Source organism: Rhodococcus sp. 2H158 (assembly GCF_053764755.1).
This window is the reverse complement of the sequence record NZ_JBSNCE010000023.1, coordinates 56,071-103,163: the sequence shown is the minus strand read 5'-3', so window position 1 is coordinate 103,163 and position 47,093 is coordinate 56,071. Positions and strand designations below refer to the sequence as shown.

The 47,093-nt window shown below is 71.3% G+C and carries 47 protein-coding genes, 1 tRNA gene and 1 pseudogene (1 of these 49 running past the window's edge); 21 read left to right on the top strand and 28 right to left on the bottom strand.

The genetic code is table 11. The features are described from left to right. Positions 1-18 precede the first annotated feature (18 nt). On the bottom strand, positions 19-624 hold the full coding sequence (locus ACWPOB_RS21530; protein ID WP_455402043.1) for a TetR/AcrR family transcriptional regulator: 606 nt from the start codon (positions 622-624) through the stop codon (positions 19-21). A 58-nt stretch (positions 625-682) separates the two neighbouring features. Here ACWPOB_RS21530 and ACWPOB_RS21525 point away from each other — a divergent pair, with 58 nt between their 5' ends. Together ACWPOB_RS21525 and ACWPOB_RS21520 are read left to right on the top strand one after the other, a co-directional pair. After that, positions 683-1,924, top strand: coding sequence for a hypothetical protein (locus ACWPOB_RS21525; RefSeq protein ID WP_455402042.1), 1,242 nt, complete (start codon positions 683-685; stop codon positions 1,922-1,924). Positions 1,925-1,963: 39 nt separating this feature from the next. Then, positions 1,964-3,502: a carboxylesterase/lipase family protein gene (locus ACWPOB_RS21520; protein ID WP_455402041.1), complete on the top strand. Its 1,539-nt coding sequence runs from the start codon at positions 1,964-1,966 to the stop codon at positions 3,500-3,502. Here ACWPOB_RS21520 and ACWPOB_RS21515 read toward each other — a convergent pair. The 3 genes from ACWPOB_RS21515 to ACWPOB_RS21505 are packed head-to-tail and all read right to left on the bottom strand — an operon-like array spanning position 3,495 to position 5,169. Continuing rightward, positions 3,495-3,821, bottom strand: coding sequence for a cupin domain-containing protein (locus tag ACWPOB_RS21515; RefSeq protein WP_100058886.1), 327 nt, complete (start codon positions 3,819-3,821; stop codon positions 3,495-3,497). The genes ACWPOB_RS21520 and ACWPOB_RS21515 overlap by 8 nt on opposite strands. 59 nt (positions 3,822-3,880) lie before the next feature. Continuing rightward, positions 3,881-4,378, bottom strand: coding sequence for a dihydrofolate reductase (locus ACWPOB_RS21510; protein ID WP_455402040.1), 498 nt, complete (start codon positions 4,376-4,378; stop codon positions 3,881-3,883). Then, positions 4,375-5,169 (bottom strand): thymidylate synthase, encoded by a 795-nt coding sequence (locus ACWPOB_RS21505; protein ID WP_100058662.1) that lies wholly within the window; start codon positions 5,167-5,169, stop codon positions 4,375-4,377. The genes ACWPOB_RS21510 and ACWPOB_RS21505 overlap by 4 nt, the downstream gene beginning before the upstream one ends. A gap of 85 nt (positions 5,170-5,254) precedes the next feature. On the opposite strand from ACWPOB_RS21505, the gene ACWPOB_RS21500 reads away from it, so the two are divergent. The 4 genes from ACWPOB_RS21500 (at position 5,255) to ACWPOB_RS21485 (ending at position 9,679) form a co-directional block, all read left to right on the top strand. Further along, positions 5,255-6,121, top strand: a complete 867-nt coding sequence (locus ACWPOB_RS21500) for an Fpg/Nei family DNA glycosylase (protein WP_455402039.1) — start codon at positions 5,255-5,257, stop codon at positions 6,119-6,121. A 59-nt stretch (positions 6,122-6,180) separates the two neighbouring features. Continuing rightward, positions 6,181-7,236, top strand: coding sequence for a tellurite resistance/C4-dicarboxylate transporter family protein (locus tag ACWPOB_RS21495; protein ID WP_100058660.1), 1,056 nt, complete (start codon positions 6,181-6,183; stop codon positions 7,234-7,236). Beyond that, entirely contained in the window at positions 7,191-7,907 is a 717-nt protein-coding gene (locus ACWPOB_RS21490) for an alpha/beta hydrolase family protein (RefSeq protein ID WP_455402038.1), read from the top strand. Before ACWPOB_RS21495 ends, ACWPOB_RS21490 begins: the two co-directional genes overlap by 46 nt. Before the next feature lie 239 nt (positions 7,908-8,146). Next, positions 8,147-9,679 carry an MFS transporter gene (locus ACWPOB_RS21485; RefSeq protein WP_455402037.1) on the top strand — a complete coding sequence of 511 codons (1,533 nt, stop codon included), beginning with the start codon at positions 8,147-8,149 and terminating at the stop codon, positions 9,677-9,679. Here the strand turns inward: ACWPOB_RS21485 and ACWPOB_RS21480 are convergent. Beyond that, complete coding sequence (locus tag ACWPOB_RS21480) at positions 9,660-10,406, bottom strand: 2OG-Fe dioxygenase family protein (protein ID WP_455402036.1); 747 nt, start codon at positions 10,404-10,406, stop codon at positions 9,660-9,662. The two genes, ACWPOB_RS21485 and ACWPOB_RS21480, sit on opposite strands and share 20 nt — an antisense overlap. 180 nt (positions 10,407-10,586) lie before the next feature. Continuing rightward, positions 10,587-11,933 (bottom strand): nicotinate phosphoribosyltransferase, encoded by a 1,347-nt coding sequence (locus tag ACWPOB_RS21475; RefSeq protein ID WP_100056455.1) that lies wholly within the window; start codon positions 11,931-11,933, stop codon positions 10,587-10,589. A 187-nt stretch (positions 11,934-12,120) separates the two neighbouring features. Here ACWPOB_RS21475 and ACWPOB_RS21470 point away from each other — a divergent pair, with 187 nt between their 5' ends. Beyond that, positions 12,121-13,767, top strand: a complete 1,647-nt coding sequence (locus ACWPOB_RS21470; RefSeq protein WP_455402048.1) for a sensor histidine kinase — start codon at positions 12,121-12,123, stop codon at positions 13,765-13,767. Between the two features lie 13 nt (positions 13,768-13,780). On the opposite strand, the gene ACWPOB_RS21465 is transcribed toward ACWPOB_RS21470, so the two are convergent. Beyond that, positions 13,781-14,419, bottom strand: a complete 639-nt coding sequence (locus ACWPOB_RS21465; protein ID WP_029541947.1) for a response regulator — start codon at positions 14,417-14,419, stop codon at positions 13,781-13,783. A gap of 193 nt (positions 14,420-14,612) precedes the next feature. Here ACWPOB_RS21465 and ACWPOB_RS21460 point away from each other — a divergent pair, with 193 nt between their 5' ends. The 3 genes from ACWPOB_RS21460 (at position 14,613) to ACWPOB_RS21450 (ending at position 16,829) form a co-directional block, all read left to right on the top strand. Then, positions 14,613-15,533, top strand: coding sequence for a nitroreductase family protein (locus tag ACWPOB_RS21460; protein ID WP_455402047.1), 921 nt, complete (start codon positions 14,613-14,615; stop codon positions 15,531-15,533). Positions 15,534-15,603: 70 nt separating this feature from the next. Continuing rightward, positions 15,604-16,557, top strand: a complete 954-nt coding sequence (locus ACWPOB_RS21455) for an acyl-ACP desaturase (protein WP_455402035.1) — start codon at positions 15,604-15,606, stop codon at positions 16,555-16,557. Beyond that, entirely contained in the window at positions 16,554-16,829 is a 276-nt protein-coding gene (locus tag ACWPOB_RS21450) for a hypothetical protein (RefSeq protein WP_455402034.1), read from the top strand. The genes ACWPOB_RS21455 and ACWPOB_RS21450 overlap by 4 nt, the downstream gene beginning before the upstream one ends. A gap of 183 nt (positions 16,830-17,012) precedes the next feature. Here the strand turns inward: ACWPOB_RS21450 and ACWPOB_RS21445 are convergent, their stop codons facing one another. Further along, positions 17,013-17,915: a universal stress protein gene (locus tag ACWPOB_RS21445; RefSeq protein ID WP_455402033.1), complete on the bottom strand. Its 903-nt coding sequence runs from the start codon at positions 17,913-17,915 to the stop codon at positions 17,013-17,015. 116 nt (positions 17,916-18,031) lie between these two features. Between ACWPOB_RS21445 and ACWPOB_RS21440 the strand changes: the two genes are divergently transcribed. After that, positions 18,032-19,195 (top strand): RNA-guided endonuclease InsQ/TnpB family protein, encoded by a 1,164-nt coding sequence (locus ACWPOB_RS21440; RefSeq protein WP_455402032.1) that lies wholly within the window; start codon positions 18,032-18,034, stop codon positions 19,193-19,195. A 94-nt stretch (positions 19,196-19,289) separates the two neighbouring features. On the opposite strand, the gene ACWPOB_RS21435 is transcribed toward ACWPOB_RS21440, so the two are convergent. Continuing rightward, a complete protein-coding gene (locus tag ACWPOB_RS21435; RefSeq protein WP_100056458.1) occupies positions 19,290-20,330 on the bottom strand; it encodes an LLM class F420-dependent oxidoreductase in 1,041 nt (346 codons plus the stop codon). Between the two features lie 92 nt (positions 20,331-20,422). Beyond that, positions 20,423-21,364 (bottom strand): universal stress protein, encoded by a 942-nt coding sequence (locus ACWPOB_RS21430; protein WP_455402031.1) that lies wholly within the window; start codon positions 21,362-21,364, stop codon positions 20,423-20,425. Positions 21,365-21,520: 156 nt separating this feature from the next. Here ACWPOB_RS21430 and ACWPOB_RS21425 point away from each other — a divergent pair, with 156 nt between their 5' ends. The 4 genes from ACWPOB_RS21425 (at position 21,521) to ACWPOB_RS21410 (ending at position 26,119) form a co-directional block, all read left to right on the top strand. Then, complete coding sequence (locus ACWPOB_RS21425) at positions 21,521-21,973, top strand: CBS domain-containing protein (RefSeq protein ID WP_100056451.1); 453 nt, start codon at positions 21,521-21,523, stop codon at positions 21,971-21,973. Positions 21,974-22,038: 65 nt separating this feature from the next. Next, positions 22,039-22,479, top strand: a complete 441-nt coding sequence (locus tag ACWPOB_RS21420) for an RrF2 family transcriptional regulator (RefSeq protein ID WP_100056450.1) — start codon at positions 22,039-22,041, stop codon at positions 22,477-22,479. A gap of 55 nt (positions 22,480-22,534) precedes the next feature. Further along, positions 22,535-23,758: a globin domain-containing protein gene (locus ACWPOB_RS21415; protein ID WP_455402030.1), complete on the top strand. Its 1,224-nt coding sequence runs from the start codon at positions 22,535-22,537 to the stop codon at positions 23,756-23,758. A gap of 75 nt (positions 23,759-23,833) precedes the next feature. Continuing rightward, entirely contained in the window at positions 23,834-26,119 is a 2,286-nt protein-coding gene (locus ACWPOB_RS21410; RefSeq protein WP_455402029.1) for a M28 family peptidase, read from the top strand. Here ACWPOB_RS21410 and ACWPOB_RS21405 read toward each other — a convergent pair whose 3' ends face one another. The 3 genes from ACWPOB_RS21405 to ACWPOB_RS21395 form a co-directional block, all read right to left on the bottom strand. After that, on the bottom strand, positions 26,120-27,640 hold the full coding sequence (locus tag ACWPOB_RS21405) for a glutamate-cysteine ligase family protein (RefSeq protein ID WP_455402028.1): 1,521 nt from the start codon (positions 27,638-27,640) through the stop codon (positions 26,120-26,122). A 74-nt stretch (positions 27,641-27,714) separates the two neighbouring features. Further along, a complete protein-coding gene (locus tag ACWPOB_RS21400) occupies positions 27,715-28,527 on the bottom strand; it encodes a M23 family metallopeptidase (RefSeq protein ID WP_455402027.1) in 813 nt (270 codons plus the stop codon). A 326-nt stretch (positions 28,528-28,853) separates the two neighbouring features. Further along, the gene (locus ACWPOB_RS21395; RefSeq protein ID WP_455402026.1) at positions 28,854-29,627 is read right to left on the bottom strand and encodes a neutral zinc metallopeptidase; all 774 of its coding nucleotides are present in this window, start codon (positions 29,625-29,627) and stop codon (positions 28,854-28,856) included. 242 nt (positions 29,628-29,869) lie between these two features. On the opposite strand from ACWPOB_RS21395, the pseudogene ACWPOB_RS21390 reads away from it, so the two are divergent. Together ACWPOB_RS21390 and ACWPOB_RS21385 are read left to right on the top strand one after the other, a co-directional pair. Then, positions 29,870-30,685: pseudogene (locus ACWPOB_RS21390) on the top strand (MFS transporter); the annotation flags it as partial. After that, positions 30,676-30,748, top strand: a tRNA-Arg gene (locus ACWPOB_RS21385). The pseudogene ACWPOB_RS21390 and the gene ACWPOB_RS21385, both read left to right, overlap by 10 nt. 106 nt (positions 30,749-30,854) lie before the next feature. Here the strand turns inward: ACWPOB_RS21385 and ACWPOB_RS21380 are convergent. From ACWPOB_RS21380 to ACWPOB_RS21370, 3 genes are all read right to left on the bottom strand, one after another. Beyond that, positions 30,855-31,361 (bottom strand): nitroreductase family deazaflavin-dependent oxidoreductase, encoded by a 507-nt coding sequence (locus ACWPOB_RS21380; RefSeq protein ID WP_455402025.1) that lies wholly within the window; start codon positions 31,359-31,361, stop codon positions 30,855-30,857. 165 nt (positions 31,362-31,526) lie between these two features. Beyond that, on the bottom strand, positions 31,527-32,096 hold the full coding sequence (locus ACWPOB_RS21375; protein ID WP_455402024.1) for a hypothetical protein: 570 nt from the start codon (positions 32,094-32,096) through the stop codon (positions 31,527-31,529). A 437-nt stretch (positions 32,097-32,533) separates the two neighbouring features. Next, positions 32,534-33,277 carry a Clp protease N-terminal domain-containing protein gene (locus ACWPOB_RS21370; RefSeq protein ID WP_455402023.1) on the bottom strand — a complete coding sequence of 248 codons (744 nt, stop codon included), beginning with the start codon at positions 33,275-33,277 and terminating at the stop codon, positions 32,534-32,536. A 98-nt stretch (positions 33,278-33,375) separates the two neighbouring features. Between ACWPOB_RS21370 and rpe the strand changes: the two genes are divergently transcribed. Continuing rightward, entirely contained in the window at positions 33,376-34,107 is a 732-nt protein-coding gene (gene rpe, locus ACWPOB_RS21365; protein ID WP_455402022.1) for a ribulose-phosphate 3-epimerase, read from the top strand. A gap of 124 nt (positions 34,108-34,231) precedes the next feature. Here the strand turns inward: rpe and ACWPOB_RS21360 are convergent, their stop codons facing one another. The 4 genes from ACWPOB_RS21360 to ACWPOB_RS21345 all read right to left on the bottom strand — a co-directional run bounded on the left by ACWPOB_RS21360 (position 34,232) and on the right by ACWPOB_RS21345 (position 35,726). Further along, positions 34,232-34,630, bottom strand: coding sequence for a DUF302 domain-containing protein (locus tag ACWPOB_RS21360; RefSeq protein ID WP_455402021.1), 399 nt, complete (start codon positions 34,628-34,630; stop codon positions 34,232-34,234). A gap of 25 nt (positions 34,631-34,655) precedes the next feature. Then, positions 34,656-34,940: a metal-sensitive transcriptional regulator gene (locus tag ACWPOB_RS21355; RefSeq protein ID WP_037201469.1), complete on the bottom strand. Its 285-nt coding sequence runs from the start codon at positions 34,938-34,940 to the stop codon at positions 34,656-34,658. Between the two features lie 115 nt (positions 34,941-35,055). Next, positions 35,056-35,415 (bottom strand): rhodanese-like domain-containing protein, encoded by a 360-nt coding sequence (locus ACWPOB_RS21350; RefSeq protein WP_100058035.1) that lies wholly within the window; start codon positions 35,413-35,415, stop codon positions 35,056-35,058. Next, a complete protein-coding gene (locus ACWPOB_RS21345) occupies positions 35,412-35,726 on the bottom strand; it encodes a rhodanese-like domain-containing protein (RefSeq protein ID WP_006930266.1) in 315 nt (104 codons plus the stop codon). The genes ACWPOB_RS21350 and ACWPOB_RS21345 overlap by 4 nt, the downstream gene beginning before the upstream one ends. 198 nt (positions 35,727-35,924) lie before the next feature. Between ACWPOB_RS21345 and ACWPOB_RS21340 the strand changes: the two genes are divergently transcribed. The 3 genes from ACWPOB_RS21340 to ACWPOB_RS21330 all read left to right on the top strand — a co-directional run bounded on the left by ACWPOB_RS21340 (position 35,925) and on the right by ACWPOB_RS21330 (position 38,592). After that, positions 35,925-37,220 (top strand): lactate 2-monooxygenase, encoded by a 1,296-nt coding sequence (locus ACWPOB_RS21340; RefSeq protein WP_455402020.1) that lies wholly within the window; start codon positions 35,925-35,927, stop codon positions 37,218-37,220. A 17-nt stretch (positions 37,221-37,237) separates the two neighbouring features. Next, positions 37,238-37,984: an amidohydrolase family protein gene (locus ACWPOB_RS21335; protein ID WP_455402019.1), complete on the top strand. Its 747-nt coding sequence runs from the start codon at positions 37,238-37,240 to the stop codon at positions 37,982-37,984. Positions 37,985-38,133: 149 nt separating this feature from the next. Next, positions 38,134-38,592: a hypothetical protein gene (locus ACWPOB_RS21330; RefSeq protein ID WP_165037230.1), complete on the top strand. Its 459-nt coding sequence runs from the start codon at positions 38,134-38,136 to the stop codon at positions 38,590-38,592. Positions 38,593-38,604: 12 nt separating this feature from the next. Here ACWPOB_RS21330 and ACWPOB_RS21325 read toward each other — a convergent pair whose 3' ends face one another. The 8 genes from ACWPOB_RS21325 to ACWPOB_RS21290 form a co-directional block, all read right to left on the bottom strand. Beyond that, positions 38,605-38,934, bottom strand: a complete 330-nt coding sequence (locus tag ACWPOB_RS21325; RefSeq protein WP_455402018.1) for a YnfA family protein — start codon at positions 38,932-38,934, stop codon at positions 38,605-38,607. A gap of 68 nt (positions 38,935-39,002) precedes the next feature. After that, positions 39,003-39,770: a methanethiol S-methyltransferase gene (gene mddA / locus ACWPOB_RS21320; protein ID WP_100057348.1), complete on the bottom strand. Its 768-nt coding sequence runs from the start codon at positions 39,768-39,770 to the stop codon at positions 39,003-39,005. Positions 39,771-39,904: 134 nt separating this feature from the next. Then, positions 39,905-42,166, bottom strand: a complete 2,262-nt coding sequence (locus ACWPOB_RS21315) for an ATP-dependent DNA ligase (RefSeq protein ID WP_455402017.1) — start codon at positions 42,164-42,166, stop codon at positions 39,905-39,907. A 191-nt stretch (positions 42,167-42,357) separates the two neighbouring features. Further along, complete coding sequence (locus ACWPOB_RS21310) at positions 42,358-42,789, bottom strand: type II toxin-antitoxin system Rv0910 family toxin (RefSeq protein WP_100057350.1); 432 nt, start codon at positions 42,787-42,789, stop codon at positions 42,358-42,360. 82 nt (positions 42,790-42,871) lie between these two features. Next, the gene (locus ACWPOB_RS21305) at positions 42,872-44,506 is read right to left on the bottom strand and encodes a solute symporter family protein (RefSeq protein ID WP_455402016.1); all 1,635 of its coding nucleotides are present in this window, start codon (positions 44,504-44,506) and stop codon (positions 42,872-42,874) included. Continuing rightward, positions 44,503-44,865 carry a DUF485 domain-containing protein gene (locus ACWPOB_RS21300; RefSeq protein ID WP_455402015.1) on the bottom strand — a complete coding sequence of 121 codons (363 nt, stop codon included), beginning with the start codon at positions 44,863-44,865 and terminating at the stop codon, positions 44,503-44,505. Before ACWPOB_RS21300 ends, ACWPOB_RS21305 begins: the two co-directional genes overlap by 4 nt. A gap of 160 nt (positions 44,866-45,025) precedes the next feature. After that, a complete protein-coding gene (locus ACWPOB_RS21295; protein ID WP_455402014.1) occupies positions 45,026-46,837 on the bottom strand; it encodes a sodium/solute symporter in 1,812 nt (603 codons plus the stop codon). Positions 46,838-46,844: 7 nt separating this feature from the next. Next, positions 46,845-47,093, bottom strand: partial view of a hypothetical protein gene (locus ACWPOB_RS21290; protein WP_455402046.1) — the 3' portion only. 57 nt of this gene lie beyond the right edge of the window; 249 of the gene's 306 nt are visible here — the last part of the coding sequence; its start codon lies beyond the right edge, outside the window; its stop codon occupies positions 46,845-46,847.

Here is a 47,093-nt window from a genome sequence, read left to right as displayed (position 1 = left end):
GGTGGGGGGCGGGCGAATTCACTGTCGGGCTCCTATTGCGCGTAGGGCGAATGCGACGAGTTCGGGGACGGTGTCGGCGGCGGCCACACCGGACTGCAGCGGACCGGTGAGGACCTCGCCGACGGCGCCGACGAGGGCGGCGGCGGCGAGGGCCGCGTTCCGAGGGGCGAGATCGCCCGAGTCGATGCCCCGGCGCACGGCCCCTTCGAACGCGGCCGCGAAGGCGCGGCGCAGCACCAGGCGCTCGGCGTCGACGGCCGCGTCGACGGGTTCGGCGAGCAGGGCGTAGGCCAGGGTGGGGTTGCGCATGGCGCGACGGGCGAAGGTCTCGACGACGGCGGCGACCTGCGCGGCGGCGCCGTCCGGCCGTGCCGTCTCGGCGGCGGCGACCACGGCGTCGACCTCCCGCCCGCACAGGCTGCGGAAGATGCGCACCATCAGTTCGGACTTGTCGACGTAGTGCCGGTAGACGCTGCCGGTGGCGACGCCGGCCCGCTCGGCGACGGCCGCGATGGACAGGCCCTGGTAGCCCCGTTCGGACAGCAGGCTCACCGCGGCGTCGGCGATCGCGTCGCGTTGAGCGTCGAGTCGTTGCTGCACGGCGGGGGTCCGGCGGTAGGCCACGAAAGGATTGAACCTCGATTCATAGCTTGGGTCAAGGATGGCGGCTACCGTCGGGAAGGTGAACCGGCTCAGCGTGGTGGACGAGATCTTCCTGCACAGACACCGTGGCCTCGGCATGCCCGTCGCACTGCAGGGACTGTGGCGCACCGGCGACACCGTCGGCGCCCCCCTGCTGATCTCGCTGCACGACGCGCTCGGCCGCAGCCCCCTCGGCCGGCGCGTCGTGCGCCCGCACGTCCCCGGCGCGCGCCCCCGGCTCGAACCGGGTCACCACAGCTACCCGCTGCGCTACCCGCCCGAGCCGATCCCCGCCGCCGACGTCCTCGCCTGGGCGGACCAGCAGGCGGAGGTGGACGTCAACCCCGAACTCGGACCGGGATGGGCGCTGACCGCCACCCGTGTCGAGGGCGGCGGGACCGTCGTCTCGCTGGTGTGCTCGCACGTGCTCGCCGACGCGCGCGGCCTGATCGACGCCGTCGCCGACGCGCTGGCCGAGCGGATCCGCCCGTCCGACCCCGCGCGCGTCTCCGACGTGCGCGACGCCGCGCGCCTGGTCCGGCGCGTCGCCCGGGGCATGCGCCGGGCCCGCTGGTCCCCCGCCACCGAGAAGCCCCCGCGTCCCCGCCCGATCCGCTCCCCGGCGCGCACGGCACTGCTCGACGTCGACGCGACCGCGTGGGACACCGCGGCGGACGCGGCCGGCGGCACCCCCAATTCCCTCTTCCTCGCGCTCGCCGCGGGCATCGCCCACCGCGCCGGGCTCGACTGGCCGCTGCGGATCGCGGTACCCGTCGACGGCCGCACCGCCGCCCCCGGCCTCCCCGACGACGGCGCCGGCAACGGAGTGACGATGACCGAGGTGGCGGTCGACGCGTCCGACACCCCGGCCTCGATCCGCCACCGCGCCCGTGAGGCGTACACCCGCCGCCGGGAGGGGGCGCCGCACGGCCTGCCGGACGAGGTGCTGCAACTGCTGCCCGACCGGCTCGCCGCGCGCCTCGCCGCCGGCGCCGGCGAGCGGGACCTGCTGTGCTCCAACATCGGGCCGCTGCCCCCGGTGCTGGACGGATTCGGCCCGCACCGCACCACCGGCGTCGCCACCCGCGCCGTCCATCCGGGCCTCGCGACCGCCCGGGCCTCGACGCCCACCCGGCTCGCCGCGTACCTGTGCCGGCAGGGCGACCGCTACACCCTCGCCCTCGTCGCGCTCGACGACGAGCACTTCCCCACCCGGGCCGCCCTGCGCGCGGACACCGACGCCGAGCTCGCCGCCCACGGGCTGCTCGGCCGGCACTGGTAACCGCGGCACCTATGACTCGGCGTCACGTACAGTTCGAGCATGGCGGCTGAGACCCTTGTCACTGTTCCCGACGGCGCCCTGCGCGGCACCCGCATCGGCGACCTCCTCGCCTGGCGCGGCGTCCCCTACGCGGCACCCCCGGTGGGGCCGCTGCGGCTGCGCGCCCCGCAGCCGGTGCAACCGTGGACCGGCGAACGCGATGCCACCCGTTTCGGCGCCGCGGCGAGCCAGCACCCGCGCGGCCTGACGATCGGTTTCCGGAAGCAGCAGCCCGCGAGCGAGGACTGCCTGACGCTCAACGTGCTGGCGCCCGCGGCGCCCGCCGCGACGCCGCGGCCGGTGCTGGTGTTCATCCACGGCGGCGCCTACACGCTGGGCACCACGGCGATGCCGCTCTACGGCGGGGAATCGCTGGTGCGCCGCGGTGACGTGCTCTACGTGTCGATCAACTACCGGCTCGGCAGCCTCGGCTATCTCGACTTCACCCAGTTCTCCACGGCGGAAAGGCCTTTCGACTCGAACCTCGGGCTGCGCGACCAGGTCGCCGCGCTGGCGTGGGTGCGCCGCAACATCGCCGCCTTCGGCGGCGACCCCGACAACATCACGATCTTCGGCGAATCCGCCGGCGGCAACGCCGTCACCACCCTGCTCGCCACACCCGCCGCCGCGGGACTGTTCGCCCGCGCCGTCGCCCAGAGCTCGGCACCGAACCTCGTCGTCGACGCCGACCACGCGGCCGAGTGGGCGCGACGTTTCGTCGAACTGCTCGGCGCAGAACGGGATTCCGCGGTCGGGGCGCTCGAGTCCGCCACCCCGGCGGAGCTCGGCCGCGCCGCCCAGCGGCTCAGCGGGCGCATCCTGCACGAGACTCCCGGCCTGCACGCGTTCGGTCCCGTCATCGACGGCGACTATCTTCCCACCACCCCGATCGAAGCCTACGAAACCGGTGCCGCACATCGGGTTCCGCTGATCATCGGCACCAACGCCCGGGAGGGCACGCTGTTCCCGCGGGTCCTCGACGCGCTGCCCACCAATCAGCTCCGCATCGAGCAGATGTTCGGGCTCACCGATCCCACGGCCCAGAAACGCGTCGTCGCGGCCTATCCCGGCTACCCGGAGGCCCGCGCGGCCGTCGATCTCGGCGGCGACCTCACGTTCTGGCATCCCTCGATCGAGATCGCCCAGGCCCACGCCCGCCACGCCCCCACCTACAGCTATCGGTTCGACTACGCGCCGCCGCTGCTGCGCTGGACCGGCTTCCACGCCACCCACGCGTTCGAGCTGCTCGCCGTGTTCGGCCAGGCCGACACCGCGCTCGGCCGGGTGGTCACGGTCGCCGGTGGCCGGCGCGCGCTGCGCACGGTGAGCGACGCGGTGCAGCGTCAGTGGCTGCACTTCGCGCAGGAGGGTGAGCCGCTGCCGTCGTGGCCGCGCTACGACGAGCGCGACCGCGCCACCGTCATCTTCGACGACCCGACGCGCGTGGAGTACGACCCGTGGCGGGAGCGGCGGCTGGCCTGGGCCGGGTACCGCGGCTACCGCGGTCTCGCGCTGCCGCAGGCGGGAGCGGTCACTTGACCACGGTCAGCAGGAACACGACGTCCTCGAGCGCGGTGACGCTGTGCCGGACGGTGGGCAGCACCAGGTAGTCGCCGGCCGAGCCCTTCCAGGAGTCGTCGCCGGCGATCAGGGACAGCCGCCCGCCGAGCACCTGCAGCGACCCCTCGCCGGGGCCGTCGTGCTCGGCGAGCTCGTGCCCGGCCAGCAGTGCCACCATCGTCTGCCGCAGATGCTTGGCGTGCCCGCCCAAGATCGTCTGCGAGCTGCGGCCGCTGCTCGATGCCGCCGCCAGCTTCAGTTGCTGTCGCGCCAGAGCCGTGAGGGAAAGCTTGTCCATGGCAGCCCTTCCTGGTCGGGGTACGCCCTCGCAGTATGGCCCACCGGGCGCGCCACCGGTCAGGTTCGCGCGTACCGGACGAAGCGGAACCCGATTCCGTCGCCGGATTCCTGCCGCGCGCCGACGTCCACGGCCGTCCACCCGGGACCGATCCGCGGGGCGAAGGCGTCCGCGCCGACCTCGAGGTCCACCTCCGTGACGAGCAGCCGCGTCGCGTGCGGCATGGCCTGCGCGTAGATCTGGCCGCCGCCGATGACGCAGACGTCACCGCCGCCGGCGAGCGCCAGGGCCTCCGGCACGCCGTGGGCCACCTCGGCGCCCGCGTCCGACCAGGCCGGGTCGCGGGTGACGACGATGTTGCGCCGGCCGGGCAGCGGGCGGAACCGCGGGGGAAGCGACTCCCACGTCAGCCGGCCCATGATCACCGGCCTACCCGTCGTCGCGGCCCGGAAGTGCGCCATGTCCTCGGGGATGCGCCACGGGATCGCGCCGTCACGGCCGATGCCGCCGTCGCGGTCCTGCGCCCAGATCAGGACGATGTCGCCCGTCTCCGTCATACCGCGACCGGTGCCTTGATCGGCGGGTGGTGCCGGTACCCGGTGATCTGCACGTCCTCGTACTCGTAGTCGAAGATCGACCCGCGCCGGTTCAGCTCCAGGGTGGGGTACGGGTAGGGCGCGCGGGTGAGCTGCTCGGTGACCTGCTCGACGTGGTTGTCGTAGATGTGGCAGTCCCCGCCCGTCCACACGAACTCGCCCGGCTCGAGGTCGGTCTGCTGGGCCACCATGTGGGTCAGCAGCGCATAGCTGGCGATGTTGAACGGCACGCCGAGGAACAGGTCGGCGCTGCGCTGGTACAGCTGGCAGCTGAGCTTGCCGTCGGCGACGTGGAACTGGAAGAACGCGTGGCACGGCGCGAGCGCCATCCGGTCGATCTCGCCGACGTTCCACGCGGAGACCACGATGCGCCGCGAGTCGGGGTCGGTGCGGATCGTGTCGATCGCCTTGGTGATCTGATCGATGTGCCCGCCGTCGGGGGCCGGCCAGGAGCGCCACTGCACCCCGTAGACGGGACCGAGCTCGCCGTCGGCGTCGGCCCACTCGTCCCAGATCGTGACGCCGTGCTCCTGCAGCCACTTGACGTTCGAGTCGCCGCGCAGGAACCACAGCAGCTCGTACACGATGGACTTCAGGTGCACCTTCTTCGTGGTGATCAGCGGAAAGCCCTGCGACAGGTCGAAGCGCATCTGGTGCCCGAACAGGCTGCGCGTCCCGGTGCCCGTGCGGTCCGCCTTCGGCGTGCCGGTCTCGAGCACCAGGCGGAGGAGGTCTTCGTACGGGGTCGGCACGGCAGTCACCACGACAGGCTATCGCCCGTGCGTGGTTGTGGTCGTTGGGGCAGCCCGAAGCACGCACGGGCGATAGCCTGACTCCATGCCCGAGCTGCCCGAGGTGGAAGCCCTGGCGGTGTTCCTGCGCGAGCACGCCGTCGGTGCCGTCGTCGGCCGGATCGACGTGGCGGCGCTCAGCGTCCTGCAGACCGCCGACCCGCCGATCACCGTGCTGCAGGGCCGCGACGTCACCGGCGTGTCCCGCTTCGGGAAGTTCCTGGCCGTCGACTGCGCCGGTCTGTGGCTCGTCACGCACCTGTCGCGGGCGGGGTGGCTGCGCTGGCAGGACAACCCGTCGCCGGCACCGCCGAAGCTGGGCCGGGGTCCGCTCGCGCTGCGAGTACACCTGTTCACCCCCGACGCCGCCACCCCCGCCTTCGACCTCACCGAGGCCGGCACCCGCAAGCGCCTCGCCGTGTGGATCGCCGACCGTCCGCAGCAGGTGCCCGGCATCGCCCGGCTCGGTCCCGACGCCCTGGCCGTCACCGCCGACGAGCTGGCCGCGCGGCTGGTGGGCAGCACCGCACGCCTGAAGACCGCCCTCACCGACCAGCAGGTGCTCGCCGGGATCGGCAACGCCTACTCCGACGAGATCCTGCACGTCGCCCGGTTGTCGCCGTTCGCGCCGGCGGGCCGGCTCACCGACGAGCAACGGCAGGCGCTGTACGACGCGCTGCGCACGGTGCTCCTCGACGCCGTGAGCCGTTCCGTGGGCCAGGATGCCGCGCGGCTCAAGGGTGAGAAGCGGTCGGGGATGCGGGTACACGCCCGCACGGGCCTGCCGTGCCCGGAGTGCGGCGACACCGTCCGCGAGGTCGCCTACGCCGAGCGTTCCTTCCAGTACTGCCCGACGTGCCAGACCGGCGGGAAGATCCTCGCGGACCGGCGGCTGTCGCGGCTGGTCAAGTGAGTGGTGTCGTTCGGGACCCGCGCAGATCCGGAAGGACACCACGGCGGTAGCGTGCGGCTGTGACGGTTCTCGACGGTCTCCGCGGAGGTGCCCGCACGCTCGACCCCGGCTACTTCGCGCTCGTGATGGCGACCGGCATCGTGTCGATCGGCATGCACCTGCAGGGTCTGGTGACGGTGTCGGCCGCGTTACTGCTGGTGTCCGTCGTCGCCTACGCCGTCCTGCTGGTGCTGACCGGGTGGCGGCTCGTGCGGTTCCGCGACGAGGTCCGCGCCGACCTCACCGACGCGAGCCGCGCGTTCGGGTTCTTCACGTTCGTCGCGGGCAGCAACGTGCTGGGGATCCGACTGACCATGGACGGGTGGCACTCGACGGCGGCGGTCCTGCTCGTCGGCGCGGCCGCGACGTGGCTCGTGCTCGGCTACGTGATTCCCTGGACGGCGGTGCTCGGCACCCGCAGACGCCCGGTGATCGCCAAGGCCAACGGCAGCTGGTTCGTGTGGGTGGTCGCGGCCCAGTCGGTCGCGCTCGCCGCAGCCACCCTCGAGCCGATCTACGACGACCTGCGGCGTCCGCTGTCGCTGGTGGCCGTGTTCGCGTGGTCGGTCGGCCTGTTCCTCTACGCCGCGGCGGGCGTGTTCGTCGCGGCCCGGATGATGCAGTATCCGCTCCGGCCGGTGGACCTCACGCCGTCGTACTGGGTGTCGATGGGCGCCGCGGCGATCACCGTGGTGGCCGGCTCACGCATCGTGGCGATGGAGTCGGCCCCGATGGTCGACGCCACCCGCGGACTCGTCGCCGGGCTGGTGGTGGTGTTCTGGGCGTTCGCGACGTGGCTGCTGCCCGCCCTCGTCGCCGCCGGGTGGTGGCGGCACCGCACCCACCGCATCCGGCTGCGCTACGAGCCGGGCCTGTGGTCGGTGGTCTTCCCGCTCGGGATGTACGGCGTCGCCGGGGTCTACCTCGCCGAGGCCGACGAGTTGCCGTGGGTCGGGGTGGTCGGCAGGACGGAACTGTGGGCGGCCGTGACGGTGTGGGCGGCGGTGTTCGCGGCGATGCTCGTCCACCTGTGGCGCACGGTGCTGCGTCCGCGTCCGGCTACCGTGGGCCGGTGACGACCGAGGACCTCGACGACGATTCCGTGCACGGTGTGCTGCACCACCCGGCCGGCGTCCCGCGCGGCGCGGTGGCGCTGACCCACGGGGCCGGCGGCAACTGCGACGCGGCGATCCTGCGGCAGGTGTGCAGCGCGTTCGCCGACGCGGGGTTCCTCGCGTTGCGGTTCGACCTGCCGTTCCGGCGCCGACGGCCGAAGGGGCCGCCGCAGCCGTCGCGGGCGGCGGAGGACCGGGCCGGGATCGCGGCGGCGGCCGAGGCGATGCGGGTCCGCACAGTCGGCCCACTCGTGCTCGGCGGCGTCTCGTACGGCGGCCGGCAGACGTCGATACTTGCCGCCGAGCAGCCCGACGTCGCGGACGCGCTGGTGCTGCTGTCGTATCCGCTGCATCCGCCGGGCAAGCCCGAGAAGGCGCGCACCGAGCACCTGCCGTCCCTGACGGTGCCGACGGTCTTCGCGCACGGCGACCGGGATCCGTTCGGCACCCTGGACGAACTGCGCACCGCGCTGACCTCGATCCCGGCGCCCACCGTGCTGGTCCCGGTGACCGGCGCGGCCCACGACCTCGGCAAGGCGAAGACCGATCCGGCACCGCCGATCGTGCACGCCGTGTCCGGACTGCTCTCGGACACGGCGTCCCGGCCGTGGCACCCACGGCCGCGCGCGTAACGCGTCGGTGGCGTGGGCCCGGCCGGAGGGCGGCGACCGCTGGCCTCCAGCCGGGCCTGGTCTCGTGTAGATCCTCGACGACGGCGGCCGGGGCGGTCTGTCGCATCCTCCACGAGCCGAACCGCCGGTGTCAGGCAGTCGGTTCGGCCCTCCAACCTCCGACGGGACGCGGAAGCCGGGGCTAGAGTCGATCAAGTCGGACGTGGGAGCAGGGGAGGTGGGCGGTGCCTACGTCTCGGTTGCGGACCAACGCGAGGACCCTGCCGATCATCTTGGCCCTGTCCCTCGCCTTCACGATCACGGTCGTCGACCCGCTGGTGCTGAGCCTGAATCTGCCGCAGGTGAGCCGGGCCCTCGACGTGCCACCGCAGGTCGTCGGATTGCTGGGCGGTATGGCGACGCTGGTGATGGCCGCCGCCGTCCTCGCCGCGGGCAACCTTGGCGACGCGTTCGGGCTTCGACGCTTGCTGAGGTCGGGGCTGGTCGTCGTCACGGTCGCCGATCTGCTCTCCATGCTCTCGCCCAACTACGCTTTTCTGCTTGCGATGCGGGTCTTGGCCGGACTGGGAATGACGGCGCTGCTCGGAGTGCCGCTGGCCCTGCTCAAGACGTCCGTGACGGACAAGCAGCGGCCGACGGCCATCGGCGTTTTCGTGGCCATCGAGATGGTTCTCTGTGGGGTACTCCCGGCGTTGACGGGCTGGGCGGTGGCGGCCGTCGGCTGGCGAGTTGTGTTCCTGGTCGCACCGCTGCTTGCCATGATCTCGCTTCTGCTGACGGCGAGGTACGTCCCGGAGACGCCCGTTCAGCATCGCGCTCGGCTGGACGTGGCCGGCGTCGTCCTGGTCGGTATGGCCCTCCTGGCACTCGTCATCGGACTGGCAGCCGCGCAGAACGGCGTCTTCCGGCCCGAGACATGGCTGCCGCTGGCCGTCAGCGTGGTCGCCGCCGTGCTTTTCGTTCGCCACGAACACCGCACCCCCGAACCGGCACTGGACCTGGCTCTGTTCGGAAGCCGGCCCTTCAGCGTGGCTCTGGCGGCGGCCTTCACGCTGAATTTTCTCATGGCCGGGCTCGGCATCGTCCTGGGGCAGTTCGGCAGTGTGGTGCTCGCGCTGTCACCGGAGACCATCGGCCTGTTGTTCCTCCCCGGCACACTGCTGATCGCCGGTTTCGTGGTCTTGTCCGGGAGCCTGGTGGGGAAGTTCTCGCCGAAACCGGTGATGGTCGTCGGCCTCCTGCTCATGGCAACCGGCGGACTGCTGATGGCGGGCACGGTCAACCCGACAATGGCGCTGTGGTTGCTCGTGGCGGCCGTATGGCTGTACAACCTGGGCTCGATGGTGACCTCCACATCGGTGTCCGAGACGGTGCTCTCCCAGGCGCCGAGCGGGCAGTCCGGAACGGTGGCGTCCGTGCAGTTGGCCTTCGGGATGACCGGCTATGCGTTCGGGCCCACCGTGTACCTGCTGCTTCTCAACGTATTCTTCCAGCGAGAATGGCTGGCCGACACCGAGGCACGCGGGCTGACGGCGACCCAGGGCGAGCAGGCCGTGGATGCCGCGCGTAGCGCGGTGGCGCAGAGCCCCGGGGGCGCCGGGTACGACCCGAACTTGCTTCGGCAGGTGGGCGGTCTCGATCTCGGAGCGGACTTGGCCGACGCGGTGCGACTCACCATGCTCACTGTCAGCGCCCTGCCGATCGCTGTGGCGGTGGCGGCCTTTGTGCTCATGTCCCGCCGCAAGAGGCCGATCAGGACGGTCCGCAGGTGACTACCAGCACGTCCCTCCGTGCCGGCTTGCCGCGGTCGACCGCTCGGATCGGCGAAACACCGTGCCAGGTACAACGGTCGTCGCCCAGGAGGAAGGTGCCGGGTTCGCGCAGGGTCGTCGTCAGAAGTCGATCGCCCTCCGGGCCGAACACCGAACTTTCGCCGCCGACAGCATTGTCGACGCTGATCAACAGCGAACTGACAAGCGTGACACCGTCGCGGTGCAAGCCCTCGGGCGTGGGCCGGCCCTCGTCATCTGCCGTTGCGACCACGCGGAACGGATGCACCCAGACCGTCCATTCGGGCGCTTCGTCGAGGACCGGCGCGATCCGGCCCACCAGCTTCACCGTGCGCTCGAACAGCGGATCTTCGAGGAACGCGGCTGTCAGCGGTTCGAAATGGCGGTCTCGTGCGAGGTAGAGGGCGTTGGAGTCGTCAGGCTGTACGAATTCACGGTGCGCCGTCGGCGCCAGCGCGCCGTCGGCCACCCGGTACCGGAACTGGCCGTAGCGCCGCAGCCGGTGAACGCCCTGTTCTGCCGCGTACGGGTCGGGCGCAAGCTCCTCCCAATGCGCGGAGAACCGAACCCACGCATCGGCGTCGGCACCGATGGATCGCCACAGGCCTGCCGCCGACATCAAGAACGTGCCCACGGAGGCGAGTGCTCGCCGGGCGGCTTCGACCGGATCCGTGCCGGCCTCCGTACCTCCCGCGACTTCTTCCCTCATCCACTCAGAGGTAGCAAGGACGGTCCCGACGCGCAACCTTCGCCGGTGCAGACGGATGAACGCAGCTACCCACCGAAAGGCGCCGAACGAAATCCCTTGGGTCGAAGAGCGCGAACGCCACCGTCGGCACGGCGAGTTGCCACGAAGCGACCTCCGCCCGCCCGACGCGGCAGGCCCCGGTCAGGGAGTCTGCCGCGCCCGGCGTAACCGGTCGAGATCGTCCTGCACCCGTGCGCTCACCGCCACGGGATACGGCGACCCCGCCTCGTCGAGGGAACGAAGCGCCGGCGGAAGAGCGTCGATCTGCTGCCGTGCACGCCGTCGCGCCGCGTCGAGTCCGGCGTCGTACTGCGACAGCCGCCGGCCGCCACGCATCACGGGCACCAGCAGCGGCTCACCCGGGAGGTTCTCGTCGGGCCGGCCGATGATGTCACCTGCGAAGACGCCGTCGTCGACCCGGCGGTACACCTGCTTGCGCCCGGGAGGGAGGACCTTGCCGCTCGACAGCTTCGTCCGCCCGACGCCGGCGTACTCGACGAGCTTGTATGCCATGTCGAGCGTGGGCGCGTCCTGGGCGACGGAGAGCTGGGTGCCCACCCCGAAGCCGTCGATGGGACAGCCGTCGTCCAGCAGTGCCGCCACGCTGTACTCGTCGAGGCCCGACGAGGCGAAGATCCGGACGCCGTGCAGACCCGCCGCGTCGAGCCGGGCACGCGTCGCCTTCGACAGCGCGCCGAGGTCCCCGGAATCCAGCCGGACCGCGCGCACGTCGAACCGGTCGCCCAGTCGCTCGGCCAGTTCGACGACCAGGTCGACGCCGCGCAGTGTGTCGTAGGTGTCGACGAGCAACGTCGTGCCGGGATTGAGCCGCGCGAACGCCTCGAAGGCGTCGAACTCGTCGTCGAACGCCTGGACGAAGCTGTGGGCCATCGTGCCGAACGCGGGGATTCCGTATTCCTTGGCCGCGCGCAGGTTGGAGGTTCCCGCGGCACCCGCGAGGTAGCTGGTCCGGGCGACCTCGAGGGCGGCGTCGGTGCCGTGGGCCCGGCGCGCCCCGAAATCCACCACCAGCCGCCCGCGGGCGGCCTCGACCACCCGCGCGGCCTTGCTCGCGAGGACACACTGCAGGTGGATCCGGTTCAGAACGAAGGTCTCGACGAGCTGCGCCTCCAGGATCGGCGCGACGACCTGGACGATCGGCTCGTTCGGAAAGACGACGGTGCCCTCCGGCACGGCCCACACGTCGCCGGTGAAACGCACCCCGGCGAGCCGCTCGAGGAACTCGTCGGAGAACAGGCCGAGTCCGCGCAGGTACTGCAGGTCGTCCTCCTCGAACCGGAACGCCTCGAGGAAGTCGAGCACGTCGGGCAGGCCGGCGGCCAGCACATAGGACCGGCCCGGCGGAAGCTTGCGGAAGAACGTCTCGAACACGGCCGTGTCCGACATTCCCAGGGCCAGATAGGCCTGCGCCATCGTGACCTCGTACAGGTCGGTGAACAGCGCGGCACCGCGCGGCGGAACTCCCATGGCAGCCGTCACCCGTCTCCGTCGAACCCGGCCCGTCCGGGCCCGTTCTCCATATGCGGATTCTCACACGCCGGCGACGGGCTGCGGCCGTGTTGCCCCTTTTGCCGCGGTGAACGGGGCCGGCACTCGGGGCCGCGCGAGGGGTGCCCCTATGCTGACGGGTGTGAGCGCTCCCGGTGACAACGGCATGATCGACGACACCGCCGACATCGACGCGCTGCTCGCCGAGATCCGCGAACGGCTCACCGACACCGTTACCACCCCGGCGAGCATGCAGAGCCTGCTCGAGGCGGTGCTCGTCGTCGGGTCGGGCCTCGAACTCGACTCCATGCTGCAGCGCATCGTCTCCGCGGCCGTCGCGCTGCTCGGCGCCCGCTACGGTGCGCTCGGCGTGCGGGCGCCCGACGGCGGGCTGTCGGAGTTCGTGTACGTCGGCATCGACCCGGCCGAGCGCAGCCGTATGGGGCACCTGCCCGAGGGCCGGGGCCTGCTCGGCCTGCTCATCAACGACCCGCGGCCGGTGCGGATCGCGGACCTGTCGGAGCATCCCGCCTCGATCGGCTTCCCACCCGGCCATCCCCCGATGAAGAGCTTCCTCGGCACGCCGATCATGGTGCGCGGCAGGGTTTTCGGAAGCATCTATCTCACCGAGAAGATCGACGGTCCCGCCTTCACCGAAGAGGACGAGGTGATCCTGAAGGTCCTCGCCACCTCCGCGGGCGTCGCGATCGACAACGCCCGCCTGTTCGAGGGGTCCCTCACCCGCGAACGCTGGCTCGAGGCGGTGGCCGCGATCAACTCACGGTTGCTGGTGGGCGGTTCCGTCGACGAGACCCTGGCGCTCCTGGTCGACCGGGTCCGGGACCTCGCCCACACCGTGGGCACCTACGTCCTGCTGGTCGACGGCACCCAGGGGACCGTCCGGGCCGCCGCCGCGCCCGGACCGCCGGCGACGGGCTCACGTCTCGATCTCACCGATTCTCCTGTTCTGCAGGCGATCCGGACCCGGCGCACACTGATCACCGACAACCTCGAGGGGCTTCCGGCAGCCGGCGCGGGCCGCGCCGCGATCCTGCCGCTGTCCGCCACGTCGGGGGTCACCGGCGTACTGATCGCCACCCGGTCGGCCCGTTCCGATGCGTGGGACGACGCGGAGGTGACGCGACTCGAGTCAATGGCCGACCTGGTCACGGTGGCACTCGAATTCGCCGCGCAGCAACGCAAGAAGCGGCTGCTCGACGTCCTCGCCGACCGGGACCGGATCGCACAGGATCTGCACGACAACGTGATCCAGCGCCTCTTCGCCACCGGGATGAGCCTGCAGAGCACCCTGGTGCCCGGCACCGATCCCGACCGGGTCGCGGACATCGTCCAGCACGCCGTCGAGCAGCTCGACCGCACGGTCCGCGAGATCCGCACCACCATCTTCGATCTGCACACCACCGGCGCCGCGGCGTCGACCAGCCTGCGGCGGCGGCTGCTGGACGTGGTCGGCGACCTGACCACCCAGTCCCCCGTGGCACCGAACGTCCAATTCGCCGGCGCCATCGACACTCTCGTACCCGCACGCATCCATCCGCACGCCGAGGCGGTGCTGCGGGAGGGACTGAGCAACGCGCTGCGCCACTCGCAATCGGAGAAGATCTCCGTATCCGTCACCGCGGGCGACGAGTTCACGATCGAGATCGTCGACGACGGCATCGGGCTGCCGGACACACCGCGCCGCAGCGGCCTCGCGAATCTCGAGCGGCGCGCCCAGCAGTGCGGCGGCCGCTGCAGCACCGGCCCCGGCGAGAGGGGCGGAACGCGCGTGCTGTGGCAGGTCCCCCTGTGACCCGGGGTCCCCGTCAGACCTCGCGCTGCTTGCGCAGCTCGGTGGCGAGCACCGCGGCCTGCGTGCGGCGCTGCATCCCGAGCTTGGCCAGCAGCCGCGAGACGTAGTTCTTGATCGTCTTCTCCGCCAGGAACAGCCGCTCGGCGATCTCGCGGTTGGTCAGGCCCTCCCCGATCAGCTCGAACACGGCCCGTTCCTGCTCCGACAGCTCGGCGAGCGGGTCCGCCGTGCGGGACGCGCGGATGCGTTCCATGAGCGCGGCCGTCGCCCGGCTGTCGAGCAACGAGCCGCCGGCCGCGACGGTCCGGATCGCCGAGACCAGGTCGGTGCCGAGGATCTGCTTGAGGACGAATCCGGAGGCGCCCGCCATGATCGCGTCGAACAGGGCCTCGTCGTCGGCGTAGGAGGTGAGCATGAGCGCGCGCAGCTCCGGCATGCGCGCCCGCAGCTCGCGGCACAGTTCGACGCCGTTGCCGTCGGGCAGGCGCACGTCGAGCACCGCGACTTCGGCTCCGCTGCCCGGGATGCGGGCCAGCGCCTCACCGACCGACGCGGCCTCCCCGACAACCGTGAAGTCGGGCACGCTGTCGAGCAGGTCGACCAACCCGCGCCGCACGATCTCATGGTCGTCGACGAGAAATACCCGAGGCATCGTCCCTCACCTTTCCTGACACCGGCATTGCGGTGACCATCGTCTCAGCTCGCTCGCGCGCCGCCGACCCCGGGCCGTTCGACGGCAGTTTCGGGACCTTCGGCACATGCGCCCGGTGCAGCCCGCGGGCGATGCTCGGACAGTCATCCCCGATGAGCCGTGCGAGGTGACCGACCAGGACGAGGAGGCTGCGATGTCCACGGTGCCCGACACCTGGTCCACGAGCGACACCGAGGTCATTGCGCGTGCCGTGATCGAGGCCCCCTCCATCCACGACACCCAGCCGTGGAACCTGCGCCTTCCGGCCCGCACCGCCGAACTCGAGGAGCGGGTCGAGTTCGCCGCCCCCGGCCAGGACCCCCTGCGCCCGGATCGGCTCATCTCGTGCGGAGCCGCCGTCGCCAACCTCGAACTCGGCATCCGGGTGCTCGGCTGGAGCACCCGGACCCTGCTGCTGCCCGAGCCGGAGCGGCCCGAGCTGATCGCACGGATCGAGGCAGCGGCGCCGGCCACTCCGTCGAGCACCGACCTGGGGTTCTTCGCCGCCATCTCGCACCGGCGCAGCCACCGCGAGTCGTTCGCCCGGATCCCGGTGCCGGCGACCACCATCGCCGACGTGATGGCCGCCGCCGACGTCCCCGGCGTCCAGGTTCGCCTGCTGGCGTCGGACGAGGCCCCGGCGCTCGCCGACATGCTCACCTACTCGGCCGACGCGATGCGCCGCAATCCGTACTACCAGCGCGAGATGTTCCGGTGGACGTCGCACTGGCACCCGGAGGGCAACGCCGAGGTGGTGACCGACTGGGGCGCCGATCTCGACGCCGGCGGACCCGCCGGGCGCGCGCTGATCACCACCGGTGTGCCGGACACCGCCGAACTCGCGGCGGCCATCGACCGGGAGACCGTGCTGGTCTTCTCGGTGCACTCCGGCAATCCGATCGACCTGGTCCGGGTGGGCATCGCATCCGAGCGGGCGTGGCTGGCGGCGGTCGACGCCCGGTTGTCGGCGTCCGTGCTCACCTATCCACTGCGCGTAGAGGATTCGGCTGACCGGCTCGCCGAGCGGATGGACATCGACGGCCTGCCGCAACTGATCATGCGCATCGGGTTCTGACCCGACCGAACCGACCGCCGGGCGCCGCAGGGGGGCACCCGGGGTCCCACCAGAGAGGGAATACATCACTGTGACCAGGGAACTCACGGATCTCGAACTGCTCCGAGAGCTCGAGCCGATCGCCGAGGACAACGTCCACCGCCACCTGGCGATGGCGAAGGACTGGCATCCGCACGACTATGTTCCGTGGGACGCGGGCCGCAACTTCGCCGCCCTCGGCGGCATCGACTGGGATCCCGGCCAGTCCGCGCTGTCCGAGACCGCGCAGGCAGCGATGATCACCAATCTGCTCACCGAGGACAACCTGCCCTCCTACCACCGCGAGATCGCCGAGCACTTCAGCCTCGACGGCGCCTGGGGCACGTGGGTGGGCCGCTGGACGGCCGAGGAGAACAAGCACTCCGTCGTCATGCGGGACTACCTGGTGGTCACCCGCGGTGTGGACCCCGTTGCGCTCGAGAACGCGCGCATGGCGCACATGACCACCGGATTCGACCCGGGCTCGACGTCGATGCTCGAGTCCGTGTCGTACGTGACCTTCCAGGAACTGGCGACCCGGGTCTCGCACCGCAACACCGGCCGGGCCTGCGGCGATCCGATCGCGGACCGCATGCTCGCCCGCGTCGCCGCGGACGAGAACCTGCACATGATGTTCTATCGCAACATCGTCGAGGGCGCCCTCGACATCGCCCCCGACCAGGCGCTCGCCGCGGTCATGAGCGTGCTGACCCGGTTCCGGATGCCGGGCGCGTCGATGGCGAACTTCCGGCGCAACGCCGTGCTGATCGCCAAGGGCGGCATCTACGACCTGCGGCAGCATCTCGACGACGTGGTGCTGCCGGTGCTCCGCAAGTGGCGCGTCTTCGACCGCACCGACTTCGGCGGCCGCGGCGAGCAGCTGCGCGAGGACCTCGACGCCTTCCTCACCGACCTGCAGACGAAGGCCGAGCGGTTCGAGGAGGCCCGGGACCGGGCGTTGGCCCGTCAGGCCCGGCGCGACGAACACGCAGGGGCGAGCGCATGACCAGCGTGCGCGAGCCCGGATCCCGGGAGGACCGGGACACCGGGTCGGCGGAGCTTTTCGGCTCGGTGCTCAACATGGCCCGCGCCGCGAAACGGGGCGACGTGTCCGGATGGCTCACCGTCAAGAGCGGCACGCACCGCCCGGAGGACGTCGCCTTCCTGAGTTCGCAGATGCTCGGCGTGCTGATCGAGAACGACGCCGTCCGTCGCGGGGTGCATCCCGCCGACGTGTGGAGCGAGCTGCGCCGGCGCGGCCTCGACGACTTCGGCTGACCACGCCGGCTACCCGGAACCACCCGGCGACGATGCCCGGCACCCGCTCAGGGTGCCGGGCATCGAGCGTCCGGGCACGTTCGCCCGGCGGTCGCGCGCTGCGGTGCTTCCCGCGCGCGTAGGGACGCGCGCGGGAAGCACCCTGCCGCGCAACCACATGCGGCGCAGTCCGGGACGGGACGGCTACTTCTCGCCGTCCGGCCGGACGATCAGCACGGGGCAGTCGGCCGTCTGCATCAGCGCGTTGCTGGTCGATCCCAGCAGCAGGCCCTTGAAGCCGCCGCGGCCGCGGGAGCCCACGACGATCAGCTGGGCACGTTCGGCGTACTCGCTCAGCACCCGCACCGGCCGGTCCCGCGCGACGACGCGCTCGACGACGACGTCCGGGTAGCGCTCCTGGAACCCGGCGAGGTTCTCGGCGAGCACGACCTCCTCCCCCGTCTGGATCCTGCTCCACTGCGGATCCTCGGGCACCGCACCCAGGGACGGCTGCACGCTCACGTCGCTCCACACGTTCACCGCGACAAGCGTCGCCTTGCGGGCGGCCGCCTCGGTGAACGCCACCTCGACGGCGCGCACGGAGGCCTCGGAACCGTCGACGCCGACCACGACCGGCCCGTCGGAGGGCGGTGCCCCGTCGAGGGTGCGGCCGCGCACGATCGCGACCGGGCAGTGGGCGTGCGAGGCGAGACCGAGGGTGACGGAGCCGACGAGCAGCCCCTTCACCTCCCCGAGCCCGCGCGAGCCGAGCACGATGGTGTCGGCACGGTTCGAGAGGTCGACGAGGGTGGGGACGGCCTTGCCCTCGATCTGCTCCGTGGTGATCTCGACCGGGCCCTGCTCGTCGGCGATGCGCTTGGCGAGCACCTTGGCACTGTCGAGCCGCGCCCGCGCCGTCTCCTTCATCTCCTCGTGGAAGCTCTCCGCGAGGTAGGGCTCGGAGTAGTAGAACGCGGGGATGTGCACGACGGTGACGATGTGCAGCGGCAGCGCGCGGGCCGCGGCAGCGCGGGCCGCCCAGATCACCGCGGTTGCCGCCGCGTCGGATCCGTCGACCGCGACGACGATCGGTTGGGTTTCGGTCATCTGATGTTCGGCGCCGATACTCCCTCGTTCACGAGGGAGAGGAAGCGCCGTCCTCCTTTCGGGGGGAGTGGTGGTGTCGGGCAAACCTGTCGGTGGGGTCGGTTGGCGTGCCGGGCATGGGGATCGAGGTGGTGCGCTACCACTACCGGTTGCGGCCGGGCACCACCGCCGCCGCTGCCCTGATCGAGGAGTGGCATCGCTGCCGGTTCCTGTGGAACGAAGCCGTCCACCAGTTCACGACGGGCCGCAAGCCGAGTTTCGGGACACTCGGCACGCAGTTGACCGACGCCCGGGCACGCGCGTCGTGGTTGCGGGACGGTTCCCAGGTCGCCCAGCAGCAGATGCTGCGCACCTACGCGCAGGCGTTGGACGCATCGTGCACGGTCAAGGGCCGGGGCCGGCCGCGCTTCAAGGCGCGGAAGAAGACCCTGCCGACGCTCGAGTACACCCGCCGCGGGTTCCGGATCCGCGACGGCCGGTTGGTGTTGCCCAAAGGCGTGAGTGTTCCGGTGGTGTGGTCGCGGGCACTGCCGGCGGAGCCGTCGAGTGTGCGCATCACCCGCGATTGCCTCGATCACTGGTATGCCTCGTTCGTGGTGACCCACGAGGCAGGGCCGATCCCCGTGGTCGAGGAGAACAGCGGTGTCGGGATCGATTGGGGAGTGGCCCGGACCGCGACGGCCACCGAGGAGCGGTTCGATCTGCCGCATCACGGGCACCGGAAACGGTGTGCGGCGGAGTTGGCGAGAGCGCAGCGGAAGAGGGCGCGGCGTCGCCGGGGGAAGGGACACCCACCCTCGAAGGGCTATCGGCGGGCCCGCGCACAGGCCGCGAAGGTGCAGAAGAAGGCGGTCCGGCACAACCGGCACGACGGCCGGATCTGGGCCGGGACCGTGGTCGATGCGCATCGTCTCGTCGCGGTGGAGGATTTCAAACCCAAGTTTCTGACGAAATCCACTATGGCGCGTAAGGCCGCCGATGCCGCGGTCGCGACGGTGAAACGAGAGTTGATCGAGCAGGGCAGGCGGGCCGACCGGAAGGTGGTGTTGGTGCGGCCCGCGTACACAACCATGACGTGTTCGAGGTGTTTCGCGAGAGCCAAGCAACCCCTCGGACTCGAGGAACGAATCTTCCGGTGCCGGGCGTGCGGGTATACCGCGTGCCGGGACCGGAACGCTGCCAGGGTGGTTCTGGTTGTGGCGGAGCGTGGCCACACCGGTGTCGACGACGTGAGTCAAACGGATCACCTCCCTCCGAGTGGTGGTGCGGTTGCGGTCTGAGTCGGGAATCTCCTGCCTTCAGGAAGGAGAGGCGTTAAGAAAATCCCCTCTGTCTGCGGGCCGGTGGGCCCGGGTTCTCACATCGGCACGGGTGTCAGTTGCAGATCTCCCGCAGCTGTTCGATCAGTCGGACCCGGCCGGCGGTGTTCTCCGCGATCGGGGTGACGTTGAGGGTGGTGACGCCGGCTTCGGCGAACGCGGCGACGCGTTCCCGGACGTAACTCTCGGGCCCGATGAGCGAGACCGCCCGCACCAGGTCGTCGGGCACCGCGGCGGCGGCCTCCTCCTTCCGGCCTGCGAGATACAGGTCCTGAATGGTCTCCGCCTCCTTCGCGTACCCGTAGCGGACGGCGAGGTCGTTGTAGAAGTTCTTGCCCTTCGCCCCCATGCCGCCGATGTACAGCGCGAGGTGCGGGCGTACGAAATCGAGCAGGAAGTCGACGTCGTCGCCGATCGCGAGCGACGCGCCGACATAGACCTGCAGGTCCCCGAGCGCGGGATCGCGCTTGGCCTTGCCGCGCGCGAGGGACTCGCCCCACACGTCGGCGGCCTTCTCGGGATAGAAGAAGATCGGTTCCCAGCCCTCGGCGATCTCGGCGGTCATCTCGACGTTCTTGGGGCCGATCGCGGCGATCAGGACGGGGATGCGTTCGCGCACCGGGTGGTTGATGAGCTTGAGCGGCTTGCCGAGTCCGGTGCCCTTCTCCGGCGGCAGCGGGATCTGGTAGTACTTGCCCTGGTACTCGACCTTCTCCCGGCGCCACACCTGGCGGCAGATGTCGACGAGTTCACGGGTCCGGCCGAGCGGCGCGTCGTACTTGACGCCGTGGAATCCCTCGATGACCTGCGGGCCGGACGCACCGATGCCCAGGACGAAGCGGCCGTCGGAGACGTAGTCGAGCCCTGCGGCGGTCATCGCGGTCAGGCTCGGGGTGCGGGTGTAGATCTGGAAGATGCCCGAGGCCAGCTCGAGTCGTTCGGTCTTGGCCGCGAGGTAGCCGAGCTGACTCACCGCGTCGAACGAGTACGCCTCCGGTACGAAGACGATGTCGAGGCCGGCCCGTTCGAGATCGGCCACCTCCGCCGCCGTCTCGGCGAATCCGCCGCTGTAGTTCAATCCCATCCCGATGCGCATCCGCATACCCCGTGATTCGTTGGTGCGTGGTCCTGCCGGGCACGCTCGTACCCGTGTGCCAGGTACCCTACCGCCGGGGCGTGGCGCGACCTTCAGGACTCGTCGGGGCGCACCACCATCACGGGGCACTGCGCGTCGCGGATCAGCGAGTTGCTGGTGGAGCCGAGCAGCATGCCGGTGAAGCCGCCGCGGCCGCGGCTGCCGAGCACCAGCAGCTGCGCCTTCTCGGACCAGGCCAGCAGGTGGGCGCGCGGCCCGTCGACGTACACCTCGCGACGCACGTTCACGTCGGGGTAGCGGTCGTGGAACCCGGCGAGGCGCTCGGCGAGCAGGGCCTGCTCGGATTCCGCGAACGCGTCCGGATCGATCGAAACCTCCACGGCCTCGTCGAAGGTGCCCCGCCGCATGTCGCTCCACACGTGCACCGCGACGAGGTCGACGCCGCGCAGGCCGGCCTCCTCGAACGCCGCGCGGACGGCCTTCTCGCTGAGGGGGCTGCCGTCGACCCCGACGACGACGGGCCGGGTGTCGGGCAGGGACTCCGGAGCCTTGCCGCGGACGACGACGACCGGGCAGCGACCGTGGCTGGCGACGGACACCGGGGTGGAGCCGAGCAGTGCTTCGCCCACCCGGCCGGTGCCGGAGGAGCCGAGCACGAGCATGCGCGCGCGGGCGGACAGGTCGATGAGCCAGCGGGCGCTGCCGGTGGCGGCGAGCCGGGTGGTGATCTCGAGTGCCGGCGCGACGGTGCGGGCGACCTCCTCGGCGCGCTGCAGCAGCGTCTTGCCCTCGTCCTCGACCCATTCGAAGACCTGCGCGGTCTGGATGAACGGCGCCCCGCTGTAGCCGCTGGGGGCGAAGTCGAGAGCGTGCACGATGTGCAGCGGCAGCCCGCGGTCGGCGGCCGTCGCGGCGGCCCACCGGACGGCGTCGTCGGAGGCGGGGGATCCGTCGATCCCGACCACCACGGTGTTCGAGCGCACCGCCTCGTCGTGCGTGGGCTCGTGGTGCGCCTTGCTGCCTGGGAACTTCACGTCGGTCACCGCTCTCGTCGCAGGGATCGTCCTCGGGGTCGAGGTTAATCCGCTCCCCTGGGGGCAGGAATGGTCTTTGGTCCCTCTCCGGGAAGTCCGGAGCCACTGGCCCGGTGCCGGGGATGCGGCCACAATCGTAGGGAGAGGAGGCGCATCATGTCCGGTGGACCGATCCGCATGGCGGGGGCCGCGGCCCCCAAGGTCCGGGCGGCGGACGTGATGAGCACGCCGGTGCTGGCCGTGACGGTCGACGCCACCCTGGAGCGGGCCGGGGAGGTGCTGGCCCGCAACGGCTTCACCACCCTCCCGGTGGTCGACGAGCACGGCCGGCTGTGCGGCCTGATCACCGAGGAGGCGCTGGCGGGGGCGCATCTGGCGCGCCTGTCGATGTACGCCGACCTGCCCGAGCCGCTCGTGACCGCGGTCCGCCGGCCGCTGACGGTGCGGGCGGTGGCGTTGCCGCCGGTGGCCCTCGACGCGGACGCCGAGCTGTTCGACATCGCGCGGGCGATGCTGCAGATGCGGCTGCGGTCCGTGCCGGTGGTGCGCGACGGCAGGCCGATCGGAATCGTCAGCTGGCGCAATATCCTTCCCATGCTCGAACGCTGACGCACCGAAGCGATCTACGTCACATTAAATTGTCATTTCAGATACCAATTATCTAGTCTCAGGTCATGCAACTCACCCAGTTCACCGATCTCGGACTGAGAGTTGTCATGTACCTGGCGGCCGCCGCGCCCGACAGCTCCCCCAGCACCAAGCGCGTCGCCGAGCAGCTGCAGCTGTCGTACGCACACACCACCAAGGTGGTCGCACGATTGAGTGAACTCGGCGTCGTCACGACCCGCCGCGGCCGCGGCGGCGGACTGACCATCACCGAGCTCGGCCGGGGCGCGTCCGTCGGATGGCTCACCCGGCAACTCGAAGGCGACAGCGAGGTCGTCGCCTGCGAGGGCGACAAACCGTGCCCGCTGCGGGAAGGATGCAGCCTCCGCGGCGCACTGCGCCGAGCCCAGGAGTCCTTCTACGCGGCGCTCGACTCCGTCACCGTCGCCGATCTCACCCGGGCCCCCACCCGCGCCGTCCTGCTCGACCTCACCCGCCCCGCCGTCTGACCGCACGGTTCCACAGCCCGGAACCGGCCCAGCCCTACCCGAAACGGAGTTCACGATGCCGCTCTCAGCCGCGTCCAAGGAAGTTGTCCGCGCCACCCTCCCCGCCGTGGGTGCCGCCATCGGCGACATCACCCCGCTGTTCTACAAGAAGATGTTCGCCGCGCACCCCGAACTCGAGCGCGACCTGTTCAACCGCGGCAACCAGAAGCAGGGCGAGCAGCAGAAGGCCCTGGCCGGCTCCATCGCCGCCTTCGCGACCCTGCAGCTCGATCCCGACCCGGCCCGGGTCGAGGCGATCCTGTCGCGCATCGCGCACAAGCACGCCTCCCTCGGCATCAAGCCCGACGAGTACTGGATCGTCCACAAGCACCTGTTCGAGGCGATCGTGGAGGTCCTCGGCGAGGCCGTCACCCCCGAGGTCGCGGCGGCCTGGGACGAGCTGTACTGGCTGATGGCCAACACGCTCATCAAGCTCGAGGACGACCTGTACAAGGCCGCGGGCGTCGCGCCGGGCGACGTGTGGCGCACCGTCCGGGTCGCCGAGCGCCGGCACCAGTCCGCCGACACCGTCTCGTTCGTCCTGACCTCGCTCGACGGCGCCCCGCTGCCCGCTTTCCGTCCGGGACAGTATCTTTCGGTGGGCGTGAAGCTGCCCGACGGGGCCCGCCAGATCCGCCAGTACAGCCTGACCAACGCGCCCGCCCAGGGCGACTGGCGCATCACCGTCAAGCGGATCGTGGCGACCACCACCCCCGCCGGCACCGTCGCGCCGGCCGGTGAAGTGTCGAACTTCCTGTACGACAACGTCTTCGAGGGTGACGAGCTGCAGGTCACCACCCCGTTCGGCGACCTGGTGCTGCCCGACGACGGCGCGCCGCTGCTGCTGGCCTCCGCCGGCATCGGCTGCACCCCGATGATCGGCATGCTCGCGCACCTCGCGGAAACCGGTGACGAGCGCAAGGTTTCGGTGCTGCACGCCGACCGCTCCGTCGCCAACCACGCGCACCGGCACGAGCTGGCCACCCTCGTCGAGCGCATCCCGTCCGCCGAGGTGCACCGGTGGTACGAGGACCTCGGCGCCCGCGAGCCGCTCGAGACCGTGCGCGTGGGCCGGGCCGACGTGTCGGACCTGCCGCTCGACCCGAACACCAAGGCGTACCTGTGCGGTCCGCTGCCGTTCATGCTCTCGCTGCGCGAGGCCCTCATCGAGCGCAACGTGCCCGCCGAGAACATCCACTACGAGGTGTTCGGTCCCGACAGCTGGGCCCCGAGCGCCTGAGTCGCGTCCGACCGTGCCCCGGCCCCTGCGGCCGGGGCACGGTCGTCTCCACGATCCGGCGCTAGGCTCGCTCACATGGACGATGCTCCGGCCCCCGCCGGCGCGGGCCGCACCCGCCGGGCCGGCCGGATCGGACTGCTCGTGCTGCTCCTCGTCGGGCTCGCAGCCACGCTGCGGACCCCGGCGGCACCCGCCCCGGCCGACGCTCCCCCCACCGCATTCAGCGCCGTCCGCGCGACGACCCACGTCGAGGCGGTGGCCGCGCAGCCGCGCACCCCCGGTTCGGCCGGCCATGCCGAGACCCGGGAGTACCTGGTCCGCACCCTCGACGACCTCGGCTGGTCCGTCCGCGTCGACGACGGCGTCGGCTGGTCGGCCACCGCCGTGCAGGGCACCCAGCGGGGCGGCCGGGTCGCGAACGTCGTCGCCACCCTCCCCGGCACCGACCCCACCGGCACCGTCGTGCTCGCCGCGCACTACGACACCGTCGCCGGCTCCCCCGGCGCGGGCGACGACGGGATCGGGATCGCCACGGTGCTCGAGGCGGCCCGCGCCCTGACCGCCGGCCCCCGCCCCCGGAACGACGTCACGGTGCTCGTGACCGACGGCGAGGAACGCGGCCTGCTCGGCGCCGAGGAGTACACGCGGCGGCAACCGGCCGACGCGAGGCCGACGGTGGTGCTCAACCACGAGGCCCGCGGCAACGGCGGGATCCCCGTCACCTTCCGGATCTCCTCTCCCAACGCGGGTCTCGTGAGTGTGCTGGCCGGCGTGCCCGGCACGACCGCGGACTCGTTCACCCAGACGGCGTTCGAGTTGCTGCCCAACGACACCGACTTCCGCCGCCTCACCGAGGCCGGCATGCACGCCGCGGACACCGCGATCGCCGGCGGCGGCGCCTACTACCACAGTCCCCTCGACACCCCGGACCGGCTCGACACCGCGTCGCTGCAGCGCATGGGAGAAACCACCCTTGCTGCGGCACAGCGGTTCTCGTCCGCCGACCTGGCAGAGCTCGACGCGGGGGGCGACGACGTCGTCGTCACGCTGCCCTGGGGTCCGGTGCACTACCCGCGCTGGCTCGAGATCGCCCTGACCGCGCTGCTCGCCGCCGTCACCGGCGCCCTCGCGGCCCGGCGGATCCGGGACGGTACCGCCTCGGCGGGCCGTCTCGCGGCGTCGGGCGGGATCTCGATCGCCGTGGCGGCCGCGGCGGCGGGCGCGGCGTTCGTGCCGTGGTGGCTCGCGCTGCGGATCGCTCCCGGTCAGGCCTCGGCGGTCCTGCGCGAGCCGTACCTGCCGGTGCCCTACCAGGTCGCCGCGGCGGCCGCGGCCGTCGCCGTCCTGCTCGCGGCGTATCCGCCGGTGCGCCGGCGTGTCGGCCCTGCCGCGTTCGCGACGGGTGCGCTGCTCGCCGTGACGGTCACCGCCCTGGCCGCGCTGCCCTTCCTCGGCGTCGCGACCGTCCTGGTGCTGCCGGCGCTGCCGGCGGCGATCGCCGCGCTCGTCGTGGACCTGCTGCCCACCGATCGGCGCGGGTGGCGGACGCCGGTGACGCTGGCCGGGACCGTTCCGGCGGTCGTGGTGCTCGTGCCCGCCGCGGTGGCGTCGTTCGACGCCGGTCTGCTCACCGGAGCGCCGCTCGCGGGGGGCTTCGTCGCGGTGCTGTTCGCGCTGGCGCTGCCGCTCGTCGACGCCGCCGGCGCGCCGTCGCAGCTGCGGCTCGCCGCGATCGCCGCCGCGGTGGTCGTGCTCGTGGCCTCGCCGGTCGGCGGCTGGGTCAACCGCGACGGCGCCACCCCACCGCGGCAGGAACAGCTGCTCTACGCGCTGAACACGGACACCGGTGCCGCCGTGTGGGCGTCGCCGCGCGCACCCGCGTCGGCCTGGAGCCGCGCCCTGCTGACCGAGGAGCCGGCCACGCTGCCGGACGCGTTCCCGTGGCGCCGCGAGACCAGGTTCGCCCACGGGCCCGCGCCGGTCGCGCCGCTGCCCGCGCCGGGGCTCGCCGTCGTCGCGGACGTCACCGACGGCGACGAACGGACGCTGACCCTGCGACTGACGTCGCCGCGCGGGGCGTCGACGATCGGGCTGTGGGTGGACGAGACGACCGCGGCGGTGCGGGAGACGGTGGTGGCCGGACGGAGCGCCGCGCCGGCCGCGCCGTTCGGGTTCCTGTTCTCCGGGACCCCGGCCGAGGGCATCGAGGTGCGGCTGGCCGTCGCCCCGCGCGACGGCGCGGTGGTACTGCACGTCGCCGACGTCACCGACGACCTCACCGTGGTTCCGGGATACACCGCTCCGGACGACCGGGCGGTGGTCACTCCCGCGGTCGCGGTGACCCGCACCGTCCGGTTGTGATCACGCCGTGCCGAGCGGCCACTCGTGAACGGGCTTGCCGTCCAGCATGTTCCGGATGTAGTCACGCATCATTCCGTGCAGGGCGGTGCGCCGGTCGGCGCCCGCCTCCTCCCGCTCGACGACCTGCGCCCGCTGCCACGCCGCCCCGGTCTGCCGGTTCAGGCACCGGCCCTCGATGATGCCCAGGTACCGGTCCCGCGCCTGCTGCGACAGTCCGAAGGCGGTCAGGCCCGCGTCCGCCATCGGCAGCAGCCGGCGCAGCACGAGTTCGTCGGCGCCCACCCAGCCCAGGCCGGGCCAGTACAGCCGCGCGTCGAGGCCGTACTTGGCCCCGATCCCGAGGTTCTCGCGGGCGGCGTCGAAGCTCATGAACCGGCACAGCGGCACGTCGGCGTCGACGAGGGCGCGCAGCGCCCCGTAGTAGAACGCGGCGTTGGCCATGATGTCGAGCACCGTCGGGCCCGCCGGCAGCACCCGGTTCTCGAGCCGCAGGTGCGGGTGCTCGTCGGCGACGTCGTAGACGGGCCGGTTCCAGCGGTAGATGGTGCCGTTGTGCATCTGCAGCTCGCGCAGCCGCGGCGTCCGGCCGGCGTCGAACTCGGCGATCGGATCGACGTCGGACACCTCGGGCAGCAGCGCCGGGAAGTACCGCGAGTTCTCCTCGAACAGGTCCGTCACCGAGTCGATCCAGCGCTCGCCGAACCACACCCGCGGCCGCACCCCCTGATTCTTCAGCTCCTGGGTACGGGTGTCGGTAGCCTGCGCGAACAGCGGGATCCGGCTCTCGTGCCACAGCGCCTTGCCGGCGAGGAACGGGGAGTTCGCGGCGAGCGCCACCTGCACCCCGGCCAGGCACTGAGCGGCGTTCCAGTGGTCGGCGAAGTCTTCCGGGGCCACCCGCAGATGCAGTTGCAGCGACGTGCAGGCCGCCTCCGGCACGACCGAGTTGGCATCGGCCCGCAGCTGTTCGGCGTCGTCGCGGCCGGGGAGGGGCACGCCGTCGAGATCGAGCTCGATGTCCTCCCCGCGTGCGGCGAAGATCTGCTCGTTGAGGGCCTCGTAGCGCGGGTTGGCGGTGATGCGCTCGCGGTCGAGGTGGGCGAGCTCGAGCGTCGGCAGCATGCCGATCATGACGAGCTGGGCGTCCTGCCGGTGCATCCGCGTGTCGGCGCGGCGCAGCGACTCGCGCAGGGTGTTCTCGATGTCGAGGGTGGCGTCACCGGCGAACGGCCCGGGGTCGACGTTCATCTCGACGTTGAACTGGCCGAGCTCGGTCTGGAACACGGCGTGATCGTCGATCGCCTGCAGGACCTCGAGGTTGCACATGGCCGGTTCCATGTCGTCCTGGACGAGGTTGAACTCGATCTCCATGCCGAGCAGCGGCTCCGGACGTTCGCGCGCGTCGGTGAAGGCACCTTCGCGCAGCATCCGGTCCAGGGCGGCGAGGCAGGCCTGCACCTTGGTGCGGAACTCGCGCCGGTCGGCGCGGGTGAAGGAGCGAGCCTTGATCTGCGTGCCCATGGAGCTGTCCCTCTCCCCCGCTAGGTGATGATTCGTCAGCCTAGCGGCCGAGCGACCGCAGTTGGGGGCGAGCGTCAGACGGCGCGGTAGCTGCCCCAGTCGGCGACGACGCCGCGGGTGCTGAGCCAGGCGTTGGGGTCGGTCTTGCCGCCTGCCTGGTCCCACACCTCGAAGTGCAGGTGCGGGCCGGTGGACCAGCCGCGGTTGCCGACGGTGGCGATCTGCTGACCGGCGGTCACCCGCTGACCGGCGCTGACCTGGTAGGTGTCGACGTGGCCGTAGACGGCGGTGGTGCCGTCGTCGTTGAGGACGCGCACCCACTGGCCGTAGCCGGAGGCGGCGCCCGCGTCGAGGACGGTGCCGTCGGCGGCGGACTTGATCGGGGTGCCGATCGGGGCGGCGATGTCGATGCCGCCGTGGTGGCTGCCCCAGCGGGGGCCGAAGTCCGAGGTGAGCGTGCCCGAGACGGGCTGCACGGTGGAGGGCTTGGCGGGGTTGAGGTTGTTCAGCCAGCCCTGACCCGCGGCGAACTGGTCGACCAGGCCGTCGAGCTCCGGCGGCAGGACGGGAGCGGCGGCGTGCTCGTCGGCCGGGGCGGGCGCACCGGGCAGCTGCGGGAGCTCGAAGCCCTCGGGCAGCAGGCCCTGCGGCACCTCGAACGGCAGGGTGCCGGTCTGGGCGGGGGCGGGCGCGGCACTGGCCGTGCCGGCGGCGAGCTGGGCACCCACGGCGAAGAAGGCGCCGGTGGCGGCGGCCACAGTGGCGGCCTTCACGGGTGCCGACGGGCCGGTGGGCTCGACGCGGTGCCGGCCGCGGCCGGAGGATGCACCGGACAGATCCATCTCGAAGGTGGTCGCCTCGTCGCCTGCCCGCTGGTGCCGTCCCACAGTTGCTACCTCATCCGTCGTCCGTTGCGCGCCGGGTGTGCCCCGGCCGTTTCTGGCGACTCAAAGTAACAAAACGATATAGGGCAGCGCCAGCGTTACGTTTCGGACACCTCTGCGGTGGGTACCGACGGCGACCCGGCGGCAGCCCGGTCGGATGCGACCCTCCCCTAGCCGCGTGAACTGCGGAAACCCCTTCCCCGGCGCGGGCGGGCCGGTCAGGACGTCCGCCGGGGCCGACGACTCCCGGCGCCGCCTCGCGCGCATACAGAACCGCGAGGAGACGACGGCAGTTATGTGATTGTGATCACAGCGGATCGCCCGGCGCATCAGCCGACGTACGCGATGGGCGCACCGGGGAAATAGTCGACGCACGAGAGCAACGGGGTGGGCGACGGGCTGAGGTAGCCGGTGTCGAATGCCTGGATGCGCTGCTCGGCGGTGCCGTGGGTGCGCTCCGGCCCCTTGTCCTCCCCCACCGCGGCGAACGCCCGGCCCAGCGACGCCAGGTCGGTCTGCTCGACCGTGACGCCGAGATCGCGTTCGGAGTACGCGACGAAGGCGCCCGATCCGCAGTCGGCCTGGTTCTCGTACGGGATGGCACTGTTGGGTTCGGCCGGGTCGGGCTCCGGCAGCGCCAGCATCGTCTGGAAGTGATGCGTCACCTCGTGGCTCAGCACCGCGGCAATGGCGATCTCCCCGTAGCCGTTCACGAGGTCCATCGCCGCCTTCTCCCCGATGTAGAGGCTGCGGTCGGCCGCGCAGTACATCAGCGAGTTCTCGTCGTAGGCGCAGCCGGGCGCCGCCTCCCCCGACTTCCCCGCCGCCACCGAGTAGTAGGCGGTGGGATGCGGCATGTTCTGGTATGTGGCATCGATCCACGACTCGATCGACGGAAGGAAGCACTGCACATACGGCCCCATCGCGTCCGTCGTGTACTGCCCGGTGCTCCCGGCGGCGAACGGACACTCCGCTGTGGTCGAAAGCTGTTGCAGGGCAGCCTCGTCCTCTGCGGCGGCCGGAGCGACGGCACCCAAAGCGGGCACCAGGGCGGCGACAGCCACGGCGGCGAAGCGGATCGTGCGCGAGATCGAACGAGACATGAGCACTCCCGGGGACGAGGATTCGGCTTGCGGATCCACCCTCCGGCACGCAGCGGCCGCACTCCAGGGCTCTTCGGGCTGCACACCTCACCCCGAGGGGGGCGGCTCCCCACCCCCGGGGTCACTGGCCGCACCTCCGACCGAATGTCACCGGTCACGCCCGCGGCCGAATGTCACATGCGTTCGGTTGGATTGACGGCGTGTGACATTCGGTCGAGAATGCGGCCGCCTTTGCGGTCGCCGTTCCCTGGCTGGCCGCGGCGCTCGGATTCGCTTGGGCCTTCGGGGCATCCGCGGCGTGGACGGCCGGCGCAGCCCTCGTCGTCGCACGCACCATCCCTGGGTCGGCACCGATCGTCGCACGCACCATCCCTGGGTCGGCACCGTCCGTCGCACCGACGGCGCCGGCGACCGGGTCGCCGCTGCGCTCAGGCACGACGTGGCGGCCGGCCGGCGCGGCGGCGCTGCTGACCGTGCCGCAGATCGCGGCCCTGACCCTCGGCGGTGTCTTCCTGCACGACCGGCTGGGCCTCGCGGTGGCGGACGTGTCCGCGGTCGTCGCCGTGGTGCAGGTCGTCGGCGCTGCCGGGCGCCTGCTCGCGGGCAGGATCGCGGACCGTCGCGGGGACCGCCGCGCGCTCCTGCGTACCATCGCGGTCTCGACGGCCGGCGCGCTCGGAGCGACCGTCGGAGCCCTCGCCGCCGCACCCGGCCCCGTCGTGGTCGCCGCGCTCGGCGCGGCCGGCGTCCTCGCGCACGCGTGGCACGGGGTCGCCTTCGCCGAGGTGGCGTCCGTCGTGGTCGCCGACCGGGCGGGAACGGCGATCGCCCTCACGGGCGCCGCGATCTACGGGTCGAGCTTCCTCACCCCGGCCCTACTGTCCGCCTCGCACGCCTCCGACCAGGCCTGGACCGTCACGTGGATCGCCGTCGGCGCGGCGGCGGCGCTCGCCGTGCCGCTGGTTCCGCGACCGTTTCACACCGGCGCCGCGATCCCGGCTACACTCACACCGCGCATCGAATCGGCACCGCCGGTCCACCGCGCGCTGCCCTCGTAGCTCAGGGGATAGAGCACGGCTCTCCTAAAGCCGGTGTCGCAGGTTCGAATCCTGCCGGGGGCACAAGAGACCGCTGGTCGAGCTCACCCGCTGCCGCTCTCTACGGACCGCCACTCGCGAGGAGCGGACGAACCAGCGCGATGCCCCCGCCCCTGCTCCAGCCGCTCGATCAGTCCGCCTTCACGCCAGGGGCGATGTCCAGCCGTAGATACGACTCGACGCCGAACAGTCGGTGCATCCTCCTCGATGCCGACGACAGATGCGGTTCCGCCTCCGCCGCCGGCACGATCACGGGAGCGACGGCGTCGTAGCGCACGCCATCGCGCTCGAGGATGCAGCCACCGCCTGCCAGAACGTTGCGGCACCAGTCGACGTCGGTGCCGTAGGGCAGATGGATGAAGAACGACTGTCCGGATCGTTCCGCCCACACCGGGGTGACGTATGGCCTTCCGGATGTGCGACCCACGTGATGCACCGCCGTGACCGTCTTCCCTCCCCTCTTCAAGATCACCGGGTTGAGGACGACTTTGTTGTACCGGCGCAGGGCAGTCAATGCCGGCTGCCAGCGCGAGCGCCACACGATGACACGGATCACCGTGAAGACCGTATCGACGACGAGCACGACGCCGCCGAACACCCACTCCGCAAGTCGTCGGAGCACTGCCTTTTCGGTCACGGGTCCGCCCTTTCGCTCATGGGGGAAGCTCGACTCGAGCCGATCGTTCCACGGCTGTCAGCGGCCGGTTCTGGGTCCACGTTGTCGGCCGGGTGAAAGTCCCCACTCCTCGAGGAGTTCGGTTCCGGGCCGGGGCTCGACCTCCTGCCCGGTTTCGGGCCGCGCTCATGCGGCAGGACTCGCCGCTGGTGACCACGGTGGTGGCGGGAGCCGGGCGGGGCTGACGACGAGGGTGCGCAGGATCTCCTCGCCCGTGCCGACCGTAGCCCGGATCGATCGCCGCGTCGGCCGATGGGGTGGAACCAGCGTGGCGACGCGGATCTGGTTGACCGTGAATGGGATTGGCGTGGGTCCCAGCGCTCGGCATGGCCGGGCCGTGCTCAGCCGGTTCGGGTCCGAGCCGGGGGTGACCGGCCGCAGTGGCGCCGGCGACGGAATCGAGGACGAGCACTCTCGAACCGGTGATCTCCACCACCACGCCGGTGCCGACCAGGCCGGCCGGGAGCCGGGTGGTGCGGGAGCCGGACGGGGTACCACCACGTACTTCTCGAATACGTTCCGGAACCGTTCCCAGCATTCCTGTTCCTGCTGCAGGAGGAACCACGGCCATTCGACGATCCGGCCCTGGAGGCACACCTTCTTCGACGGGCCGTACTCGAGCGGATTCCACTGCGGCGGAGGCGTGAACACAACCTGCAGGTCCACGCAGTCCTGATCGCTGCCGGGCGTGCTCATCAGCGAAATGGTGTGCAGGTTCCTACCGTCTCCGGGACACCGGTATCGGATCGTCGGCGCTCCTTGGCACGGCGCATAGCAACCTTCCGGCGATATCGCCGCGCCGTTCACGATCCAGCCGACTGACAGGTCGTCCTGGCCGTGCTCGAAGGACATAAGCACGGTGTCGGAAAAATCGACCGGCCGCCCACCCAGACACCGTGACGACAGAGCGACGGCGTCTTCGTGTAGTCCTCGATCACGAAATGCCGCCCGGTTTCCGAACGTTCCCGGGTCTTCTCGAAGAGCGGGTAGGTCATCGTTCCCCCTCTCGGCTGCCTCGACTCAACGGTAGATCGAAGAGCGGACCGGGGAGGCGGTTTCGCCCTGCGGGACGGGGACGTCCCAGCGACGAGGGTTCACCGCACGTGTCGGCTGGACAACGGATCGCTACCTGCTCATTCCGCGTGTCCACGCTCCGCGTGTGCGGCCTGCTCCGCCGCCACGGCCGCGGCGACGTGCGCTTCGGCGGCCGTCTTGTCCACGCCGAGACCGGTGAGGACGCCGTTTCCGTCCTCGTGTTCGAGGAGGGCGAGGAGGATGTGCTCGGTGCCGATGTAGTTGTGCCCGAGTCGAAGTGCCTGCCGGAACGTCAGCTCCAGAGCCTTGCGCGCACGCGCGTCGTAGGGGATCAGGTCGGGCACGTCCCCGGCCGCCGGCGGAAGCTTCTCCACCACGGCGCGACGGACCGCGTCCGGCGAGATGTCCTGCGCGACGAGCGCGCGGACCGCGAGGGCGTCGGGCTCGCTCAGCAGACCGAGGACGAGATGCGCGGGGGTGATCTCGGCGTTGCCGGCCGCCCGGGCCTCGTTCTGTGATGCCATGACGACGTTACGGGCGCGTTCGGTGAATCGGCTGAATCCTTGTTCGGGATCGAGATCGGCGGAACCCTTGGGTACGAAGCGCTTCTGGGCCGCCTGCTTGGAGACGCCCATGCTGCGTCCGATGTCGGTCCAGGACGCGCCGGAGCGGCGGGCCTGGTCGACGAAGTGGCCGATCAGATGGTCGGCGACCTCTCCGAGATGCTCGGCGGCGAGGACCGCGTCGGTCAGTTGTTCCAGGGCGTCGGTATGCACCTTCTTGATGGCATCGATGAGGTCGTCGAGCCGGACGGGATTGCTCATGGGTACCGGATTCGTCATTCGTCAACCATAGGTTGACGGACTCGTGGTCGTCAATGCCCGGTTGACGATCGATCCGGTGCACCTCATCGGCACCGCAAGGCGGGTACTGTCGTCGCATGGACCCCGACGTCCGCGCTGGTCACCGGGCCGATCGCCGCCCGCGGCGCGAGCCGATGATCGCGCCCAGCCTGGCCTCGGGCGACCTGGCGCGCCTGGCCGACGAGGCACGGGCCGTGGCCGGTGGATCCGACCGGGGCGCGGACTGGCTGCACGTCGACGTGATGGACGGACACTTCGTCCCCAACATCACCTTCGGGGTGCCGGTCGTGCGGTCCCTCGCCCGGCACACCCCGCTACCGCTCGACTGCCACCTGATGATCGAGGATCCCGACCGGTGGGCGGTCGACTACGCGGAGGCCGGCGCGCACAACGTCTCCGTGCACATCGAGGCGGTCCGCGACCCGGTCGCTCTCGCCGGCCGCCTGCGGGACGCCGGCGCCCGCGCCGGTCTCGCGCTCGCGCCGCACATCCCGCTCGAGCCGCACGTCGGCACGCTCGCGCACTTCGACACGCTCCTGGTGATGAGCGTGCCTCCGGGATTCAACGGCCAACGGTTCATCCCCGAGATGCTCGACAAGGTGCGCGCGGCGCGACGCCTGGTCGACGCGGGGGAACTCGACGTGCTCATCGAGGTCGACGGCGGGGTGAACCTCGACACCATCGGGGCTGCCGCGGCGGCCGGTGCCGACTGCTTCGTGGCCGGGACGGCCGTCTACGGCACGGACGACCCGGCCCGTGCCGTGCGCCTGCTGCGCGAGAAGGCCCGGGCGGCGTACGGGAGACCGTGACAAGCGGGAGTCAGGGACGAACGGGAGACAGGGACGAACGGGAGTCAGGGACGAACGGGGAGACAGGGACGAACACGAGAATGGGCGCCGAGAGACATCTCGGCGCCCGTTCTCGAGTGACGGCTCAGCTCCCCAGCGCGTCGATCGCTGCCTGCAGCCGCCGGGCGGCCTCGTCGGCGACGGGCTGCAGCCCGGGATCCTCGGCCACCTGCACCATCAGTTGCGGGTTCATGGCCTCGACGTGCACCAGGCCGGCGTCCTCCGGATCGCGCCGGACGACGACGTTGCACGGCAGCAGCAGCCCGATCTGCCGATTGACCGAGACGGCCTGGTGTGCGAGCGGCGGGTTGCACGCCCCGAGGATGACGTACGGCTCCATGTCGACGTCGATCTTGGTCTTCAGGGTGGCCTGCATGTCGATCTCGGTGAGCACCCCGAAGCCCTGCTCCTTCAGCGCCTCGCGGGTGCGCTCGACGGCGTCGCCGAGCGGAGCGCGCAGCGTGGTGGCGAGAGCGAGTGTCATGCTGCTCCTTCGTGGTTCGCTGTTGTCAGGCGAGCGCGAGGAAGAGCTTCTCGAGTTCCTCCTCGGTCAGCTTGTCGACGCAGGTGTCGTCCTGCTCGTCGAGGACGCACTGCCGCAACCGGGTGGCGACGATCTTGAATCCGGCCCGGTCCAGGGCGCGCGAGACCGCGGCGAGCTGGGTGACCACCTCGCGGCATTCGCGCCCGTTCTCGATCATGGAGATCACGCCGGCGAGCTGGCCCTGTGCGCGGCGCAGCCGGTTGAGCACCTGGGTGGTGGATTCTGCGGCATTCACGGTGTTAACTGTCATGGTCGGCCCCTTCATACTGAAGATGAACCCATCATACCCGGTGGGGTATTCCCGTGCCCACATTCCGGCCCGACGCCGATTTCCGGACGGCGGGCGGGTCGACCCGGCGATTCCTTCAGCGGCGACCGCCCTTGACCACCCGCTCGCCGGCCCGCTCCCAGGCGATCATGCCGCCGCGCAACGAGGCGACGGGCGCCTGCGCCGCCGGGGCGAACATCCGCGCGGCGCTCGCGGAGCGCATGCCCGAGTGACACACGAACACCACCGGCCGGTTCCGCACGATCCGCGCCGCCCTCGTCGGAACCTGAGAGAGTTCGCAGTGCTGCGCGACGGCCGCGTGCCCGGACCGGTACTCGGCGGCGGAGCGCACGTCGACGAGGACCGCCCCGCCGTCCAGCAACTCGCGCGCCCGGCCGACGTCGACGGTCTCGTAGGGCTTGCCGAAGCGCGCCTTGATCTTCTCGAGCAGACTCATCGGGTGCCGCCCTGTTCGGCCGGGTGACCGGCGCGCAGCCAGCCCTTGGTGCCGCCGGCGACCGAGACCGCGGACCGCCCCGACGCGGACACGATGTCCGCGCCGCGCAGGCTGCGATTGCCGGAGGCGCAGATGACGTAGACGAGGTCGGTCCCCGGGATCTCGGCGAGGCGGGAAGCGAGTTCGCCGAGCGGGATCCACTGGGCGCCGGGTACGTGCGCCTGCTCGTATTCGTAGTCCTCGCGCACGTCCACGACGGTCGCGCCGGACTTCCACTCGTCGGCGAATGCAGCGATGTCGATTTCCCTCATTGTCCACTCCTCGGCCCACACCGGTGGGCATCGTGCCGTCGTTCGAGGTCATACCCCGCGGGGTACTACATACCCTAGGGGGTATACGCCGATCTGTCCACCGTCTCCGCCGGACGACCGGCGCTTCGGCCCGGCGCGTGGGCGCTTCCGTGTAGCGTCCGAGACGATCCCGCCCGACGCACCAGTGAGGAATCGCCGATGAGCGACGGACCCGTGGCGCCGCAGCCCGGCGCGGGCCGTGCCCGCCAGAACGTCATCTACCGGGCAGGAGTGCTCGGGCGCACCCCCGCGGTGCCGACCGACTTCGCCGGCCTGGAACGCCTGGCGCGACGGAAGACGAGCCGGCGCGGCTGGGCCTACATCGCCGGGGGCGCCGGCGAGGGCGCGACGATGCGCACCAACCGCGAGGCCTTCGGCCGCTGGAAGATCGTCCCCCGCGTGCTGCGCGACGTGTCCCGCCGGGACCTGAGCGTCGAGCTGTTCGGCCGCACCCTGCCCGCCCCGGTCCTGCTGGCGCCGGTCGGCGCCGCCGAGCTCGCGCACCCCGACGCCGACGTCGCGATCGCCGGCGCGGCGGCCGAACTCGGCGTGCCCTACATCTTCTCCAACCAGGGCTGCGCCCCGATGGAGGAGAGCGCCGCGGCGATGGGAGACTCCCCGCGCTGGTTCCAGTTGTACTGGAGCAGCGACGACGACCTCGTCGACAGCCTGCTCGCCCGCGCGAAGAAGATCGGCGCGGACGCCGTGGTCGTCACCCTGGACACCACCCTGCTGGGCTGGCGGCCCCAGGACCTCAATCTCGGATCCTTGCCGTTCGCCCGCGGCGAGGGCATCGCCCAGTACACCTCGGACCCGACCTTCGTGCGCATCGTCCGCGAGCGCATCGCGGCCGCCGCCGGCGCACGACCCGAGGTGGAGGTGACCCTCGGCGCGATCAGGACACTGCTCTCGATGAGCCGGCGCTACCCCGGCCGCCTCCTCGACAACCTCCGCTCCCCCGAGCCCCGGGCCGCCGTCGAGACCTTCCTCGACATCTACTCCCGGCCCTCCCTGACGTGGACGGAGATCGAGTCGCTGCGCGAACGCACCGATCTTCCCGTGCTGCTCAAGGGCATCCTCCATCCGGACGACGCCCGGCGCGCCCTCGACGCCGGGGCCGACGGCATCATCGTCTCCAACCACGGTGGCCGCCAGGTGGACGGCGCGATCGCCTCGCTCGACGCCCTGGTCGGCATCGCCCCCGCCGTCGACGGCCGGGTGCCGGTGCTGCTCGACAGCGGAATCCGCACCGGATCGGACGTGTTCAAGGCGCTCGCCCTCGGCGCCGACGCGGTCACCGTCGGCCGCCCGCACCTGTACGGGCTGGCGGTGGGCGGCCGCGAGGGGGCCCGCGACGCCGTCGCGAACATCATCGCCGAGTTCGATCTGACGCTCGGGCTCAGCGGGCTGACGTCGGTGAAGGAGATCACCGCGGACGCGCTCGCGCGCACGTGACCGAGGGGCGACGGGTGATGCCGATCTTCGACGCCCACTTCCATATCGTCGACCCCCGCTTCCCCGTGACCCCGAACGAGGGCTACGTGCCGCCGGCCTTCACGGTCGCCGACTATCTCGAGCGGGTCCGCGGGCTCGGCGTCACCGGTGGGGCCGTCGTGTCCGGCTCTTTCCACGGCTTCGATCAGGGCTACCTGCTGGACGCGCTGGCCCTGCTCGGCCCCGGCTTCGTGGGCGTCACCCAACTGCCGGTGACCGTGACCGACACCGAGATCGCCCGGCTCGACGAGGCCGGCGTGCGCGGAATCCGGTTCAACCTGCGCCGCGGCGGTTCGGAATCCGCCGCCCACCTCGACGCGCTCGCGCGGCGGGTCCACGACGTCGCCGGCTGGCACACCGAGTTGTACGTCGACGCCCGCGAACTGCCCGCGCTCACCGGGACCGTCGCCGCCCTGCCCGCGGTGAGCATCGACCACCTGGGCCTGTCCGCGGCCGGACTGCCGCACCTGTTGGACCTGGTCGACCGCGGGGTACGGGTCAAGGCGACCGGGTTCGGCCGCGCCGACTTCGACGTCGCCCCCGTTCTGCGCGCCGTCGCCGACCGGAACCCGCACGCCCTGATGTTCGGCACCGACCTGCCGTCCACCCGGGCACCGCGCCCGTTCACCGACACGGACGTCGCAGTGGTCACCGACGCACTGGGCCCGGACCTCGCCGCGCGGGCGCTGCACGACAATGCCGCGCAGTTCTACCGCGTGCGTTGACATCCCCTTCGAGCAAGATCGTCGAAACGGCGCATACCCGGCGGTCTGCACTCTAGACTCGGGGGCGTCATTCGGTGCGCGGGGCGCGCCGCCGGCGGGGCGCGGCGGTCGGCACCCGGACGTGACATTCCGATCACAGGAGCATCAGCATGAGCGCCGCCCGAACCACCCGAGCAATCCTCGCCACCGCCGCACCGATCGCGGCCGCCGTCCTGTTCGCCGGCAGCGCCGGCGCCGCACCGCCCCAATCCCTCGGCACGGCACTGACCTTCGGGTGCCTCAACCAGGGCAGCCTGGCCTCGATCACGGCGGTCACCGCCCAGGCCGGCCCGGAGGCGAACCCCGGGATCCCACCCGGTCACGTACTGTTCTCCACCGCACCGGGAATGGGCCCCATGCCCGCCGCGGGGCAGGTGTCGGTCGCATGGCTCAATCAGAGCACCGGCCAGGCGGGGATCGTCGACCTCGAGGGGACGTACCCGAACCTGGCGAAGGTGGTGAACACCGGCCCGGGCACCGTGCTCACCACCGTGTTCGGTTCGGTGAACCTGAGCAGCGGCCCGATCTGCAATTCGACACCGGCCGCGGGGACGGTGACCGTCGGCTGACGGTGCCGGAGTTCAGCGCGGGCTGTACATGATCAGCGCCACGCCGAGCAGGCACACCAGTGCACCGGTCACATCCCACCGGTCGGGGCGGAAGCCGTCGATGATCATCGCCCACACGAGCGATCCGGCGACGAACACTCCGCCGTAGGCGGCGAGGATGCGACCGAAATTCGCATCCGGCTGCAGCGTTGCCACCATGCCGTACCCGCCGAGCGCAATCACACCGGCGCCCACCCAGATCCAGCCGCGCTGTTCCCGGATTCCCTGCCACACGAGCCAGGCACCGCCGATCTCGAACAGGGCCGCGACGACGAACAGGACGAGGGACTTCGCGATGCTCACGCGAAGTACCCTACGGCGCTGCACGGCTCCGGTGCGGGGTGCCCACACCGGAGCCGGCCGGAACATGGTCAGGTTTGGCTCGCCGCGCGCGGGCGGGGCACCAGTCGGGGCACGCGGGCACTGTAGTCGCGGTACCGGTCGCCGAACGTGTCGGTCAGATCGTGTTCCTCGAACCGCAGCGCGACGAGGATGTATCCGGTGGTGACCGCGGCGAACAGCAGGTGGCCCACGCTCATCGTCGGCGCCACCCAGAACGCGATCAGGAAGCCGAGATACAGCGGGTGACGCACCACCCGGTACAGCATCGGGGTGCGGAATACGACTTCGGCCGGGGGTTTTCCGGCAAAGTTCCGCAGCACCTGCCGCAGGCCGAACAGGTCGAAGTGGTCGATCGCGAACGTCGATGCGAGCACGAGGCCCCATCCGGCGAAGGACACCGCGTAGAGGACCACGCGCACCGGTGTCGCGTCCACGTCCCAGATCTCCTGCGGCAGTGGACGCCACTGCCACATCACCAGCGCCAGGGCGGCGGTGGCGAACAGCACGAACGTGGAGCGTTCGATCGGCTGCGGGACGATGCGGGTCCATCGTTGCTTGAACCAGGGCCGGGCCATGACCGAATGCTGAATGGCGAACACGGACAACAGGGCCAGGTTCACCATCACGGCGACGACGATGGGCGTCTGCGGCCCCTCGTCGATGGTGCGGGGCACCACGAGACCTTCGACCCACCCGATCGAGTACAGGAACACCGCGAAGAACACGGCGTAGGCGGCCGCGCCGTACGCGGTCATCAGGGTGCGGCCGAGGCGGCCCCTGTCGGTCGTCTGCAACATCGTCGAACCTTCCCTCCTCCGGGCGCGCCGGCCCGTGCCACAGTCGGCGGATGTGCCGTGTGACCACAGTGCGCCGACGCGCCGGAGGACGACAGGCACCCCGGGGTGAGGTTTTCGGCACCCGGGGCGGGCGGTCATCCGCTGCCGCGGGCCACGTCCTGCGGGTCGATGTCGTCGCGCAACCCGCGCCAGCTCGGATGCCAGAGCTTGCCGGCGTCGGTCCACTCCCGGAACCGCACCTCCCCCACCAGCTTCGGGCTCACCCACACCGCGTCCCGCGCGTCCTCGCGCGGGACGTCGCCGGCGAAGGGGGTGGTGCGGCGCCGCAGACCCGCCATGGCGGCCGACAGTTCGGCGAGCTGGGGTTCGTCGAAGCCGGTGCCGACGCGGCCGACGTACTCCAGCCCGGCCTCGCCCTGCACGCCGACCAACAGCGAGCCGAACGTGCCGGCGCGGGCCCCCTTGCCGAGGCGCCAGCCACCGATGACGACCTCCTGGGTGAGCCAGTTCTTCGACTTCACCCAGTCGGGGCTGCGCCGGCCCGGCACGTACACCGAGTTCCGCCGCTTGGCCACCACACCCTCCCAGCCCCGCCGGGTGCTCTCCTCCAGCGCTTCGGATCCGTTGCCGTGCAACAGTTCCGGAACGACCAGCCCGTCGGCTGCGGCGGCGAGCGCGTCGAGCACGCGCCGCCGGTCGGAATACGGCTTCCGGAACAGGGTCACCCCGTCGAGGAAGAGGACGTCGAACACGAAGTACTGCGGGGTGCCCCCGGTCCGCAGCCGCCGGAAGCTCGTGACGCCGAGGGCGTCGCACGCGACCACCTCCCCGTCGAGGACCACCTCGTGTCCGTCGAGGATGCGGGTGAGGTCGGCGAGGGCGGGGTAGTCGCCGGTGATGTCGCGGCCGGAACGCGAATGCAGCCGCAGCTGCCCGTTCTCGATCTCGGCGACGGCGCGGTAGCCGTCCCACTTGCCCTCGAACGCCCATTCGCCGGCGTCGAGACCGGTCACCTCACCCGGTGTCGCGAGCATGGGCTCGAGGTCGCGGGGGAAGCCGGTCGACAGGCCCGGCGGTGCGCTCTGGTCCTTCATGCGGTGCGCGAGCCACTGGCTGCCGGCCGTGCGGATCAGCGCGTACCGACCCTGCACCCGCGCGCCGTGCAGGCGCACGATCACCTCGTCGTCGCGCCATTTCTCGGTGTCGTAGGTGCCGGTGTCCCAGATCGTCATGCCGCCGGCGCCATACTCCCCCTTGGGGATCACGCCGTGGAAGGTGAGGTACTCGAGCGGATGGTCCTCGGTGCGCACCGCGAGGTTGTTGCGGCCGGGATCGTCCGGCAGATTCTTCGGCACCGCCCACGACGCGAGCACCCCGTCGCGCTCGAGCCTCAGGTCGTAGTGCAGGCGGCGGGCGTGGTGCTCCTGGATGACGAAGGAGTTACCCGGTCCGGATCCCACGGCGGCGGGGACGGGTTCGGGGGTGCGGGACGGTTCGCGCTTGTGCCGGTACTCGGTCAGGGCGTCGAACTCGGGCAGCGGCGGGTCCAGCGCGGCGAGCGGATCGGGTCCGGCCTCGAGCCGCGCGAGCACCTCGTCGAACCGCAACTGGCGCAGCTCCGGGTCGTCGAGTTCGTCCCAGGTGCGGGGCGCGGCGACCCACGGCTGCTCCCGGCCGCGCAGGGAATACGGTGCGATGGTCGTCTTGGCCTGGTTGTTCTGGCTCCAGTCGAGGAACACCCGGCCGCCGCGCACGGCCTTGGCCATGGTGGCGGTGACCAGGTCGGGATGCAGCGTCTCGAGGTTGATCGCCACCTGCTTCGCCACGGTCGACGCCCCGCCCGGTGCAAGCTCGCGGTCGAGCGGCACATACAGGTGTATCCCCTTGCTGCCGCTGGTGACCGGGTAGGCCGGCCAGCCCAGCCCGCCGACCATGTCGCGCACCAGGCAGGCGACCTCGGCGCACTGCGCCAGCGTGACCCCCTCCCCCGGGTCGAGGTCGAACACGATCCGCGTCGCGGGACCCGGGACGGACCCCGAGAACCGCCACTGCGGCACGTGCAGCTCGAGCGCCGCCTGCTGCCCGAGCCAGGCCAGCGACGCCACGGAGTCGAAGACCGGATACGTCACCGACCGCTGCTTGTGGTGAACGGTCTTGCGGGTGAGCCACTTCGGCGCGTGGGAGGCGAGGTTCTTCTCGAAGAACGACTCGCCGCCGACGCCCTCGGGCCAGCGCTTGCGGGTGCCGGGCCGGCCCGCGACGTGCGGCAGCAGCACCGGGGCGACGGCGACGTAGTAGTCGACCACGTCGGCCTTCGTCGTGCCCGTGTCCGGGTAGAGCACCTTGTCGAGGTTCGTCAGGTTCAGACGACGGCCTTCGAACGTGCGGGTCGTCATCGCCTCATTCTGCCGAGCGCGGCCCGCGGGCGCGCACTTCTCGCGCCGGTCCCCGGCGTGTCGCCCGCGCGGAGGGCACCCTCGGCGCTGCGCTCATGAGCGCCTTCGGCGCTGCGACCCATGAGCACCTTCGGCGCTGCGCTCATGAGCGCCTTCGGCGCTGCGCTCATGAGCGCCTTCGGCGCTGCCGCTCAGCTGTAGAGTTCGGCGAACCGGCGCAGCGAGGCCTCGATGTCGCCGTGCAGGGCCCGCGCGACGCCGGAGCCGATCGGCCCGAACAGCGGCGCCCCGCCGAGGTCGATGTTCAGGCTGAGCACGGAGCCGATCCCGGCGGCCCGGACGGTCATCCGCAGCTTGAAACGGGTGCCGCCCTTGCCGGAACCGTGGAGCACGAGGTGGTGCGGCGAGTCGATCTCCCGGACGGTCCACGCGACCCGGTTGCGCATGCCCTTGACCGAGACGACGGACTCGGCGGTGGTGCCGACGACGAGTTCGCTCGGCAGGTCGCTGCGCCACCCGTCGTGGATGGTCAGCCACTCGTCGAATCCGTGCAGGTCCGACGCCCGCACCCAGGTCAGGTGCGGTTCGAGCGGAAGGTCGGTCGATACCTCGAGTTTGGCCATGCCCCGCAGCGTAGACGCCGAAGCGGGGGGGGAGGGGGGACGCAGGGTGATCGACCCTGCGTCCGCGCCTCGTGGGTGTTGCCTAGTGGGCGACAGCCTTTTCGACACCGACACCGGTGAGGGAGCGGACCTCCATCTCGGCCTGCTTGACCGGGTCCTCCAGCTTGCGCCGGCCGATGTAGGTGCCGACGACGCCGAGGACGAAGGCCAGCGGGATCGACACGATGCCGGGGTTGGCGAGCGGGAAGAGGGCGAAGTCCGCGTTCGGGAACATCGAGGACGGCTTGCCGGACACCGCCGGGGAGAAGGCGATGAGCAGCAGGCAGCTGACCAGGCCGCCGTAGATGCTGAACAGGGCGCCGGTGGTGTTGAACTTCTTCCAGAACAGCGAGTACAGCAGCGTCGGCAGGTTGGCAGACGCGGCGACCGCGAAGGCCAGGGCCACCAGGAACGCGATGTTCTGACCCATCGCGAGGATGCCCAGCACGATCGAGACCACGCCGATCACCACGACGGTGATGCGGGAGACCCGCACCTGATCCTCCTCGGAGGCGTTGCCGCGCTTGATCACGCTGGCGTAGATGTCGTGGGCGAAGGACGCGGACGCGGTGATCGCGAGGCCGGCGACGACCGCGAGGATCGTGGCGAACGCGACGGCGGAGATGACGCCGAGGAAGATGGTGCCGCCGAGTTCGAAGGCGAGCAGCGGCGCGGCCGAGTTCTCCTTGCCGGGGGCGCCGAGGATGACGTCCGGTCCGACCATCTTGGCGGCACCGTAGCCGAGCACCAGGGTGAAGAGGTAGAACCCGCCGATCAGGGCGATGGCCCAGGTCACCGAGCGACGGGCCTCCTTGGCGGTGGGCACGGTGTAGAAGCGCATCAGCACGTGCGGCAGGCCGGCGGTGCCGAGCACCAGGGCGATGCCGAGCGAGACGAAGTCGAGCCGGGTCATGTCGCTGATGCCGTACTTGGCGCCGGGGGCGAGCACGTCGCGGCCGGCGACGGCCTCGTTGGTGGAGCTGTTCACCATGGCCTGCGCGTCGGCCAGCAGCTGCGAGAAGTTGCCGCGGACCGCGAGCAGGACGAGCACGAACATGATGCCGGCACCGGCGACGAGCAGCACGGCCTTGACCATCTGCACGTAGGTGGTGCCCTTCATGCCGCCGATGAGCACGTACACGATCATCAGGACGCCCACCACGGCGACGACGATGCTCTGGCCGAGCTTGCCGTCGATGTTGAGCAGCAGCGCGACGAGGCCACCCGCACCGGCCATCTGGGCGAGCAGATAGAACAGCGACACCGCGAGGGTGGACAGCGCGGCGGCCATGCGCACGGGACGCTGCTTGAGCCGGAAGCTCAGCACGTCGGCCATGGTGAACCGGCCGGTGTTGCGCAGCAGTTCGGCGACGAGCAGCAGGGCGACGAGCCAGGCGACGAGGAAGCCGATGGAGTACAGGAATCCGTCGTAGCCGTAGACGGCGATGGCGCCGGCGATGCCGAGGAACGACGCGGCCGACAGGTAGTCGCCGGCGATCGCGAAGCCGTTCTGCGGGCCGGAGAACTGCCCGCCGCCGGTGTAGAAGTCGGAGGCCTTCTTGGTGGAGCGGCTGGCCCGGATGACCAGGCTCATCGTCACGACGACGAATGCGACGAAGATCGCGATGTTGAACAGGGGGTTGCCGACGTCGGTGGCACCCTGGGCCAGAACTGTCACTGGACCGGTCCTTCCAGCTCTTCGCGGATCGCGGCGGACCGCGGATCCAGGTCACGGTTGGCGAACCGCACGTAGAGCGCGGTGATGACGAAGGTCGATACGAACTGGGCGAGTCCGAGGATCAGGCCGAGGTTGATGTTGCCGAGCACCTTGGTCGCCATGAAGTCGGCGGCGTAGGTGGCCAGCAGGACATACACGAAGTACCAGGTGAGGAAGAGCCCCGTCATCGGGAAGACGAACCGCCGGAGCCGGCGGCGCAAGTCCTGGAACTCCGGACTTGCCTGCATGTCGACGAAGTCCTGCGCATCGGGCGTGCGGCGCTCGAGCGCCCCGCCCTTGCCGAGGTGAGCTGTGGTCACTGCCGACTCCTTGGTCGTGGCTTCAGGGAAGGCCCCTGTGAGGCGTACTACCAGTAGACCGTAATGAGACGGCAGTCACACGAGAAGATGGTGGCACCGGTCACACGCCGAGCTGCCGACCGGTGCGGCGAACGGTTCCCCGGGCGCGACGAGTGGCGGCTCAGTGCCCTCGCGGCCGGGGCGACTTTCCGGGTCCACGAGCGTCCGCGGGGTCGCCGGTGTCCTCGAACGCCCCGAGTTCCCGGTCCCGGCCCATCCCGAGCCGCTCGGGCACGTGCATGCGGGAGAAGACGCGACCGATGTCCGCCGGGACGCGGGCGCGGGTGGCGAGGCTGACGACGACCATGGTGACGAACGCGAGCGGCACGCTCACGGCGGCCGGATAGCCGATGACGGCGGCGAGCCACCCTCCGCCCGTCCCGGGGTCGATGCGCACCAGCACGACCACCAGGGCCGCGCCGCCGGCCACCACCGCGCCGACCACCATGCCGGCGGCCGCGCCGGCCGCGGTGAGCCCGCGCCACCAGATGCCGAGCATCAGCAGCGGACACAGCGTGGAGGCGGCCACCGCGAACACCAGACCCACCGCCCGCGACAGGTCCAGCGACGTCACCGCCAGCGACAGGCCGAGCGGCACCAGGCCGGCGAGAACGGCCGCGATCCGGAAGTCCCGCACCCGCCCCCGCAGCACGTCGGTGGACAGCACGCCGGCGACGCTGACCAGCAACCCCGAGGACGTGGACAGGAACGCCGCGATCGCGCCGGCGGCGACGAGCGCGGCGAGCAGCTGGCCGCCCCAGCCGGACAGCACCGACCCCGGCAGCAGCAGCACGGCCGCGTCGGAGCGGCCGGTGATGAGCAGTTGCGGCACGTACAGGCGCGCGAACACCCCGAGCAGCGTCGGGAACAGATAGAACACCCCGAGCAGGGCGATCACCGCGAGCGACGTCATGCGGGCCGCGCGCCCGTCGGGGTTGGTGTAGAAGCGCACCAGCACGTGCGGCAGCCCCATGGTGCCGAGGAAGGTGGCGAGGATCAGCGAATACACCTGGAACATCGGGTGCGCGCCGCCGATCCCGCCGCCGGGCGCGGCCCAGTCGTCGTTGGTGGCGGGTGCCCCGGCCACCACCGGCACGGCTGCGCCGGGCTCGAGCACCAGCGCCGTGCCGGCGGCCACCTCGTGCTCGCCGGGCGCGAGCAGCACGGTGCCGTCCACGGACCGTCCGTCGACCCGTCCGGTGGCGGCGACCGCGAGGGGCTCGCCGACCTGGACCACGACGTCGGTGGTGACGTCGACGGTGGTGCGCTCGGTGACCGTCGGCGGTGCCGGCTGCCCGACGGCGCGGTCGTCGTCGAGGAAGTGGACGGCGAGCACGAGGGCTGGCACCGCGACGGCGGTGAGCTTGAGCCAGTACTGGAACGCCTGGACGAAGGTGATCGAGCGCATGCCGCCACCGACGACGTTGCCGACGACGATCAGGCCGACCGCGACGACGCCGACCCAGTCGGGGACGCCGAGCAGGATGTTCAGGGTCAGTCCCGCGCCCTGGAACTGGGGGACGAGGTAGAGCACGCAGACGACGGCGACGATCACCATCGCCAGGGTGCGCAGCCATCGCGCGCCGAGCCGGAACTCCGCGAAGTCCGGCACCGTGTAGGCACCGGACCGGCGCAGCGGCGCGGCGACGAACAGCAGCAGGCCCAGGTAGCCCGCCGTGAAGCCCACCGGATACCACAGGGCGTCGGCGCCGTACTTGGCGATGAGCCCGGCCACTCCGAGAAACGAGGCGGCGGAGAGGTATTCACCGGATATGGCGGCGGCGTTCCAGCGGGGGCCGACGCTGCGGGAGGCGATGAGGAAGTCGGAGGTGGTGCGGGCCAGCCGGACTCCGTAGATGCCGATCGCGACGGTGGCGGCGGCTGCGGCGACGAGCCCGATGACGGTGACGACGGGGATCGAACCGGTATCCATGAGCCGCTCAGTCGTCGACCAGGTCGGTGAAGTCCTGCTCGTTGCGTTCGGCCAGGCGGACGTAGAGCCCACCGATGCCGAGCAGCAACGGGTATCCGACGAATCCGAGCAGCAGCCACGGCAACCGGATGCCGAGCACCGTCACGTCCGTCAGGCGCGGCACGAAGTGGAACAGCAGCGGCAGGGCACACAGCAGGCACACCGCGACGAGCGCGAGCCGCGCGGCGAGGCCGAGCTGGGCTCGGACCAGGCCGCG

Excerpts from the sequence above, each read along its gene's own strand:
- ACWPOB_RS21450 (WP_455402034.1), top strand. The coding sequence starts at position 16,554 with ATGACCAGCGTGCGCGAGCCCGGATCCCGGGAGGACCGGGACACCGGG.
- ACWPOB_RS21460 (WP_455402047.1), top strand. The coding sequence starts at position 14,613 with ATGTCCACGGTGCCCGACACCTGGTCCACGAGCGACACCGAGGTCATT.
- ACWPOB_RS21500 (WP_455402039.1), top strand. The coding sequence starts at position 5,255 with ATGCCCGAGCTGCCCGAGGTGGAAGCCCTGGCGGTGTTCCTGCGCGAG.
- ACWPOB_RS21415 (WP_455402030.1), top strand. The coding sequence starts at position 22,535 with ATGCCGCTCTCAGCCGCGTCCAAGGAAGTTGTCCGCGCCACCCTCCCC.
- ACWPOB_RS21520 (WP_455402041.1), top strand. The coding sequence starts at position 1,964 with ATGGCGGCTGAGACCCTTGTCACTGTTCCCGACGGCGCCCTGCGCGGC.
- ACWPOB_RS21330 (WP_165037230.1), top strand. The coding sequence starts at position 38,134 with ATGAGCGCCGCCCGAACCACCCGAGCAATCCTCGCCACCGCCGCACCG.
- ACWPOB_RS21515 (WP_100058886.1), bottom strand. The coding sequence starts at position 3,821 with ATGGACAAGCTTTCCCTCACGGCTCTGGCGCGACAGCAACTGAAGCTG.
- ACWPOB_RS21355 (WP_037201469.1), bottom strand. The coding sequence starts at position 34,940 with ATGACAGTTAACACCGTGAATGCCGCAGAATCCACCACCCAGGTGCTC.
- ACWPOB_RS21370 (WP_455402023.1), bottom strand. The coding sequence starts at position 33,277 with ATGACGAATCCGGTACCCATGAGCAATCCCGTCCGGCTCGACGACCTC.
- ACWPOB_RS21315 (WP_455402017.1), bottom strand. The coding sequence starts at position 42,166 with ATGACGACCCGCACGTTCGAAGGCCGTCGTCTGAACCTGACGAACCTC.
- ACWPOB_RS21440 (WP_455402032.1), top strand. The coding sequence starts at position 18,032 with ATGGGGATCGAGGTGGTGCGCTACCACTACCGGTTGCGGCCGGGCACC.
- ACWPOB_RS21360 (WP_455402021.1), bottom strand. The coding sequence starts at position 34,630 with ATGACACTCGCTCTCGCCACCACGCTGCGCGCTCCGCTCGGCGACGCC.
- ACWPOB_RS21295 (WP_455402014.1), bottom strand. The coding sequence starts at position 46,837 with ATGGATACCGGTTCGATCCCCGTCGTCACCGTCATCGGGCTCGTCGCC.
- ACWPOB_RS21345 (WP_006930266.1), bottom strand. The coding sequence starts at position 35,726 with ATGAGGGAAATCGACATCGCTGCATTCGCCGACGAGTGGAAGTCCGGC.
- ACWPOB_RS21480 (WP_455402036.1), bottom strand. The coding sequence starts at position 10,406 with ATGAGGGAAGAAGTCGCGGGAGGTACGGAGGCCGGCACGGATCCGGTC.
- ACWPOB_RS21410 (WP_455402029.1), top strand. The coding sequence starts at position 23,834 with ATGGACGATGCTCCGGCCCCCGCCGGCGCGGGCCGCACCCGCCGGGCC.
- ACWPOB_RS21445 (WP_455402033.1), bottom strand. The coding sequence starts at position 17,915 with ATGACCGAAACCCAACCGATCGTCGTCGCGGTCGACGGATCCGACGCG.
- ACWPOB_RS21350 (WP_100058035.1), bottom strand. The coding sequence starts at position 35,415 with ATGAGTCTGCTCGAGAAGATCAAGGCGCGCTTCGGCAAGCCCTACGAG.
- ACWPOB_RS21435 (WP_100056458.1), bottom strand. The coding sequence starts at position 20,330 with ATGCGCATCGGGATGGGATTGAACTACAGCGGCGGATTCGCCGAGACG.
- ACWPOB_RS21425 (WP_100056451.1), top strand. The coding sequence starts at position 21,521 with ATGTCCGGTGGACCGATCCGCATGGCGGGGGCCGCGGCCCCCAAGGTC.
- ACWPOB_RS21340 (WP_455402020.1), top strand. The coding sequence starts at position 35,925 with ATGAGCGACGGACCCGTGGCGCCGCAGCCCGGCGCGGGCCGTGCCCGC.
- ACWPOB_RS21470 (WP_455402048.1), top strand. The coding sequence starts at position 12,121 with ATGATCGACGACACCGCCGACATCGACGCGCTGCTCGCCGAGATCCGC.
- ACWPOB_RS21375 (WP_455402024.1), bottom strand. The coding sequence starts at position 32,096 with ATGAGCACGCCCGGCAGCGATCAGGACTGCGTGGACCTGCAGGTTGTG.
- ACWPOB_RS21465 (WP_029541947.1), bottom strand. The coding sequence starts at position 14,419 with ATGCCTCGGGTATTTCTCGTCGACGACCATGAGATCGTGCGGCGCGGG.
- rpe (WP_455402022.1), top strand. The coding sequence starts at position 33,376 with ATGGACCCCGACGTCCGCGCTGGTCACCGGGCCGATCGCCGCCCGCGG.
- ACWPOB_RS21420 (WP_100056450.1), top strand. The coding sequence starts at position 22,039 with ATGCAACTCACCCAGTTCACCGATCTCGGACTGAGAGTTGTCATGTAC.
- ACWPOB_RS21395 (WP_455402026.1), bottom strand. The coding sequence starts at position 29,627 with ATGTCTCGTTCGATCTCGCGCACGATCCGCTTCGCCGCCGTGGCTGTC.
- ACWPOB_RS21510 (WP_455402040.1), bottom strand. The coding sequence starts at position 4,378 with ATGACGGAGACGGGCGACATCGTCCTGATCTGGGCGCAGGACCGCGAC.
- mddA (WP_100057348.1), bottom strand. The coding sequence starts at position 39,770 with ATGTTGCAGACGACCGACAGGGGCCGCCTCGGCCGCACCCTGATGACC.
- ACWPOB_RS21405 (WP_455402028.1), bottom strand. The coding sequence starts at position 27,640 with ATGGGCACGCAGATCAAGGCTCGCTCCTTCACCCGCGCCGACCGGCGC.
- ACWPOB_RS21475 (WP_100056455.1), bottom strand. The coding sequence starts at position 11,933 with ATGGGAGTTCCGCCGCGCGGTGCCGCGCTGTTCACCGACCTGTACGAG.
- ACWPOB_RS21310 (WP_100057350.1), bottom strand. The coding sequence starts at position 42,789 with ATGGCCAAACTCGAGGTATCGACCGACCTTCCGCTCGAACCGCACCTG.
- ACWPOB_RS21335 (WP_455402019.1), top strand. The coding sequence starts at position 37,238 with ATGCCGATCTTCGACGCCCACTTCCATATCGTCGACCCCCGCTTCCCC.